The organism is Geopseudomonas aromaticivorans, assembly GCF_019097855.1.
Classification (GTDB): domain Bacteria; phylum Pseudomonadota; class Gammaproteobacteria; order Pseudomonadales; family Pseudomonadaceae; genus Geopseudomonas; species Geopseudomonas aromaticivorans.
The window spans coordinates 1-57,671 of the sequence record NZ_JAHRGL010000002.1 but is presented as its reverse complement, the minus strand read 5'-3'; the positions used below and the strand labels follow the sequence as shown (position 1 = coordinate 57,671).

47 protein-coding genes (1 of these 47 running past the window's edge) are annotated in these 57,671 nt (G+C 66.4%); 17 read left to right on the top strand and 30 right to left on the bottom strand.

The genetic code is table 11. From position 1 onward, the window contains the following. The 7 genes from pcaK to KRX52_RS02310 all read right to left on the bottom strand — a co-directional run. Window positions 1–648, bottom strand: partial view of a 4-hydroxybenzoate transporter PcaK gene (gene pcaK / locus KRX52_RS02340; protein WP_217679544.1) — the 5' end (the start) only. It extends 744 nt beyond the left edge of the window; the window shows 648 of its 1,392 coding nt (coding positions 1–648); its start codon is at window positions 646–648; the stop codon falls past the left edge of the window. Window positions 649–953: 305 nt separating this feature from the next. Beyond that, window positions 954–1,793: an IclR family transcriptional regulator gene (locus tag KRX52_RS02335; protein WP_217679543.1), complete on the bottom strand. Its 840-nt coding sequence runs from the start codon at window positions 1,791–1,793 to the stop codon at window positions 954–956. A gap of 41 nt (window positions 1,794–1,834) precedes the next feature. Further along, window positions 1,835–2,920 carry a cell division protein ZapE gene (gene zapE / locus KRX52_RS02330; protein WP_217679542.1) on the bottom strand — a complete coding sequence of 362 codons (1,086 nt, stop codon included), beginning with the start codon at window positions 2,918–2,920 and terminating at the stop codon, window positions 1,835–1,837. Between the two features lie 141 nt (window positions 2,921–3,061). Next, window positions 3,062–3,652, bottom strand: a complete 591-nt coding sequence (pcaG, locus tag KRX52_RS02325; protein ID WP_217679541.1) for a protocatechuate 3,4-dioxygenase subunit alpha — start codon at window positions 3,650–3,652, stop codon at window positions 3,062–3,064. 14 nt (window positions 3,653–3,666) lie between these two features. Beyond that, window positions 3,667–4,386, bottom strand: coding sequence for a protocatechuate 3,4-dioxygenase subunit beta (gene pcaH / locus KRX52_RS02320; RefSeq protein WP_217679540.1), 720 nt, complete (start codon window positions 4,384–4,386; stop codon window positions 3,667–3,669). A gap of 123 nt (window positions 4,387–4,509) precedes the next feature. Further along, a complete protein-coding gene (gene pcaQ, locus KRX52_RS02315) occupies window positions 4,510–5,439 on the bottom strand; it encodes a pca operon transcription factor PcaQ (protein ID WP_217679539.1) in 930 nt (309 codons plus the stop codon). Window positions 5,440–5,544: 105 nt separating this feature from the next. Next, window positions 5,545–6,216: a phenylalanine--tRNA ligase beta subunit-related protein gene (locus tag KRX52_RS02310; protein WP_217679538.1), complete on the bottom strand. Its 672-nt coding sequence runs from the start codon at window positions 6,214–6,216 to the stop codon at window positions 5,545–5,547. 368 nt (window positions 6,217–6,584) lie between these two features. Here KRX52_RS02310 and KRX52_RS02305 point away from each other — a divergent pair, with 368 nt between their 5' ends. Then, a complete protein-coding gene (locus KRX52_RS02305) occupies window positions 6,585–8,420 on the top strand; it encodes a sulfatase-like hydrolase/transferase (RefSeq protein ID WP_217679537.1) in 1,836 nt (611 codons plus the stop codon). 192 nt (window positions 8,421–8,612) lie between these two features. Here KRX52_RS02305 and KRX52_RS02300 read toward each other — a convergent pair whose 3' ends face one another. Continuing rightward, complete coding sequence (locus tag KRX52_RS02300) at window positions 8,613–10,007, bottom strand: heavy metal sensor histidine kinase (protein WP_217679661.1); 1,395 nt, start codon at window positions 10,005–10,007, stop codon at window positions 8,613–8,615. Continuing rightward, a complete protein-coding gene (locus KRX52_RS02295; RefSeq protein WP_217679536.1) occupies window positions 10,007–10,684 on the bottom strand; it encodes a heavy metal response regulator transcription factor in 678 nt (225 codons plus the stop codon). Before KRX52_RS02295 ends, KRX52_RS02300 begins: the two co-directional genes overlap by 1 nt. A 268-nt stretch (window positions 10,685–10,952) precedes the next feature. Between KRX52_RS02295 and KRX52_RS02290 the strand changes: the two genes are divergently transcribed. Further along, window positions 10,953–11,375 carry a DUF7673 family protein gene (locus KRX52_RS02290; protein ID WP_217679535.1) on the top strand — a complete coding sequence of 141 codons (423 nt, stop codon included), beginning with the start codon at window positions 10,953–10,955 and terminating at the stop codon, window positions 11,373–11,375. 33 nt (window positions 11,376–11,408) lie between these two features. Here the strand turns inward: KRX52_RS02290 and KRX52_RS02285 are convergent, their stop codons facing one another. Then, entirely contained in the window at window positions 11,409–12,002 is a 594-nt protein-coding gene (locus tag KRX52_RS02285) for an iron transporter (RefSeq protein ID WP_217679534.1), read from the bottom strand. A gap of 178 nt (window positions 12,003–12,180) precedes the next feature. Beyond that, a complete protein-coding gene (locus KRX52_RS02280) occupies window positions 12,181–12,564 on the bottom strand; it encodes a hypothetical protein (protein WP_217679533.1) in 384 nt (127 codons plus the stop codon). Window positions 12,565–12,776: 212 nt separating this feature from the next. On the opposite strand from KRX52_RS02280, the gene KRX52_RS20595 reads away from it, so the two are divergent. The 5 genes from KRX52_RS20595 to KRX52_RS02260 all read left to right on the top strand — a co-directional run bounded on the left by KRX52_RS20595 (window position 12,777) and on the right by KRX52_RS02260 (window position 17,481). Then, window positions 12,777–13,025, top strand: a complete 249-nt coding sequence (locus KRX52_RS20595) for a DUF2933 domain-containing protein (RefSeq protein ID WP_254797337.1) — start codon at window positions 12,777–12,779, stop codon at window positions 13,023–13,025. Between the two features lie 3 nt (window positions 13,026–13,028). Further along, window positions 13,029–15,437: a heavy metal translocating P-type ATPase gene (locus KRX52_RS02275; RefSeq protein WP_302850311.1), complete on the top strand. Its 2,409-nt coding sequence runs from the start codon at window positions 13,029–13,031 to the stop codon at window positions 15,435–15,437. A gap of 34 nt (window positions 15,438–15,471) precedes the next feature. Further along, window positions 15,472–16,470, top strand: coding sequence for a YncE family protein (locus KRX52_RS02270; RefSeq protein ID WP_217679532.1), 999 nt, complete (start codon window positions 15,472–15,474; stop codon window positions 16,468–16,470). A 285-nt stretch (window positions 16,471–16,755) separates the two neighbouring features. Then, on the top strand, window positions 16,756–17,010 hold the full coding sequence (locus tag KRX52_RS02265) for a heavy-metal-associated domain-containing protein (RefSeq protein WP_217679531.1): 255 nt from the start codon (window positions 16,756–16,758) through the stop codon (window positions 17,008–17,010). Window positions 17,011–17,034: 24 nt separating this feature from the next. Further along, window positions 17,035–17,481, top strand: a complete 447-nt coding sequence (locus KRX52_RS02260; RefSeq protein ID WP_217679530.1) for a DUF411 domain-containing protein — start codon at window positions 17,035–17,037, stop codon at window positions 17,479–17,481. A gap of 176 nt (window positions 17,482–17,657) precedes the next feature. Here KRX52_RS02260 and KRX52_RS02255 read toward each other — a convergent pair whose 3' ends face one another. From KRX52_RS02255 to KRX52_RS02240, 4 genes are all read right to left on the bottom strand, one after another. Next, the gene (locus KRX52_RS02255) at window positions 17,658–18,164 is read right to left on the bottom strand and encodes a TPM domain-containing protein (RefSeq protein ID WP_217679529.1); all 507 of its coding nucleotides are present in this window, start codon (window positions 18,162–18,164) and stop codon (window positions 17,658–17,660) included. Further along, window positions 18,158–19,003, bottom strand: a complete 846-nt coding sequence (locus KRX52_RS02250; protein ID WP_217679528.1) for a TPM domain-containing protein — start codon at window positions 19,001–19,003, stop codon at window positions 18,158–18,160. Before KRX52_RS02250 ends, KRX52_RS02255 begins: the two co-directional genes overlap by 7 nt. Beyond that, entirely contained in the window at window positions 19,003–19,635 is a 633-nt protein-coding gene (locus KRX52_RS02245) for a LemA family protein (protein WP_217679527.1), read from the bottom strand. Before KRX52_RS02245 ends, KRX52_RS02250 begins: the two co-directional genes overlap by 1 nt. 240 nt (window positions 19,636–19,875) lie before the next feature. Then, window positions 19,876–20,364, bottom strand: coding sequence for a cupin domain-containing protein (locus KRX52_RS02240; protein WP_217679526.1), 489 nt, complete (start codon window positions 20,362–20,364; stop codon window positions 19,876–19,878). Window positions 20,365–20,714: 350 nt separating this feature from the next. Between KRX52_RS02240 and KRX52_RS02235 the strand changes: the two genes are divergently transcribed. The 5 genes from KRX52_RS02235 (at window position 20,715) to queD (ending at window position 25,186) form a co-directional block, all read left to right on the top strand. Continuing rightward, window positions 20,715–22,598, top strand: coding sequence for a copper resistance system multicopper oxidase (locus KRX52_RS02235; protein ID WP_217679525.1), 1,884 nt, complete (start codon window positions 20,715–20,717; stop codon window positions 22,596–22,598). 11 nt (window positions 22,599–22,609) lie between these two features. After that, window positions 22,610–22,957, top strand: a complete 348-nt coding sequence (locus KRX52_RS02230; RefSeq protein WP_217679524.1) for a hypothetical protein — start codon at window positions 22,610–22,612, stop codon at window positions 22,955–22,957. Continuing rightward, entirely contained in the window at window positions 22,941–24,026 is a 1,086-nt protein-coding gene (locus KRX52_RS02225) for a copper resistance protein B (protein ID WP_437439681.1), read from the top strand. The genes KRX52_RS02230 and KRX52_RS02225 overlap by 17 nt, the downstream gene beginning before the upstream one ends. Window positions 24,027–24,036: 10 nt before the next feature. Next, window positions 24,037–24,744, top strand: coding sequence for a c-type cytochrome (locus KRX52_RS02220; RefSeq protein ID WP_217679523.1), 708 nt, complete (start codon window positions 24,037–24,039; stop codon window positions 24,742–24,744). An 85-nt stretch (window positions 24,745–24,829) separates the two neighbouring features. Next, on the top strand, window positions 24,830–25,186 hold the full coding sequence (gene queD / locus KRX52_RS02215) for a 6-carboxytetrahydropterin synthase QueD (RefSeq protein ID WP_217679659.1): 357 nt from the start codon (window positions 24,830–24,832) through the stop codon (window positions 25,184–25,186). Window positions 25,187–25,249: 63 nt separating this feature from the next. On the opposite strand, the gene KRX52_RS02210 is transcribed toward queD, so the two are convergent. Together KRX52_RS02210 and KRX52_RS02205 are read right to left on the bottom strand one after the other, a co-directional pair. Continuing rightward, the gene (locus KRX52_RS02210) at window positions 25,250–26,068 is read right to left on the bottom strand and encodes a general secretion pathway protein GspB (RefSeq protein ID WP_217679522.1); all 819 of its coding nucleotides are present in this window, start codon (window positions 26,066–26,068) and stop codon (window positions 25,250–25,252) included. Window positions 26,069–26,072: 4 nt separating this feature from the next. Then, entirely contained in the window at window positions 26,073–27,914 is a 1,842-nt protein-coding gene (locus KRX52_RS02205) for an ExeA family protein (RefSeq protein ID WP_217679521.1), read from the bottom strand. 197 nt (window positions 27,915–28,111) lie between these two features. Here KRX52_RS02205 and KRX52_RS02200 point away from each other — a divergent pair, with 197 nt between their 5' ends. Together KRX52_RS02200 and KRX52_RS02195 are read left to right on the top strand one after the other, a co-directional pair. Then, the gene (locus KRX52_RS02200; RefSeq protein WP_254797336.1) at window positions 28,112–29,473 is read left to right on the top strand and encodes a sigma-54 dependent transcriptional regulator; all 1,362 of its coding nucleotides are present in this window, start codon (window positions 28,112–28,114) and stop codon (window positions 29,471–29,473) included. Window positions 29,474–30,560: 1,087 nt separating this feature from the next. After that, window positions 30,561–32,834, top strand: a complete 2,274-nt coding sequence (locus KRX52_RS02195) for an Ig-like domain-containing protein (RefSeq protein WP_217679519.1) — start codon at window positions 30,561–30,563, stop codon at window positions 32,832–32,834. 101 nt (window positions 32,835–32,935) lie between these two features. Here the strand turns inward: KRX52_RS02195 and KRX52_RS02190 are convergent, their stop codons facing one another. The 12 genes from KRX52_RS02190 to gspE form a co-directional block, all read right to left on the bottom strand. Further along, window positions 32,936–35,233: a hypothetical protein gene (locus KRX52_RS02190; RefSeq protein WP_217679518.1), complete on the bottom strand. Its 2,298-nt coding sequence runs from the start codon at window positions 35,231–35,233 to the stop codon at window positions 32,936–32,938. 631 nt (window positions 35,234–35,864) lie between these two features. Next, window positions 35,865–38,105, bottom strand: coding sequence for a type II secretion system secretin GspD (gspD, locus tag KRX52_RS02185; protein WP_217679517.1), 2,241 nt, complete (start codon window positions 38,103–38,105; stop codon window positions 35,865–35,867). Between the two features lie 13 nt (window positions 38,106–38,118). Beyond that, complete coding sequence (locus tag KRX52_RS02180) at window positions 38,119–38,694, bottom strand: hypothetical protein (protein WP_217679516.1); 576 nt, start codon at window positions 38,692–38,694, stop codon at window positions 38,119–38,121. Continuing rightward, window positions 38,691–39,284: a type II secretion system protein GspM gene (gene gspM / locus KRX52_RS02175; RefSeq protein WP_217679515.1), complete on the bottom strand. Its 594-nt coding sequence runs from the start codon at window positions 39,282–39,284 to the stop codon at window positions 38,691–38,693. The genes KRX52_RS02180 and gspM overlap by 4 nt, the downstream gene beginning before the upstream one ends. Beyond that, window positions 39,281–40,435, bottom strand: coding sequence for a PilN domain-containing protein (locus KRX52_RS02170; protein WP_217679514.1), 1,155 nt, complete (start codon window positions 40,433–40,435; stop codon window positions 39,281–39,283). The genes gspM and KRX52_RS02170 overlap by 4 nt, the downstream gene beginning before the upstream one ends. Before the next feature lie 42 nt (window positions 40,436–40,477). Beyond that, window positions 40,478–41,314 (bottom strand): type II secretion system minor pseudopilin, encoded by an 837-nt coding sequence (locus KRX52_RS02165; RefSeq protein WP_367890518.1) that lies wholly within the window; start codon window positions 41,312–41,314, stop codon window positions 40,478–40,480. Window positions 41,315–41,351: 37 nt separating this feature from the next. After that, complete coding sequence (locus KRX52_RS02160) at window positions 41,352–42,014, bottom strand: prepilin-type N-terminal cleavage/methylation domain-containing protein (protein ID WP_217679512.1); 663 nt, start codon at window positions 42,012–42,014, stop codon at window positions 41,352–41,354. Further along, the gene (locus KRX52_RS02155) at window positions 42,011–42,406 is read right to left on the bottom strand and encodes a type IV pilus modification PilV family protein (RefSeq protein WP_217679511.1); all 396 of its coding nucleotides are present in this window, start codon (window positions 42,404–42,406) and stop codon (window positions 42,011–42,013) included. Before KRX52_RS02155 ends, KRX52_RS02160 begins: the two co-directional genes overlap by 4 nt. Continuing rightward, complete coding sequence (locus KRX52_RS02150) at window positions 42,393–42,962, bottom strand: GspH/FimT family pseudopilin (RefSeq protein WP_217679510.1); 570 nt, start codon at window positions 42,960–42,962, stop codon at window positions 42,393–42,395. The genes KRX52_RS02155 and KRX52_RS02150 overlap by 14 nt, the downstream gene beginning before the upstream one ends. After that, entirely contained in the window at window positions 42,943–43,401 is a 459-nt protein-coding gene (gene gspG / locus KRX52_RS02145; RefSeq protein WP_217679509.1) for a type II secretion system major pseudopilin GspG, read from the bottom strand. The genes KRX52_RS02150 and gspG overlap by 20 nt, the downstream gene beginning before the upstream one ends. Before the next feature lie 16 nt (window positions 43,402–43,417). After that, window positions 43,418–44,638: a type II secretion system F family protein gene (locus tag KRX52_RS02140; RefSeq protein WP_217679508.1), complete on the bottom strand. Its 1,221-nt coding sequence runs from the start codon at window positions 44,636–44,638 to the stop codon at window positions 43,418–43,420. 2 nt (window positions 44,639–44,640) lie between these two features. Then, window positions 44,641–46,365: a type II secretion system ATPase GspE gene (gene gspE / locus KRX52_RS02135; RefSeq protein WP_217679507.1), complete on the bottom strand. Its 1,725-nt coding sequence runs from the start codon at window positions 46,363–46,365 to the stop codon at window positions 44,641–44,643. Between the two features lie 191 nt (window positions 46,366–46,556). Here gspE and KRX52_RS02130 point away from each other — a divergent pair, with 191 nt between their 5' ends. Genes KRX52_RS02130 through KRX52_RS02120 form a run of 3 tightly spaced genes read left to right on the top strand, consistent with a single transcriptional unit; the run spans window position 46,557 to window position 52,224 of the window. Then, entirely contained in the window at window positions 46,557–47,354 is a 798-nt protein-coding gene (locus KRX52_RS02130) for a TraX family protein (protein ID WP_217679506.1), read from the top strand. 11 nt (window positions 47,355–47,365) lie between these two features. After that, entirely contained in the window at window positions 47,366–48,589 is a 1,224-nt protein-coding gene (locus KRX52_RS02125) for an exonuclease SbcCD subunit D C-terminal domain-containing protein (protein WP_217679505.1), read from the top strand. Further along, complete coding sequence (locus KRX52_RS02120; RefSeq protein ID WP_217679504.1) at window positions 48,586–52,224, top strand: AAA family ATPase; 3,639 nt, start codon at window positions 48,586–48,588, stop codon at window positions 52,222–52,224. The genes KRX52_RS02125 and KRX52_RS02120 overlap by 4 nt, the downstream gene beginning before the upstream one ends. 125 nt (window positions 52,225–52,349) lie before the next feature. Here KRX52_RS02120 and proA read toward each other — a convergent pair whose 3' ends face one another. Beyond that, window positions 52,350–57,212: an anti-phage protein ProA gene (gene proA, locus KRX52_RS02115; RefSeq protein ID WP_217679503.1), complete on the bottom strand. Its 4,863-nt coding sequence runs from the start codon at window positions 57,210–57,212 to the stop codon at window positions 52,350–52,352. Window positions 57,213–57,671 lie beyond the last annotated feature (459 nt).

Sequence of the window (57,671 nt, the reverse complement as noted above, 5' to 3'; positions counted from 1 at the left end):
ATTGCGTACCAGCAGATAGCGGGCCGACTCGGGCAGCCAGACGATCAGGATCAGGCCCAGCACCAGCGGCAGCACGCCGCCGAGCACCAGCAGGCTCCGCCAGCCGAACGCCGGGATCATCGCCGCCGAAATGAAGCCGCCGCAGGCCATGCCGAGGTTGAAGCCACAGAACATGCTGGTCACCAGCAGCGACTTCTTGCGCTCCGGGGTGTATTCGGAGAGCAGCGTGGTGGCATTGGGCATCACCGCGCCCAGGCCGATACCGGTCAGCAGACGCAACGCCACCAGCTGTTCGATGTTGGTGCAGAACGACGAAGCCAGGCTGAACGCACCGAACAGGAACACCGAGGTCACCAGCACCACCTTGCGCCCGTAGCGGTCGGCCAGGGGGCCGGAACCGAGCGCGCCGATCACCATGCCGATCAGCGCGGCGCTCATCACCGGGCCCAGGGTGGAACGGTCGATGCCCCAGTCCTGGGTGAGGGCCGGAGCGATGAAGCCCATGGCGGAGGTGTCGATGCCGTCGATGAAGACGATCAGGAAGCACAACAGCACGATGCGCCACTGGTAGGCGGAAATCGGCTGGGCATTGATGAAGGACTGTACGTCGAGGGTGCCAGCAGTTGGCACGCGAGTTGGGCTGGTCATTCCTTGGATTCCTGAGGAGGTTCCCCACCGCAGGCGGGCCGCTCTGCGCAGCCACTGCCGAGGGAGAACACGAACTGGACAGGAATGAGGGTCGCGCCAGGCGACCACGCAACCGTGGCATCGAGCGGCATGGTGCTTGGTCACCGCTCCCGGTCTCGGGTCATGTCCGACCCTCATTATTATCATTGGCCGCGCGAGCGATCGCGCGGCTGCCCAGACACTACGGAGACCCGAATGGCAGCTCAATCCGATGATCGACAATTTGTTCGACTATCGAACCAATTGTCGCCCGATGGCCGAACTTCTCAGCGCCATAGCTGCGCGCTCAGCTCCTTGCTGCCGCTCAGCAGCACCGGCAGGAAGCGCGTCTCCAGCTCCTGGCGGCTGACCCGTCCGGCGTGGGTGCTGACGTTCATCGCGGCCAGCACCTTGCCGCTGGCGTCACGCACCGGCACGGCCACCGAGCGCAGGCTCTGCTCCAGCTCCTGATCGACGATGCACCAGCCCTGCTCGCGCACCTGCATCAGGCATTCCCACAGCGCTTCGGGGGTATGCAGGGTGCGGCTGGTGCGCGGCTTGAGGTCGGCGCGGGCCAGGTAGGCGCGCAGGTTGTCGTCGTCCAGCCCGGCGAGGAGGATGCGACCCATGGAGGTGCAGTAGGCCGGCAGGCGGCTGCCGACGCTGAGGTCGACCGAGATCAGCCGCTGCGGAATCGCCGAACGGGCGATGTAGAGCACCTCGTCGCCTTCCAGGGTGGCCAGGTTGCAGGCCTCGTGCAGCTGCTCGCTGATGCGGTCGAGGAACGGCTGCGCCGACACCGCCAGCGGCGTGGACGACAGGTAGGCATGGCCCAGGGTCAGCACCTTGGGCAGCAGCGCATAGGTGCGCCCGTCGGTGGTGACGTAGCCGAGCTGCATCAGGGTGTACAGGCAGCGCTGCACCGCAGCGCGCGGGATGCCGGTGCGGTGGCTGATCTGGGCGATGGTCAGGTGGCGTTTGCGCTCCTGGAAGGCATTGATCACCGCCAGGCCGCGCGCCAGCGAGGACATGAAGTTCGGGTCGCCACTGAACGCCTTGATGTGCTCGGCAGCCAGCATCGGCTGAGGCGGCGCCAGGCTGGCGGGAAGGGTTTCGGACTCGCTCATGGGGCTTCCTCTGCGCGATGGGTCGGGGCTGAATTCGCCGATTATCGAACCACAGACCGATAATCGCAATGCTCCGCCAGAGAGATCTGGCGCAGCTGCGCCAGGCGGCTGCGGGTGCGCGCGAAGTCGGTCTGGGCGCGGGCCACGCACAGCTGGTCGAGGCTGACGGCGCTGCCGAGCAGCAGCTGCACGCCGCTGTCGTAGGCGATGTCGACGAAGTTGAGAAAGCGCTGCTGGACGTCCAGCGAGCGCTGGTCCAGCGGCGGAATGGCGCTGATCGCCAGGCATGCGAAATGCTGGCACAGCCACAGGTAGTCGGCGGTGGCGCTGGGCACCTCGAACAACGCGGCGAAGGTCAGCCACAGGGTGTCCTGGCTGCGCGCCAAGGGTTGCAGGCGCAGACGGTTGACCGCCAGTAGCTGCCCTGCCCCGTCCGGCGTCAGCCCCAGTGCCTCGGCCAGATGCGTATCGGCAGCCGGCGTAGGCCAGCAGTAGCGGCCCCAGTCGCGCTCGCTGAGTGGCCGGTAGTCGCGGCCGCCATCCAGTTCGAGCACGGTGAGGCGCTGCTGCAGCAGGTGGATGAACGGCTGGAAACGCTCGTGATAGAGCGGGTTCGGGCACAGTCCAGCAGGCGGATAGTTGGAGGTGAGCACGACGCCGACCTGTTCGTGCAGCAGGTACTGGAGCAGGCGGCCGAGCAGGATGGCGTCGCCGATGTCGTGCACGTGGAACTCGTCGAAGCACAGCAGGCGCACCTCGCCGGCCAGCTCGCGGGCGACCAGCGCCAGCGGATCGGGTTGGCCGACGAAGCGCAGCAGGCGCTGCTGCACGTCCTGCAGGAAGGCGTGGAAATGCACGCGGCGCTTGGCTTCCAGCGGCGCGGCAGCAAAGAAGCAGTCGAGCAGCAGACTCTTGCCGCGGCCGACGCCACCCCACAGGTAGACCCCGCCGCTGTGCCGGCGCAGCCAGCCACGGCGCACTCCGAGCTGGCGCTGCAGCCACTCGGCCAGACGGGTAAAGGCGGCCTGCTGGGCGGGGTCGGCAATCAGGCCGCGTTCGGCCAGCTGTGCGGCGAAGCGCTGGTGCAGGGTGGCGGAGATACTGGCGGCGACATTGCTGGCGGGCATGGGGTGAATCGAATCCTCAACGTGGCAAACCCGCGATGCCGGGCATCGCGGGTTCTGGTTAACGCAGATAGCCGTGCAGAGATTCCGGCGCGGCATGCAGGCGCATTACGCCACGCCCGCAGCACGACGCCGGAAGCTTGCTCAGAAGTCGAAGAACACCGTCTCGCCTTCACCCTGGATGCGGATGTCGAAGCGGTAGGCCAGCTTGCCGTCCACCTCGCAACGGGTCGCCACCAGGGTCTGCCGACGTTCCACCGCTTCCACCAGGTTCAGCACCGGGTCGGCGGCGTTGGCTTCCACTTCGTCCTCGAAGTAGATGCGCGTCTGCAACTGGATGTTGATCCCGCGGGCGAACAGCGACACGTTGATGTGCGGCGCCTGCTTGCCCACCGCGCCCGGCTTGACGGTCTTCAGCGTCCACTCGCCGGCGTCGAAGGTGGTGGCGGTACGGCCGAAACCGTTGAACGGCTTCTCCAGGTCGTAGGCGCAGTCGTACGCGCCTTCGTGGTTGGCCTGCCACAACTCCAGGAAGGAGTCGCGCACCAGGTGGCCGTTGCCGTCGAACACGCGGCCGATCAGGAGGATGTGCTCGCCCGGGGCGCCCGGTTTGGCCATCTCGTTCCAGATTTCCTGGTCACGGGTCGGGTTGCCGGCGGCCGCCAGGGCCAGGCCGATGTGTACGTAGGGGCCGGCAGTCTGCGAAGGGGTTTCCGGCAGCAATTCAAAGTTCATGGTCGGCTCCTCTCTCACTGATTCTCGAAGTGGGTCTTGCGCTGGCCGCGCAGGACGATGTCGAAGCGGTAGGCCAGGCTGTCCATGGGCGTGCCCATGCTCATGTCCAGGCGACCGATCAGGGTCTGCACGGCGTCCGGATTGGCGAGGGTGCGGACGATCGGGCACTTCGGAATCAGCGGATCGCCCTCGAAGTACATCTGGGTGATCAGCTTGGTGGAGATCGACGGGCCGCTGATCGACACGTGGATGTGCGACGGACGCCATTCGTTCGGACCGTTGCGCCACGGGTACGGACCCGGCTTGATGGTGCGGAAGTAGTAGTTGCCGTTGGCGTCGGTCAGGGTGCGGCCGACACCGCCGAAGTTGGGGTCGAGCGGCGCCAGGTAGCGGTCGTTCTTGTGACGGTAGCGGCCGCCGGCGTTGGCCTGCCACATCTCCACCAGGGTGTGCGGGATCGGCTGGCCGTACTGGTCGACGACGCGACCGAACATGATGATGCGCTCGCCCACCGGCAGACCGCCGTTGTTGAAGTTGAGCAGCAGGTCGTTGTCGTATTTGCCGAGCTTCAGGTGGGAGAAGTCCGGACCGGTGGTTTCGGAAACCGACTGCGGGATACTGACCAGCGCCTGGCGCGGCGAGCGCGGCACGGAGGTCTTGTAGTCGGGGGTGTAGGCCTTCGGCTGCCAGTTCCGGTCACGGGTGACGAACCGAGTGTTTTCCGCGTCGTTCATGCTGCGTTCCTCTTGTTGGAGTTGTCGGAGCGGATTTGAGTGAGTTCAGTCTGCCCCGATCCCCGCCGTGAGGAAATTGAATTGTACCGTGCAGTCCATAACCAAATGGTTATGAATAGGTCGCTACGCTTCGTCCGTGGCGCGCTCGGCAGCCACCTCGCGCAGCACCGTGCAGAACCACTGCGCCGCCAGCGGCAGCGGCCGCGCGCCGTTGTAGCAGATGCCGATGGAGCCGCCCGGTTCGCGGATGCCCAGCGCCAGCTCGGCGAGCACGCCGCCGGCCAGGTCGTGGCGCACCGCGTCCTGCGGCGCCACCCAGATTGCGTCGCTGTCCAGCACGTAGCGCCGGCCGAGGGCGATCGACAGGGTTTCCAGGCGCTGCGCCGCCAGCGGGATGCCCCACTGCACGAACAGGCTGTCGGCGTACTTGCGGATGGTGGTGCCGGCCGGCGGCAGCACCAGCGGATAGTCGGCCAGCTGCGCCAGCGCGCCCTCGCCCAGCGCCAGCAGCGGATGGCCGGCGCGCACTACCAGAGTCATCGACTCGCTGTACAGGTGCTCGAAGATCAGCCCCTGGATCTCCGGGCTGTCGGTCATCCGGCCGACCACCAGATCCAGCTCGCCGACCTTGAGCTGGGCCAGCAGCTGGGCGCTGGAGCCGCCGGCGACCTGGACCACCAGCGCGCCGTGACGGGCGTGCAGGCGGGCGATGGTCTCGGGCAGCAGCCGGCTTTCCACCGTCGACAGCGCACCGACGCGCACCTCACCGCCCTGCAGTTCGCTGCCGCGCACCACGCTCACCCCGTCGCGCAGGGCCTGCACGCAGGGGCCGGCATAGCGCAGGAAGGTCTCGCCAGCGGCGGTCAGCAGCACGCCGCCCTTGCCGCGCTCGAACAGCGGGTGGCCGAGGATTTCCTCGAGTTCCTTGAGGGTCTTGGAGATCGCCGGCTGGCTGACCGCCAGGCTGTCGGCAGCCTTGGCGAAGCTGCGCTGGCGGGCGATCTCGAGAAAGCAGGTGAGATGGCGGAACTTGATGCGGTTATCGATGTTCATCGGCGCGAGGGGCTGGGCAGGCTATGGAGGACGACTGTGGCACAGACCGGCGCCCGGCCAAAGCCCGCGCCGCGAATTTTGCGCCGCCCTGCCCTTGCGCTGCCGCTAGTGCCCCATGGCGAGACGCGCGAACGGCGCCTGCGGCGGCCTGAGCAGACTGGCGCAGCAGTATTCCTGCAGATCGGCCTTGAGCCCTTCGGCCACCGCATACAGCTCGTCGCTGTCGGTCTGCGCGTGGCCCTGGATGATCAGCAGCGCCGAACGAGTGTCGGCATGCACCGCCGTGGCTGCGGACTGCAGGGACTCCATGCGGCTCAGCACCTGGCCGCGACCGTCGAAATAGACGTACTCGCCGGCCGGCAGGATCACTGGGGGAAGATTGTGGCGCATCTGGAAGCGTTCGCCGCCGCGGCTCATGCCCAGGGTCACCGGCAGGCGCAGGTGCTTGAGGTCGTGGGCCGAGATGGACAGGCCGCTGTTCAGCGACCACTGGCTGGCCAGGTCGATCAGCGGCGACACGCTGGGCAGCCGGCCACGAGCCTGGTACAGCTCGAGCAGCGCCTGCGGCGAGGGCGGCAAGGCGCCCGGCCGGCGCAGGGCGGTGAAGCCCTGCTGTCGGGTCAGGCTGCGCTCGGCATCGAAGTCGGCACGCAGCTCGAACAGGCGGCGCTGCAACCAGGCCGAGGGAGTCCGGTTGTTCAGCCCGTGCAGGGTGAAGGCGATGGCCTTGAGACCCAGATCGGCGGGGGTATCGAGTCGGAAAACTGGAATCAGCATGGTACATGCTCCGTTGAGGACTGGCGCTGTGACGACACTTATCGGCCCTACCCTGGTCGGCCGTGACGAGCGGCAGCATCTGTTCTAAGACGCAAGCACGATGCGTGCCATATATTTTTTCCTTGAAAATCAGTGCCCCGGCACACGCCATGGTTCCGAATCGCGCACAGCGATGCGACAAAATGCAGCAAGCGTCGCAATGGCTACCCGTTCGCGACGGCTGGTGCCACGTGAGCGGCCTGCCACGTTAGCTGCACGGTTAAGGATGCTTTAAGCTTGCCGCACTAGTTTCATGGCCGATCATGGCCCGCAAACACGCCCGCAATCCGCAGGTCTTATCAACAAGAAGTTCAACGCAAGGATTACCCATGCCGTCTGCTGCACCGCGTCGCGCCGACGCCTTCTATTGGCTGTTCACCTGGCTGGCCGTCGCCCTGCACCTGGGCCGCTTCTTCGACCTCGCGTCCGAGCCGTTGCTGGCCTTGTATCAGGTTGTGCTGATCGGCAGCTATGCCCTGCTGTTCATCGCCCCGATCTGGGCCGTCAGTCGCCTGGTCGGTCGCTTCGCGGCCAAGACCGGCGCCGTGCTGTCGGTGCTGCTGGCCGGCGGCGTGCAGCTGGCCCTGTATGGCGACCACCTGCTGTGGCAACTGTACGGTTTCCACCTTAACGGCTTCGTGTGGAACATCCTCACCACGCCGGGCGGCATCGCGGCACTGGGTTCCTCGGCGTCCACCGAACGTGATGTCGCCCTGCTCGCCGCCGCGCTGTTCGCCCTCCAAGGTGGCCTGCGCCTGCTGGCCCACGGCGCCGCTCGCCTTCGTCTGCCGGCACCACGCCTGGCGTGGGTGCTGCCGCTGTTCGCCGTGCTCACCCTCGGCGAGCGTGTGAGCTATGGCGTCAGCCACTTCTACGGTTACAGCCCGCTGCTGGAAAGTGCCCAGCGCGTGCCTTTCTACCAGCCGTTGACCATGCGCCGGGTGCTGGAGAAGCAGTTCGGTCTGGAGCGCCCGCAGCGCATGGAAGTGGCCAGCGCCAAGCTCGACGGCAAGCTGCGCTACCCGCAGGCGCCGCTACGCATCGAGGCGCCGGCCAAGCCGCTGAACATCGTCTGGCTGGTGTCCGAATCCTGGCGCGCCGACAGCCTCAACCCGCGCGTCATGCCGCAGACCTCCGCCTTCGCCCAACGCGCCCAGCACTTCGTCAGCCACTACTCCGGCGGCAATGGCACGCGCATCGGCATGTTCAGCCAGTTCTACAGCCTGCCGGCCAACCTGTGGTTCCCGGTGCTCGACGCCCGCGTCGGCAGCCCACTGATCGACGTCCTGCAGCAGCAGAAGTACCAGATCAAGCTGTTCACCAGCGCGCGCTTCAGCTATCCGGAGTTCGACAAGACCCTGTTCGTCAAAGTCCCGCGCGAGCAGATGGTCGAGGACGAGAATGGCGCCGCCTGGGAGCGCGACCGCCGCAATGTGACGGGGCTGCTCGACTTCATCGACCAGCGTGACCCGGCCAAGCCGTTCATGACCTTCCTGTTCTTCGAGTCGCCGCACGCCAACTACAACTTCCCGCCGGAATCGGTGATCGAGCCGGACTACCTGCCCGACTTCAGCTACGCCAGCATGGACCTCAAGCGCGACATCGGCGGCATCCACAAGCGCTACCAGAACGCCGTGCACCACCTCGACAGCCAGCTGGCGCGCGTCACCGAGCATCTGGAGAAGAACGGCCTGCTGGACAACACCATCGTGGTGATCACCGGCGACCATGGCGAGGAGTTCATGGAAAAGGGCCGCTGGGGCCACAACTCCACCTTCGTCGACGAGCAGGTGCGCGTGCCGCTGGTGCTGTGGATTCCCGGCCGCGCGGCGCATCAGGAAAGCCTGCGCACCAGCCACACCGATATCCTGCCGACCCTGCTGCCGCTGCTCGGCGTGCAGAACCCGAGTCAGGACTATGCGGTCGGCCGCAGCCTGTTCGATCCGCAGTCCAAGCGCTTCCTGCTGGCTGGCGACTGGGATCGCCTGGCCTTCCTCGGCGAGGAGTACAAGCTGGTACTGCCGTTCAGCAGCGGCAGCTTCACCAGCATGGGCATCAGCCGCGCCAACGACAGCGAAGTGAGTGACCGCACCTCGGTACTGCAGGCCAAGCTGCCGATGATCCAGGCAGAGATGAGCAGCCTGCGCCGCTTCCTGGCGCACTGAGGATACGCCCGGCCAGCCACGCAGAGCACGGCCGCTGCCCCATCACTCCCGCAGCGGGCCTTGCCGCCGGTTGCGTGCCGGGAGTGGCGGGGCCAGTGGCGCTCTGGCCGACGATAGCCACTGCTGGCCGGTACGCCGGCCTCCCCCTGGAGCGGCTCAAGCGATGGCATGGCGCCTTCAACGGCTATCGCCTCAAGCCCCAGCGTTGACCGACCGATCAGTGCTGGCGATGGGAAAGACCAGCTCGAAGCGAGTGACGCCGCCCGCCGACTCGCAGCGGATGCTGCCGCGGTGGGCCTCGACGATGGAACGGGTGATAGCCAGCCCCAACCCGGCGTTGCCACCCTCGCGGCGCGCCGGATCGGCGCGGTAGAAACGGTCGAATAGCCGGCCCAGATGCTCGACGGGAATGCTCGGCCCCGGGTTTTCCACGCCGAGCAGCACCTGCCCGCAGGAATTGGCAATGCGCACGCGGATGCAGCCGCCGACCGGCGTGTAGCGCAGCGCGTTGCTCAGCAGGTTGGACAGCGCCCGGCGCAGCATGCCGGCATCGCCGTCGATCATTCCCGTGCCGTCCAGTTGCAAGGTGATGTTGCGGTCGTCCGCCAGCAGGCGGTAATAGTCCAGCAACTGCTCGGCCAGCTCGTGCAGGGCCAGCAGCTTGTGCTCGGGCATGATCAGGCCGTTGTCGGCCTTGGCCAGGAACAGCATGTCGTCGATCATCCGCGCCATCTGCTTCAAGTCTTCCAGGTTGCCGTAGAGCGCGTCCTGGTATTCCTCGAGACTGCGTGCACGACTGAGCACCACCTCGGTGTGGGTCATCAGCTGGGTCAGCGGCGTGCGCAGTTCGTGGGCGATGTCGGCGGAGAAGTTGGACAGGCGCACGAAGGCATCGTCCAGGCGCGCGAGCATGCCGTTGAACGAGGACACCAGCGGGCGCAGCTCCACCGGCAGCGTCGCCTCGGGGATGCGCTCCTTGAGCGAGCGCGCCGACACCGTTGCCGCCACCTGGGTCACCTCGCGCAGCGGGCGCAGGCCGCCGCGCGCCACCAGCCAGCCGAGGCCGGTGCTGAGCAGCGCGCAGACGCCGAGGGCGATCCAGAACCAGCGCTGCAGCGCGGCAAAGAACGCTTCGTGATGGGTCACGTCCAGCGCCAGCAGCAGCGTCAGCCCCTCCGGCCGCCCTAACAGCGGCACCCGGGTGGTCATGCCGCGCAGCAGGTGCGCGCCGTCCTGCCAGGTCCACAGATCGCCACCGGGCTGGCGCAGCTCGGCCGGAAAGTCCGCCAGGAACGGTTCGGCAAACAGCACTCGCCCCTGCGAATCGAGAATCAGCGCGCGCAGCTCCTGGTGCGCGCCCAGCAGGGTATGCAGTTGCGGGCGCAGCGCGGCGAAATCATCGAGATCGGCCAACGAGCCGAGGATGCCCTGACTGGCGTGCAGCTTCTCCAGCAGCGCATGGCGGTCGAGCGCCTCGAAGTGCTGGCGGCTCAGGTGCTGGACGGTCAGGCCGGCGGCCAGCAGCACGCCGGTCAGTGCCAGCATGAACAGCAGGCCGAGGCGCGCGGTGAGCGACAGACGCTGGATCACGTCGGGGTGTCCAGCAGGTAGCCCATGCCGCGCACGGTGTGGATCAGCTTGGGCTCGAAGCCGTCGTCGATCTTGGCGCGCAGGCGGCGGATAGCCACCTCAATAACGTTGGTGTCGCTGTCGAAGTTCATGTCCCACACCTGGGAGGCGATCAGCGACTTGGGCAGCACCTCGCCCTGGCGGCGCAGCAGCAGTTCGAGCAGGGCGAACTCCTTGGCGGTCAGGTCGATGCGCTGGCCGCCGCGGCTGGCCCGGCGCTTGAGCAGGTCCACCTCCAGATCGGCGACCTGCAGGCGGGTCGGCACCGTGCTGGCCTGGCCTCGACGCAGCAGGGTACGCACCCGCGCCAGGAGTTCGGCGAAGGCGAACGGCTTGACCAGGTAGTCGTCGGCGCCCAGTTCCAGGCCCTTGACCCGGTCCTCGACGCGGTCGCGCGCGGTGAGGAACAGCACCGGCACCGCCTGCCCGGCGCCACGCACCCGGCGCAGCACCTCCCAGCCATCCAGCCCCGGCATCATCACGTCGAGGATCAGCAAATCGTAGGATTCTTCCAGTGCACGCTGCAGCGCCTCGCTGCCGTGCTCCACCCGATCGACGCTGAAGCCGGCCTCGCTCAAGCCCTGCTGCAGGTAGGTACCGATCTTTGGCTCGTCCTCGGCCACCAGGATTTTCATGGCGTGTTCTCTCCATTGCGCGAGTGGCGATTGTGCAACCCCGCGCCGCCGGCAGCCACCGGCTGACAGAAATGTAATCTGCGCGCAGCGACTTCGAGGCTTTGGCAACCACGCGGCCCTTTTGCGAACGCCGGCACAAAAATGCCACTCGTCAACTTTCCAGCGTCAATTTTGACTTTTCCATCTTCTGGACAAAACTTCCTAGTGTTTGCAGTTGGCGAGCGATAGCTAATCCCCGTTAGCCATCGGCCAGGATCAGGAGGTACACATGAGAAACGGCAGCGCAGTTCGACTCCCGTTCAAGCGCCCGGCAAACGACATCGAACGCGCCCGCCGCGCCCGCGATGAAGCCGAAATCGAGCAGGCCATTGCCGCCCGCATGGCGCAGTATGAACGCTGGTACGCTGAGCAAAGGGCAATGCTTCCCCAGGCGCTGGAAGCCCTGGTCAGGCTGCTTGATGCAGCCCGCAATGGAGGGGGGGATGATCAAGGAGAGATCTGCCGGCACTTCCTGCTGGGCCTGTCCGACGGGCAAGAGCACACCTTCAACCTGACCAGGCTGCGGCGCCTGGATATCAATTTGTGGCAGGACTGCATGGCCGTGCTGCAGCTTTATCAGTACACCCTGTGCCCGATTCACCTGCTGATCAAGGATGGCTACCGGCTATGGCAACAGCTGAGAGATCAATAAATTGACGTTATAAAAAGGCCAATTGGCATCCAGCTAATTGGCCGCCGGGACGGGCTCCGATACCTCGACCAGCATTCCGTCCTTGAGCCTGAAATGAAAGCGAGCGCTTGCCGGCTTCGACCACAGATCCTTGTCCTTCATTTCACGGGCGAATGTAGGCACACCGACCGTGACCGTGGCGGCATAAACGCCATCGCCGGCCAAGGCGCTATTTTCGGAGTAATGCAAGCCACTGCTACCCCACATCGGCGCAAGGGTCGTCTCCACCGTCTTGCCGTTTTCCTGGTTGGTTGCCGCGAAGGTGATCGTCGCGTAGGGCAGGCGTGTCTTGGTGGCGTTGTCCGTCACCTTGAATTCGATGTGGTAACGCTCGTTCCTAGCGGGCGCATGCTCACGCCATTGCGCGGGAGTTCCCATCGGCATCCACATCGCTTCGGCACCTTCCAGCTCCAACTGGAATGTCAGGCCGGCGCTGATGGTTCTGCCAATCAGCACCGCTTCTTTCGTGGGATCCTGCGGTGAGGCGAGGACCTTGATCTTTGGCTCTGCCGCTTTAGCAAGACCCGTGACCATTGGAAATGCAATGGCCGCACCTAAAGCAATCAACAGTTTTCGGGTGTTGGTCATTTCTAGTGCTCCTGCTCGGTTGACTGGCACTTCGTCACAGTCTTTAAGCACCAAGCGGAACGGGTCTCTTGGTTTCTGCCCGTCTCGTTTGCAAAAGCGTCAACGGCTTAAAGTGTCCTCGACCGCCGAGAGAGCCGCCTGGCGCCTGCAGCCGCCGCAAAGTGAGCTTCTGAAAAGGTCATGGCTTGGGTTTGGCCAGCATCTCACGGTGCGCGCGCAACTGCTCGATCATCTGCTCCATGTGCTGGATGCGCTGGTCCACCTGCTCGACCGTATCCAAATTCATCCCGCCCATACCGCCTCCCATCCCCATACCCATCCCTTTGCCGTCGGCCATGCAGCCGCCCATGCTCTGCATGCCACGGCCCATGGCCTGCTGGTGCTCCTGGATCAGCTTCTGCCGTTCCTCAGGCGTCTTGCCGGCCCTCCAGTTCTGTTGCAACTGGCGCATTTCGGTTATGTGCTGATGCCACCGCTCTTCCGCGGTGGGTTCCGTCTTGGCACATGCGCTGCCGGCGGCAACCAGCAGCAACATGCCGCCGAAAAGAATCGATCTGTTCATCTGCAAGACCTCTGAGGAGCTGGGTGAGAGTTTCACTCTAGTCCCGTCTGCGCCGGACGATGGCCAGCTGACGGAAATGTAATGCGCCGCTCAGCTTGCGGTAAGCAACGGCCGTCTAGCATGGAAGTGAAAGTATTGCTGTCTGGGCATCGCCCCCTTTCTGGACAATCTGCGTCCGACGGACGCCGTTTTTTTCAGGAGATCTCCCTGCCATGCGCCAAGCCCGTTCTCCCGACGCCCCAAACGGCCCCTTCTGGCGCAGCAAACCCGGCATAGTCCTCGGCATGCTCGCGGTCATCGTCCTGTTCTACCTGGCCCGCGAACACTTCGCCCATGCCGCCGGACTGCTGCCCTACCTGATCCTGCTACTCTGTCCACTGATGCATCTGTTCGGTCACCACCACGGCGGACACTCCCACCACTCCCGACAAGGCAACGATTCGAACGAGAAAAGGAACTAGCGGATGCCCACCACTCCACACGAGCATCACGCGCACGCCAACGCCCAGCCCTCCGCAACGCAGCCGCGCGATCCGGTCTGCGGCATGACCGTCAAGCCTGACAGCCCTCACCACAGCGCGTACCTTGGCCAGCATTTCCACTTCTGCAGCCAGCGCTGCCTGGACAAGTTCAACGCAGAGCCGCAGCGTTATGCCCAGCCCATCGCGGCCGAACCGGCAGAGCCTCTGCATCACGACCACAGCGGGCATGCAGGACACGCACACTCGTCAGTACCGCCCGCCGCTGCCGTGACGCTCGCCGCCGATGCCAGCGCCGAATACACCTGCCCGATGCACCCCGAGGTGCGCCAGATCGGCCCCGGCACCTGCCCCAAGTGCGGCATGACCCTGGAGCCGGTGCTGCCCGAGCTGGAGGAGGAAGAGAACCCGGAGCTCAGGGACTTCACCCGGCGCTTCTGGTGGAGCCTGCCGCTGACGGTGATCGTCACCGTGCTGGCGATGGCCGGCCACCAGTTGCAGCTGTTCCATGGCGTGATGCAGAACTGGGTCGAGCTGGCCCTCGCCACCCCGGTGGTGCTGTGGGCCGGCTGGCCGTTCTACGTGCGCTGCATACGCTCGATGATCCAGCGCAGCCCCAACATGTGGACGCTGATCGGCCTCGGCACCGCCGCCGCCTACCTGTACAGCGTGGTCGCCACCCTGGCGCCCGGCGTGTTCCCGGCCACCTTCATGATGGATGGGCGCATCGGCGTGTACTTCGAGGCGGCGGCGGTGATCATCTCGCTGACCCTGCTCGGCCAGATCCTCGAACTCAAGGCGCGCTCGCAGACCTCGGCGGCGATCAAGTCGCTGCTCGGCCTGGCGCCCAAGACCGCGCGGCGGATCAATGCCGACGGCAGCGAGGAGGACATCCCGCTCGCCCACGTGCATGTCGGCGACCGCCTGCGCGTGCGCCCCGGCGAGAAGGTACCGGTGGACGGCCGGGTGCTGGAGGGCGAAAGCGCGCTGGACGAGTCGATGCTCACTGGCGAACCCGTGCCGGTGATGAAGCGCAGCGGTGACACGCTGATCGGCGCCACCCTCAATACCCACGGCAGCCTGGTGATGGCGGCGCAGAAGGTCGGCGCCGCCACCATGCTTGCGCAGATCGTGCAGATGGTCGTCCAGGCCCAGCGCTCCAAGGCGCCGCTGCAGCGCCTGGCCGATGTGATCGCCGGCCGCTTCGTGCTGGTGGTGATCACCATCGCCGCACTGACCCTGCTCGGCTGGGGCCTGTGGGGACCGCAGCCGAGTTGGGTGTTCGGCCTGATCAACGCGGTGGCGGTGCTGATCATCGCCTGCCCCTGCGCCCTCGGCCTGGCCACGCCGATGTCGGTGATGGTCGCCACCGGCAAGGCCGCCACCAGCGGCGTGCTGTTCCGCGACGCCGCCGCCATCGAGAACCTGCGCAAGATCGATATCCTGATCGTCGACAAGACCGGCACCCTCACCGCGGGCAGGCCGGCCTTCCACAGCGCCGCGGCAGCGCCCGGCTTCGAACCGGACGAGGTGCTGCGCCTGGCCGCCAGCCTCGACCAAGGCAGCGAGCACCCGCTGGCCCACGCCATCGTCGAACACGCCCGCGCCCGGCGGCTAACGCTGGCCACGCCGCAAGCCTTCGAGTCGGCTTCCGGCATCGGCGTGCGCGGCCAGGTCGACGGTCGCCACCTGCTGCTCGGCAACACCACGCTGCTGCAGGAAAGCGGCATCGCCGTCGCGCCCCTGCAAGCGCAGGCCGAGGCGCTGCGCAGCGAAGGCGCCAGCATCATGTACCTGGCGGCGGACGGCGCGCTGGCCGGGCTGCTGGCGGTGGCCGATCCGCTCAAGCCGACCTCGAAGCTGGCGGTCGAGCGCCTGCAGGCCGACGGGGTGCGGGTCATCATGGCCACCGGCGACGGTCTCACCACCGCGCGCGCGGTGGCGCGCCAACTGGGCATCGAGGAGGTGCACGGCGAGGTCAAGCCGCAGGACAAGGAGCGCCTGGCCGCCGCCCTGCAAGCGCAAGGGCACCGCGTGGCGATGGCCGGCGACGGCATCAACGACGCCCCGGCGCTGGCCCGCGCCGACGTCGGCATCGCCATGGGCACCGGCACCGACGTGGCGATGAACAGCGCCCAGGTCACCCTGGTCAAGGGCGACCTGCTCGGCATCCTGCGCGCGCGCAGCCTGTCGGTGGCCACGGTGCGCAACATGCACCAGAACCTGACCTTCGCCTTTCTCTACAACGCCATGGGCATCCCGCTGGCGGCCGGCCTGCTCTATCCGCTGACCGGCCACCTGCTGTCGCCGCTGATCGCCGCGCTGGCGATGAGCGTCAGCTCGGCCTCGGTGGTGTTCAATGCGTTGCGGCTGCGCCAGGTTGCCACCGAGTAAGCAAACCCTGCGCCGTCCCCTCAGGAGAATGTCCATGAAACCCGCCATTGTTGCCTTGGGCCTGCTGGGCGCCCTGCTCGCCAGCGCTCCCGCCATGGCCGCCACCATCTATGTCGCCAACGAGCGCGCCGGCAGTCTTACCGTCATTGACGAGGCGACGAATACGACCCACACCCTCGCCCTGGATGTTCTGCCGCACAACGTGGATCTGACCTCCGACGGCAAAACCCTGCTGATTGCCGGCATGCCTGCCGGCCATGCCCAAGGCGGCCACGACGGCCACGCCGATCAAGGCGGACTGCTGCAACTGCTTGACGCCAACCAGACCGCCGGGCCGGCAAGGCTCATAGCAGTTGGTGGCCATCCGGCGCATGTGGTGCCCAACCTTACGGGCAAACTGGCCTTCGTCACCGACGCGGACAGTCACACGGTGGCCGTCGTCGACCTGCGTACTGCGAAGGTCCAGGACCGGGTCGAGGTCGGCCGCTATCCCCACGGCCAGCGCCTGTCGCCGGATGGCCGCACCCTGGCGGTGGCCAACCGCGACAGCAACGATGTCAGCCTGATCGACGTGGCCAGCCGCACCCAGATGGCCCGCATCGCCGTGGGCCGCCAACCGGTGCAGGTGGCCTTCACGCCCGACGGCCAGCGGCTGTTCGTCTCCCTCAGCGGCGAGAACGCCGTGGCTGCGGTAGACCTGCAGAGCCAGAGGCACAGCGCCACCTACCCGGTCGGCCCCGGCCCTATCCAGCTGGCCGTTTCGCCCGACGGCACGAAGCTGGTGGTAGCCAACCAGGGCAACCGGAAAATGCCGGGGCATAGCCTGTCCATCCTGGAAACCGCCACTGGCCGCCTCATCGCCACCACCGAGGTCGGCAAGGGGGCCCACGGGGTGTCCATCGTCGGCAACGGCTCGCGCGCCTATGTCAGCAACGCCTTCGAGGACAGCGTTTCGGTCGTCGATCTCGAAAGCTACCAGGAGCTGGCCAGGCACCCGACCGGGGCAGGCCCCAACGGCATCGTGGCGCGCTGACCAGTCCGCGCGCCAAGCTGACAAAACCGTAATCTCCACTTCAGTTTCCCGACAGCATGCGGCGGTTATGCTAGCCAAGCTAGGCCAAGGTATTGCGGCGAACTTGCAAGGCGGCGACGAGAGCGAGTGGGGGCGAGTATCCGCTGCGAGTCCTGAATCGCTACCGATCGACAGGCCTTGGCGTATTCTTCGCGCCGTACTGCAGAAGTCTTGACCTTGCCACGATGGTAAGGTCGAAGATGGATTCAAGGCCGCCAGCAGCGGCCATTCGCGAGGAGAATCACCATGAGCAGCATCGAACTGAACGTCCAGGACATGACCTGCGGTTCCTGCGTAAAGCACGTCACCCAGGCGCTGAGCCCGCTGGCCGGTGTCGAGGCGGTGGAGGTCGACCTGCAGGCCGGCCGCGTGCGCGTCAGCGGCAACCCCGACAGCGCCGCGCTGATCGCCGCGCTGGATGACGCCGGCTACCCGGCGCAACTGGCCAGTCCGGCCGCCGCACCGGCTGCCCCGAAAACCGGTGGCTGCGGCTGCCACTGATCCTCTTTTGACCAGGAGTCATTGATGAACAACCGAGTGCGCATCGCGGCCCTCGCCGCCCTGCTGATGAGCGGCGCCGCCCAGGCCGCCGACGCCCTGTCCATCGACGTCCACCGCGACGCCAACTGCGGCTGCTGCAAGAGCTGGATCAAGCATCTGGAAGCCAATGGCTTCACCGTGCACGACCACGTCGAGCCGGACATGAGCGCGGTCAAGCAACGCCTCGGCGTGGCGCCGCGCCTGGCCTCGTGCCACACGGCGGTGATCGACGGCAAGTTCGTCGAAGGCCACGTGCCGGCGGCGCAGATCCTCGAACTGCGCCAGCGCCCGGATCTGCTCGGCCTCGCCGTTCCCGGCATGCCGGCCGGCTCGCCGGGCATGGAGTATGGCGACGCCAGGGACGCCTATCAGGTGATCGGCCTGACCAAGAACGGCAAGGACGTGGTGGTGGCGGACTATCCTGCCAAGTGATCCCGCCGCCTGAGCGGGGCCGGCGGCGAGCGACCATCGACCGCGCTCAGGGAAATCCTGAAAAAGCCACTTCCCGTCTCTCCCGCGAAAGCGGGAGTCCAGGCGCTACGGGCCTTCTGGATTCCCTCCTGCGCCGGAATGACGGCTTCTGCAGAGCTTCCTTGACGCAGCAATGCTCAGAGCAGCACGGGGGTGTCCGGCAACTCGTTGTCGCGCCCCGCGCCGGCCGGGAAGTGCAGCGCGAGCAGGCGGGTCAGCGCACGGATACCTTCAAGCGCGCCCGCCTCGTAGCGACCGTGGTGGAAGGCCTCCTCCATGTCGTGGCAGATATCCTGCCACTCCCGCGTGCCGACTCGGGCATGGATGCCGCGGTCGGCGACTATCTCCACATCGCGCTCCGCCAGCAGCAGGTAGACCAGCACGCCATTGTTGTGCTCGGTGTCCCACACCCCCAGCAGCGAGAACACCTCGAGCGCCCGCTCGCGCGGCGACTGGCCGCGCAGCAGCGCCGCCACCGGCAGCGCGCCCTCCACGGCGAAGCGGATCTGTCCGCCATGCAGGCGCTCGCTGGCGGCGATCTCCGCGCGGATCGCCCGCAACGTGTGCGGCGCGAAGGCCCGACGCAGCCGCCAGGGCGTCATCGACAGGTTGCGGAACAAGCGCCCGCCGTTGCACCTCACCATCGCCCCGAAGCGCCTCCGCCGCCGAAACCGCCGCCCCCACCGCCAAAGCCCCCACCGAAGCCACCGCCCGAGCGGCCGCCACTGTGCCAGCCACCTCCCCGCCCAATGCCGCCACCGAACAGGGTGAACACGAAGGCCACCACACCCGCGCCCAGGGCAGCCCAGAACACCCCGATGAGCAGCCAGGACACCAGCGTCACGCCAGCAGCGGCGAGCAGCGCCGCCGGCAGGCGACCGAGGAGCGAGCGCAGGATGCCACCCAGCATCAGGACCAGCATCACCACCAGTGGCATGAGTTGCGAAAACTCGCCCGCTACATCGCCCGCCGCGCGCTCGGGAGCGGGCAGCGGCTCGCCGCCGATCACGGCAATCATGCGGTCGATGCCGGCATCGATGCCGGCATGGAAATCGCCCTGCCGGAAGCGCGGCACGATGATCTCGCTAATGATGCGCTTGGCCGTGGCATCGTTCAGCGCCCCTTCCAGGCCGTAGCCCACCTCAATGCGCAACGTGCGATCGTCCTTGGCCACGATCAGCAGCGCGCCGTCGTCGACGTTCTTGCGCCCCAACTTCCATTGCTCGACCACCCGCAGGGCGTACTGCTCGATCGGCTCGTCGCCGGTGGTCGGGACGATCAGCACCGCCAGCTGGCTGCCCTTGTCCGCCTCGAACCGTTGCAGCTTCCCTTCCAGCGCCGCGACCTGGCCGGCCGTGAGCGTTGCGGTCTGGTCGATGACCCGCGCGGTCAGCGGCGGCACCGCCACTGGCTCGGCCGTAGCCGCTAGACAGACCAGCAACAGCGCCAGCAGCCCGGCTCGCGCGGCAGCGACGCGGCTCATCAGTAGCCCGGCTGCGGCTTGCTGCCCTGCGGCTGGACCGGCGGGCTGGTGAAATCGACCTGCGGCGGAGTGGCAATGGCGCGCTCGTTCTCGACGCTGAAGTTGGGCTTGACCTTGAAGCCGAACACCATCGCCGTCAGGTTGGAGGGGAAGCTGCGCACCGTGACGTTGTAGTCCTGCACCGCCTTGATGTAGCGGTTGCGCGCCACGGTGATGCGATTCTCGGTGCCCTCCAGCTGCGCCTGCAGGTCGCGGAAGCCGGCGTCGGCCTTGAGCTGCGGGTAGTTCTCCGCCACCACCAGTAGCCGCGACAGCGCGCCGCTCAACTGCGCCTGGGCCGCCTGGAACTGGGCAAAGGCCGCGGGATCGTTGACCAGCTCCGGGGTGACCTGGATGCCGCCGACGCGCGAGCGGGCTTCGGTAACCTGCGTCAGCACTTCCCGCTCGTGGGCGGCATAGCCCTTGACCGTGCTGACCAGATTGGGCACCAGGTCGGCGCGGCGCTGGTACTGGTTCAGCACCTCGGACCAGCTCGCCTTGGTCTGCTCGTCGCTGGACTGCAGGTTGTTGTAGCCGCACCCGGAGAGGCCGAGGGCCATCACGACGAGCAGCAGGCGCCACAGTGTGTGCATTTGCGTTCTCCTCAAATGAGCCGGTGCCGCTTGCAGGTATAGCAGGCGGCCGGACACTGGGAGCCAGCGTGTCGACAACGGGTGGAAATAGACCTATCTCCCCCGGCGAGGTGAGCACATAGACGGGCTAACCGTCATGGCGCGGTATCCGTTGGACAAGGAGCGTCGCTGACGGCGCTCCTCTATGAGGGGATGTTGCGAAGAAACAACGGAATTTCAGGTACGACTCAGCACCCGAAACTACTTTTTCCGGGGATCATCCTTGGGATCGAGGTAATGGGTCCCCCATGGACCGGTTCCATGGACCTGGAGGATCGCGCCTTCCTGCCGGGTTTCGGCGTACATCGGCATTCCGGAAGGAATCATCACCACGTCACCGGGCATGTACGCCTTTGCCTTCGCGGAGTCGAACTTGTCTCCGGTGGCAAAGTAGAAAGCCCCGGACATCACCGTCACACGCTCGAATCCCGGATGCGTGTGGACGCCGATCTTGAACCCCGGCGGAAGCTTGAGGCGGAACGTAATCGGTACCGCCTGTTTCAGATCGCCTTCGATTACCGCGATCTGCGCGCCCGGCCCGATCGTTGGGGCATCGGCCCATTTGAGTTCGGACGCCACTGCTGAGATGAAACCGGGCGACATGGTTGGCGACTCCGCCCGGACCAGGGGTGCAGCGACCAATCCCGCCGCCAACGTTACCGCGACCGCCACACTGTTGACGATGTTCATTTTTGCTACCTCTCGCTCGCATGGAACTGAGGTGGTTTGGGGGCCACTGAATCATGCGTCCAGCCGTGCACCGGCACCGATACGGCCCGCCACGGACAAAACTGACCGGTGAACTGAAAGCGTAGCTTTTGCCAACTCCCTCAGCAATGTGAGTACGGCCTGGCCAGCACTTCCCGCCCGTGGCCCGCACCGCATGCCGGCAAACCTGACAAAACCGTAATCTTCACCTCAGCTTCCCGACAGCTCGCGGCAGCTATGGTGATAGCCATGGTTAAAGCGTGCTGCCTGCGGGCGGGCGAACATCAGGGCAGCTTCGCGGAGCTGTCTGTGACTGACGGGATATGACAGGCATGCAAGCTGCTACTTCGCGACGAACCTTCATCAAGGGCCTGGCCGCCGGCGGCATGCTCGCCGGCCTCGGTTTGTGGCGCCAGCCGGTGTGGGCACTGGCCAGCCCTGGCCAGCCGACCGTGCTAGCCGGCAGCCAGTTCGATCTGAGCATCGACGAGCTGGCGGTCAACTTCACCGGTAAGGCGCGCACAGCGATTGCGATCAACGGCAGCCTGCCAGCGCCGCTGCTGCGCTGGCGCGAGGGCGATACCGTGACCCTGCGGGTGCGCAACCGCCTGAAGGAAGACACCTCGATCCACTGGCACGGAATCCTGCTGCCGGCCAACATGGACGGCGTGCCCGGCTTCAGCTTCGCCGGCATCGCCCCGGACGGCATGTACGAATACCGGTTCAAGGTGAAGCAGAGCGGCACCTACTGGTACCACAGCCATTCCGGCTTCCAGGAGCAGCTCGGCGTCTACGGCCCGCTGGTGATCGACCCGCTGGAGCCGGAGCCGTTCCAGTACGAACGCGACTACGTGGTGATGCTCTCCGACTGGACCGACGAGAACCCGGCCAAGGTGCTCGCCAAGCTGAAGAAGCAGGCCGACTACTACAACCAGCACCGCCGCACCGTCGGCGACTTCATCCGCGATGTCGGCGACCATGGCTGGAGCGAGACCGTCGCCGAGCGCTGGGCCTGGGCGAAGATGAACATGACGCCCACCGACCTCGCCGATGTGACCGGCGCCACCTACACCTACCTGCTCAACGGCCAGGCACCGGATGGCAACTGGACCGGCCTGTTCCAGCCCGGCGAGCGCATCCGTCTGCGCCTGATCAACGCCTCGGCGATGAGCTACTTCGACTTCCGCATCCCCGGCCTCAAACTCACCGTGGTCGCCGCCGACGGCCAGAACGTCGAGCCGGTGACGGTCGACGAACTGCGCCTGGCTGTGGCGGAAACCTACGACGTGATCGTCACCCCCGATGGCAGTCAGCCGGCCTACACCCTGTTCGCCCAGTCCATGGACCGCAGCGGCTACGCCCGCGGCACCCTGGCCGTGCGCGAGGGTTTGAGCGCGCCGGTACCAGAGCCCGATCCGCGTCCCGAGCTGAGCATGGCCGACATGGGCCATGGCGATCATGGCGCGCACGGCGGTGCCGACGCACACGCCAGCCATGGCGGCGCCGCTGCGGCGGCCGGTGCCATGGATCATTCCGCGATGAACCACGCCAGCATGAACCACGGCGCCGCGGCGCAGGGCGGGATGAGCCCAGCGCCCATGACTGGGATGGATCACGGGCAGATGGCGGGCATGGACCACGGCAGCATGGCCGGCATGGACCACGGCACGACCGCCGCCGCGGCCATCGCCATGCAGAGCCACCCGGCCAGCGAGGCCGGCAATCCGCTGATCGACATGCAGACCATGATGCCGACCGCCAAGCTGGACGATCCCGGTCTCGGCCTGCGCGACAACGGCCGCCGCGTGCTGACCTACGCCGACCTGCGCAGCCGCTTCGCCGACCCGGACGGCCGCGAGCCGACGCGCACCATCGAGCTGCATCTGACCGGCCACATGGAGCGCTACGCCTGGTCGATCGACGGCGTGGCGTTCGCCGACGCCGCGCCGCTGCGCTTCAAGTACGGGGAACGTCTGCGCCTGGTACTGGTCAATGACACGATGATGCACCACCCCATCCATTTGCATGGGATGTGGAGCGATCTTGAAGACGAGCACGGCAACTTCAAGATTCGCAAGCATACACTCGACATCCCACCCGGTACCCGGCGCAGCTACCGCGTCACAGCCGACGCTCTGGGGCGCTGGGCCTACCACTGCCACCTGATGTACCACATGGACCTCGGCATGTTCCGCGAGGTCATCGTCGACGAATGAGGAAAGACCCCATGACCATCCAGCTCAAGCGCAACGCCCTGATCGCCAGCACCCTCGCCCTCGGCTTGTTCGCCACCCTGCAGCTGCCGCAGGCACTGGCCAAGGACAAGGGCGACAATCGCGCCGAGCCGAGAATGCAGCATGGCGACATGATGAATCACGGCCAGCGGGGCGACGATCAGCGCTCGGCGAGCGGTACCTTCCACAACAACACGGATCACGACCGGGCCATGCAGCAGATGCACCGCAACCAGGGCCAGGTGGACCACGGCAACATGGGCGACGGCCGGATGAACCACGGCAGCACCCCGCCGGCCAAGGGAAAAGGAAAAGGCCACAGCAATGACGACCGCTACTAAGCACTTCTGCGCCCTGGCCCTGAGCCTGGGCATGGTCGCCGCCGCCCAGGCGGCGGCGCCGGAGGATCACTCGAGCCATGCCGGGCACCGGGAGGCCGCTCAGGCCCCCGAGCCCACTCCGGCCGACGAGCACAGCGCGCACCACCCTCAACCCGCGGCAAGCGCGCCGGCTGCGGCTGCGGCGAGCCAGGACATGCCGATGATGGACCACGGCCAGATGGATCATGGCCAGATGGACCACGGCAGCATGAGTCACGAGCAGATGATGCAGATGCATCAGCAGCACATGGACATGCAGGCCCAGCCCCAGGCAATCCCAGAAGCGGACCATCAGGCCCATCACCCGGCCGCCTCCTACCAAGGCGCGCCGGTGCCGCCCATTACCGACGCCGACCGCGCCGCCGCCTTCCCCGATCTGCCGCCGCATGCGATGCACCAGGGCGGGATCAACTACCTGTTCCTTGCCGACCGTCTGGAATGGCAGGACGCCGACGAGGGCAGTGCGCTGGCCTGGGACTTCAGTGGCTGGGTCGGCGGCAACATCGATCGTCTGGCCTTCCGCTCTGAAGGCGAACGCCTCGACGGCCACACCGAGGAAGCCGAGCTGCAGCTGCTGTGGAGCCACGCCATCGGCCCCTGGTGGGAGACCGTGGCCGGCGTGCGCCAGGACTTCAAGCCCGGCTCGCCGCAGACCTGGGCCGCCTTCGGCGTGCAGGGCATGCCGTTGTACGGACTGGAGACCGAGGCCACCGCCTTCCTCGGCGAAGGTGGGCAGAGCGCCGCGCGCCTGAATGCCGAGTACGACATCCTGCTGACCAACCGGCTGATTCTGCAGCCGGTCGCCGAAGCCAACCTGTACGGGCGCAATGACGACGAGCGCGGCGTCGGCTCGGGCTTCAGCGACGCCCAGCTGGGCCTGCGCCTGCGCTACGAGATCCGCCGCGAATTCGCGCCCTACATCGGGGTGAACTGGACACACGCCTACGGCAATACTGCCGACCTGCTGCGCGAGGACGGCGAAGACGTCAGCGAAGCCCGCCTGGTCGCCGGTATCCGCCTCTGGTTCTGAGACCGCCCCCATGAAAAGAACGATAAAAACCCTGACCCTGGCCAGCCTTGCGGCCACTGTGGTCGGTGCCGGCGTCATCTGGTCGGGCCTGATCAACGTGGGCGCCGATGACCCCCACTTGGACAGCGTGCATGCCCTGCTGCGCGCCACCCGCGAGCGCTCGATCGCCGTGCGCGCCGCCGACATCCCGGTGCCCGATCTCAGCGATCCCGAACTGATCCGCCGCGGCGCCGGCAACTACCACTCCATGTGCATCGGCTGCCACCTGGCGCCTGGCATGGCCGACACCGAGCTGAGCCGCAACCTCTACCCGGCGCCACCGAAGCTGGCGCAACTCGGCATCAATGGCAGCCCGGCCACAGCCTTCTGGATCATCAAGCACGGCATCAAGGCCACCGGCATGCCGGCGTGGGGCAAGAGCATGGGCGACCAGCACATCTGGGGCATGGTCGCCTTCCTGCAGCAGCTGCCGAACCTGGACGCCGCGCAGTACCGCGCGCTGGTGGCAAGCAGCGACGGCCACTCCCACGGTGGCGGGGAAACGCAGATGCACGACCACAGCCGCCAGCACGGCCACCCCGGAGCGGCGCCAAGCCCACAGCCACCGGCGGCGTCCCACCACGGCGATGACCACGACCAGGAAGTCGCCACCGCACCGGCAGCCCCGGAGCAGAAGATCCACCTGCATGCCGATGGCAAGGAGCATGTGCACCACTGACGGGGCCAACCCTGCCCCACGCCCGTCGGTGGAGCAAAGCTGCTAGACTGTCGCGGTTTTTTTCCAGCCCGTGAGTACCATTGCCGTGGAACTGTTCAAGGAATTCACCTTCGAAGCCGCCCATCTCCTGCCCCATGTACCACAGGGCCACAAGTGCGGGCGTCTGCATGGTCATTCGTTCCGCGTGGCGATCTACATCGAGGGCGAAGTCGATCCCTATACCGGCTGGATTCGCGACTTCAGCGAGATCAAGGCGATCTTCAAGCCGATCTACGACCACCTGGATCACTACTACCTGAACGACATTCCCGGCCTGGAAAACCCCACCAGCGAGAACCTGTCGAAATGGATCTGGCAGCAGCTCAAGCCGCTGCTGCCGGAACTGTCGCGGGTGCGCGTGCACGAGACCTGCACCAGCGGCTGCGAATACCGCGGCGACTGATTTCCCTCCGCGAGCCGGACGCCCGGTCCGGCTCGCTTCAGCGCCAACGTCCACACCCGTGGATCAACTCAGGCGCATCCAGTACTTGGCCCCCTTGTAGCCGACGATCACACCGTCGCGGGTAATGTGCAGCACCCGCAATTCGCCATTGATCTCGTCGCCCTCGCGCAGAGTGCGGCCGCCGCTCTTGACGAAGCGCAGCTTTGGATCGCTGGCGTAGATGTGCACGTTGAATGGCATATCGCGCAACTGTTGCTGGACCTGCGCCGGCAACTGCTTCCAGTGCTCGACTTCACCGTACTCGGCGACCTGCGGCCCCAGCGAAGGCGGTGTCTGGGGCATCGACACCACCGGCACAAAGGGCTGCGACTTGGCGGTGCCCGCGGCAACCGGCGGGCGCTCCATCGGCAGTTCAAGCTTCTGCACTATCGGCGCTGGCCCCGTCGGGGCGGCAACGGGCACTGGCGGCGGCACGGTCTTCGGCTCGTCGACATTGACGCGCACGCCGGCCAGTTGCTGCAACGCTGCCAGCCCCGGCCCCTCCGCTTCGGCGACAGGCACCTCAGGTGCCGGCTGAGTGGGGGGCAGTGCAGCGGCAGGCGCAGTAACCGGTGCAGCAGAAGTCTTGCCGTCGGCCCCTCCTGCAACCACCGGCGGCAGCATCGCTGAATCGCTGGGCGCCGGGACAAGCCAGCGCTGCCAGCCCAGCACAGCCAGCAGCGCCAGTAGAAGCAGCACCGTCGCCAGCGCAACCAGCCGCCAGATCCGCTCGCTGCGGCTCGCCCCGTGGTGGGTCGCAGCCATCTGGCTGGCCAGGTCAGGCACCGCGCCGCGGCTGCGACTGTCCTGGGAATTCTTGAGGGCATCGAGGATGTAGGACATCGGCTTACTCCCGAGCCGTACTGCTCAGCAGCGGAATGCCCGACTCGGTCAGGGCGCTCAGCTGGATGATGGTCTGCGGGCCGACTACGCCATCGGCCTGCAGGCTGTTCTGGTGCTGGAAGGCCAGAACCTGCAGCTGCAGCGGTTCGTCATAGCGCTGGCGGGTGGCGGCGGGCATCGGCTTGCCCTGCAGGCGCGCCAGGTTGTTCTCCAGCCAGGGCACCAGCGGCCCCCGCTCCTCCGGTCGCAACGGCGCGTTGTAGCCCGGGGGCATGCGCCAGAGCAGCAGTCGCGCCCCGCTCATCCAGGTGCGCAGCTCGCTCAGAGCCACCCAGCGCTGCTCGCCTGCGATCTCCACATGAGCCAGCTCCTTGCTGCGATCGATGCCGATCAGCGCAGCCTGGAAGCCTTGGCCGCGGGCATTGAACAGGTCGAGCACCGCCGGCAGGTTGTATTGCAGCAGTTCGTTAACCCCTCCCGGCTGCGACAGGCAGGACAGGTTGTGTGCACGGGCGAAACTGCACAACTGCGGCGCAGCCTGAGGATCGTAGCTGAGCCCCCAGCTGCGAAACAGTGCGCGATAGGCCAGCACCGCAGTGGCGCCCAGGTCGGTGCCTTCCGGCCATTGCCAGTCGCCGGGCGAGGACACCCGCGGGGCAGCGCTGACCTGCGGCTGCGCGGCGATATCGACCGGCAGCGGCTCGGGATCGATGGGCTCTACCACCCCCTCCGGCGTCACCGTCTCGGCAGGCTGCTGGGGGGCCGGCGCAGGAACGGCTGCCGCCGAAGGTTCGGCACTCGGCGCTTCCTTGCTCTGCACAGCCTCGGCCACCGGCGGTTTGGCCTCTGCCGCCGGAATCAGGGTGTTGGTCGGTGTTGGCGCAGAGGCCAGCATGGCCTGCAACCGTGGCCACCAGCCGTCACCGGCCGCCCCCGGCAGCCACCAACCCAATGCCAGTAGCAGCACGGCCGCGGTCGGCCAGGTCATCCAGCGGCGCAGCCAACCCTTTACTCCGCCTGAAGTCTCGCTCCCCCGACCCAGCACTTCAGCGGCCGCACGGCGCAGTACGCCGCTGTCCACCTGGCGGCGACGCTCGACGTAAGCGCCGAGCAAGGCGCGGTCGCAGATGATGTTGACCATACGCGGTACACCGTGGGTCAGACGGTGCAGCGTGCGCAAAGCTCCGGGAGTGAACAACGGCGCCTCGCAGCCACTGACGGCCAGGCGATGGCTGACGTATTCGCGCAACTCCGACGGGTTCAGCGCGTGCAGGTGATAACGGGCGGTGATGCGCTGATTGAGCTGGCGTAGCTGCTGTCTGGACAATTGCTCCAACAACTCGGGCTGACCGATCAGAATTATTTGCAATAACTTTTCGCTGCTGGTTTCCAGATTGGTCAGCAGACGAATCTGCTCCAGCGCATCCAGACTGAGATTCTGCGCCTCATCGATGATCAGCACGGTATTGACGCCCCGCGCATGACTCTCGAGCAGGTGGCCATTCAAAGCGTCTATATAGCCTTTTATTCGGTTTTCGCTGCGATCATAGCGAATCTTCAATTCATCGCAGATCGCCTCCAGCAACTCGCTGATACTGTATTTGGGGTTGAGGATGAAAGCGATTTCCGCCGAATCGGGAATCTGCTCCAGCAGACAACGGCAAACCGTTGTTTTTCCAGTCCCTATTTCCCCAGTCAAAAGGACAAAGCCACCGTTGCAATTGATCCCGTACAGCAGGCTGGCGAGCGCTTCACGGTGCTCGGCGCTCAGGTAGAGGTAGCGGGGATCGGGCGCGATGGTGAATGGCAGTTCGGACAGACCAAAGTATTTTTTGTACATAGTCATCAAACCTCGCAACCTCTGATGACTATAGAAGCCCAGGCAGCGGTTTCCAGCGCCGTACATCCTGCTGCGGATGTAATGGCCGGTTGCCACTCCTTTCGTCGGACGAACAGATTTTTTTGTGACTCTGCCCTAAATTTTTACAAAGGCGCAGTACCGGTATGGAGAAGCAGTAAAACCCCGCCTTCAGGTTTTCCACAATGGCCTCTGTCACCCCCCCGATCCCAGAAGTCACACGCCGCGCATTGTTGCTCGACCTCAGCCAAGACGAGACTGTCCACGACACGCTGCAATTGAGCGACTGGGCTTTCGACCGCGCGACCTCGGTCGAAAATGCCCAGTCCATGTTGAAGCTTCACCCCTACCGGGTAGGCATCGCCCTGCTGACCGGCAACATGGAGGAACGCCACGAGCGCATCGAGACGCTGCTCGGTGCCAATGAACACCTCGCCTGGGTCGCCTTCGTACGCCCCAGCGACCTGGAGTGCCAGGACTTCCGCCAGCTGATCTACGAGCACTTCTACGACTACTTCTCGCTGCCGCTGGGCGACAACCATATCCACCTGCGTTACGCACTCGGCCATCTGGACGGCATGTCGCGGCTGCGCGATCTGGAACACGCCACGCTGATGCCGGTCGAGGAATTCCAGATGGTCGGCGGCAGCAAGCACTTCCTCGCCATCTTCGAGCAGATCCGTCGAGTGGCCGGGGTCGATGCGCCCGTACTGATCCGCGGCGAGACCGGGGTTGGCAAGGAGCTGATAGCCCGCGCCATCCACCAGCGCTCTCAGCACAGCGAGGGCCCCTTCGTCGCGGTGAACTGCGGCGCCCTGCCGGAAACCCTGATCCACGCCGAACTGTTCGGCTACGAGAAGGGCTCCTTCACCGGCGCCTACAAGCGCAAGATCGGCCGCATCGAGGCGGCGCAGAACGGCACCATCTTCCTCGACGAGATCGGCGACCTGCCGCATCAGATGCAGGTGTACCTGCTGCGCTTCCTCGAACAGAGGACCATCGAGCGGCTCGGCGGCAACCAGAGCATTACCGTCAATGCCCGGGTCATCGCCGCCACCCACGTCAACCTCGAACAGGCGGTGGCCGAAGGGCGCTTCCGCGAGGACCTGTATTACCGGCTGAACGTTCTCAGCATCGACGTGCCACGTCTGGCCGACCGCGGCACCGACATCGAACTGCTGGCCCGCTACTTCCTGCACAAGTTCGGCAAGGAATACGGCAGCAGCAGCCGTGGCTTCACCCGCCAGGCGGTGGCCGCCATGCTGCATTACAGCTGGCCGGGCAATGTTCGCGAACTGATCAACTGCATTCGCCGTGCCCTGGTGATGAGCGAGAACCGCATGATCACCCCCAAGGACCTCGGTCTGACCGAAGCCGACGCCCTGGACGCCCCGATGCCGCTGGAGGAGGCACGAGCCCATGCCGAAGCACTGGCAGTGCGCAGTTGCCTCAGTCACAGCATGAACAACGTCTCCAACGCCGCCAAACTGCTGGGGGTATCGCGGGTGACGCTGTACCGCATGATGGACAAATACGGCATCCGTTGAGGTTTCTGTAAGGCAGATGGAACATTCGGCCCTCCGCTGCGCTGGAGGGCCGGACAAAACCCCTTGGCTTTCAGGCATATAGTTAATTGGCTTGGTATTTGCTGCCTCTTCATACGTACTGGAGAAGCAGTCATGCTCGAGCCCGCCCCAGACCCAGACCTGTATAGCGTCATGTCGCCCCCCGACAGGGGGACGCCCTCCAACCCCGAGCCGGAATCCGGCCCGACCGCTTTTCCCTTGTTCAGCGAAGCGCCCTTCCTTGTCTGGTGCCACCAGCACCGCAAATCCCGTCGTCTGGGGCACATCCACTCGACCTGCCAGCCCCCCATCCGGCTGTGGGACGAAACCGACGATCCCAACCACAAGTCTTGACCGCCGACCGGCGTCACGTCCTTCCCTTTGTCGGATTGCGATGAGCGGTCCACTTTGCCTCCAGCCGACCGTTCGTCAGTGACGCAAACTCACTAACCAACTGATTTTATTCAATTAATTTTAAAACAACCCGATTTATCGGACCCAGCAAGCGGCCAAGTCCGGCAAAGTCGTCTTTTCCTGTGCCACGCCTGATATAGACCCGGCGCCCTTCCCCCCTACCCGCTCAAACCCCTCCAGATACGAGGCCTGCGGCCGCGCCTGGCATCGCCGCCGGTCGCTTGACATCAAATCGCCTTCACCCTGCTCCGCTTGGCACAACCGCCCTAGCCCGCGCCTTCCAGCCATTAAAGTCGGCGCAACCACGATTCGCTCCCGCGCTTATGACTGAACTGTATAAAAAACAGACAGTCACCGTGCTAAGTTCTCGCCCCCGTTACAGGGCGTTCAGAAACTGAACAGTCCCTTTCGGTCATGAAACAGGATCATCACTGCCGCTGTATCCGTCGGCAGATTAAGGAAAACTCCGCAGGCTGGCCGCTCCACCGTGCGACAGCACCATCTGCGGGCATTCGCAGCAGCCGGCGACCGATATCGCCGACCTGCCGTAACGCCAAAAGCTCCTCTCCCACTCCCACGGCCAACTCACCGGGCGGGCATACGTACGTCCGGCTGCCGTGGAGGGGGGCTCAGCTTTACCCCTTGCGAGGACTTCATGCTTCATTACGTCGCGTCGGCCCTGCGCCGCACGCCCCTGGCCCTGCGCCTGCTGTTTGCCGGCCTGTGCCTCCTGCCGGCCCACCAAGCCGTCGCCGCCGAGATACCCGAGCGTCAGCAGGCCGCAGCCCTGACCGAACAACTGCTGCAACTGCAAAAACGCCTGGACCACGCCGCCAGCGCCGAACGCCCGCAACTGCTGCAGCAACTCCAGCAGCAGGCCGCCCGCCGGCAGAGTCTGCTCGCCGAACTGGCCGAGCGCGACCCGGCCGCCGCCTTGCGTGCCAGCCTGCCCGAGCGCGTGCAGAACAGTCTGGCCCGCGAGGTGCTGGCCCAAGTGGAGCGCCCGCTGCAGGTGGAAGGCACTCTGGAGGTGAACTACGAGGACTATGCCGACGGCGGCCACCGCCTGCGCCATTTCCTTAACACCCCCTTCGGCGAGCGCTTTGAACTGAACTTCGCCAAGGACGCACCCCGCCATGGCAACGGCCAGCAGGTGCGTCTGGATGGCGTGCTGTTCGACCAGCCGACGACCGACCACAACGGCGTGGTCGCCCTGGAGGATGGCGACAGCAGTCTGGTGTGGCTGGACAACGCAGGCACCAGCACCACCCTGGATGCCAGCGTGACCCCGGACGTGCAATACAGCCTGGGCGAGCAGAAGACGCTGATGCTCCTGGTCAACTTCAGCGACAACACCGCCCAGCCCTGGACCCCGACCCAGGCCAAGGGCATGTTCGATAATCTGGATGCCTATATCCGCGAAAACTCGGCTGGGCGCACCTGGCTCACCGGCAGCGTCGCCGGCTGGTACACCATTGCCCTGAGCAGCACCGTCTGCGACTCCTACAGCCTGAAGCTGCAGGCCCAGACTGCCGCTGCACAGAGCGGCCATACCCTGAGCGACTACGACCGCCTGATCTACGTATTTCCGAAGAACGCCTGCGGCTATGTCGGCTCCGGCTCGGTGGGCGGCAAGCCGACCGACACCTATATCAACAACCAGTTCGACCTGCACAATCTGGCCCACGAGTTTGGCCACAACCTCGGCCTCGACCATGCCCGCGCTCTCGAGTGCGGCACCAGCAGCCTGGGCAGCAGCTGCTCGAGCGTCGTCTATGGCGATACCCTCGATGTGCTCGGCAAGAACAACGGCAGCGAAGGCCACTACAACCCCTTCAACAAGGAGCGCCTGGGCTGGCTGAAGAACAGCGAGATCGTCAACGTCAGCAGTTCCGGACGTTTCGACCTGCTGCCCTACGCCGACCTGGCCGGCAGCGGCGCGCGCGTACTCAAGGTGAGCAAACCCGATGACCCGACCAATTGGTACTACGTGGGCTTCCACCAGCCGGTCGGCTTCGAAGCCCAGTTGCTCGACGGCAGTACGGTTAACGTCGCCAACGTCACCAATGGCGTGGTCGTGCACCGTGGCGGCAGCAACACCTACAGCGAGCTGATGGACATGACGCCGAACTCCGCCAGCACCTCAACGAGCGACTGGCAGGATCCGGCCCTGGAGCAGGGGCACGCGTTCAGCGACAGCGGTGCCGGCGTCACCCTGTCCACCACCTGGGTGGATGCGCAGAAGGCCCAGGTCGACGTGCAGTTCAGCGGCAGCGCCAGTTGCGTGCAGAACGCTCCGAGCGTGCAGGTCGGCGCGCCGGTCACCCAGTGGGGCAGCGCCGGACAGACCCTCACCTATCAGGTGCAACTGACCAACAACGACAGCGGTGCCTGTACCGGTCGCAGCTTCAACCTGCAGGCCAGCCAGCCAAGCGGCTGGAGCAACCGGTTCGCCAGCGCCAGCCTGAGCCTGGCCCCTGGCCAGACTACCAGCACCAGCCTCTCGGTAACCTCCGCCGGCAATGCCGCCGCTGCGTACTACGACATCAGCGTCAACACCAGCCAGGCCCCGGCCAGCAGCGCCACCCTGACCTATGTGGTCGAGGCCAGTACCGCCAACAGCGCCCCGCTGGCAGTGGATGACCAGGTCAGCCTGGCGAGCATCGCCCCGGCGACCATCGCCGTACTGGCCAACGACAGCGACCCGGAAGGCGCCAGTCTGAGCATCGCGACCTTCACCCAGGGCAGCAAGGGCACGGTCAAGCTGAACAGCGACGGCACCCTGACCTACTCTCCGGCCAAAGGCTTCAAGAGCACCGACCAGTTCAGCTACACGATCAGCGACGGACAGAATACCGCCAGCGCCACCGTCTACCTGAGCCTGCAGAGCACGGGTAGCGCCAGCACGGGCGGCAAGGGCAATCGCTGAGTCAACCCGTTCCGGCAGTACGATAAAAAAGGCGATGGGGATCAACCCCATCGCCTTTTGCGTTACTGCTCGACTGGTTGTTTCAGACTCTCGGTTTCACCTCAGTCCGGGATCGGGCACAGCGGGCAGTCGGCCCCGTCGTTATCCGTGGAGCTGCCACCACTGTAGACACCGGTGGCATTCACGGTCGCGGTATCCGGGAAGCTCAGGTTGGTGAGCGGGCCACCGATCTCGGTGGGCGAAGTCGGATAGTAGTAGCCGTTGATCACCTCAGCTTGTCCTCCCGCCGGCAGGGCAAACGGAGTTGCCTTGTCGAAGGTGACAGCCGGGTTATCTGTCAGCGAGGTCACCGTCAGGTTCTCCTCACCGGTATTGCTCACGGTGACAGTGACCTTGGTTTTCACCACCAGCTTGCCGTTCTCCGGAACCAGCACCACTTCATCGCAATCCTTCTGGATATCGATGCCGCGGGTGAAGGTATCGCTGCAAGTGGCGCTCTGCGTAGCATCGGCATCATCCAGCACCGTTGTGCCATCGCTGGCCAACACATCGCCCGAGACAGTCACCGTATCGCCATGGTTCAGGGTGACCGTGACTACGCCATTGGCGTCCGGACTGGAAGTGGTCGCTGCCAGGTCGCCAATCGGCACACCCGTCACTTCCTTGGAGTAGCCTTGCGACGCTCCCTTGGCCAAAGTGGTCGGGAAGGTCAACGCGCCGTAGTCGCTGTCGCTCAGGGCCACATTGCTCAGCGGCACATCACCGGTGTTGGTCACCGTACCGGAGATGGTCACCGTCGCACTGTTGCCGTTGATGAAGGCCACGGTGCAATTCTTCGTCACGGTCAGGCTGGGGCTGACGTTGAAGCTGCACTCCGCAGCGGCGCTGTCAGTCACGATGGCCAGAGCTGGCGTACCCACGTCCTCTTCGTCCTGGAAGCCCAGGGCGGTCACCTCGTCGCTCAGCGCCGTGGATGGCAAGCCGCTAACGCTGTAGCTGCCCTCGTAGCGTACCGTCATATGCGAAGTCAGCGGGAAGGTGGCACTACCGTCAGCCGCCAGCACCAGTCCGGCGACCTGATCATCATCCTGACATCCCGCAGCACCGGTATCGACGCAGACCTCGGCGATAGCGGAGCCGGTTTGGTCGTCCTTCACATAGGCCCAGAGCGTCGATCCTCCGGTGTTTTCCACGGTGCCGGAGAAGGTCACGTCGACCCCGCTGCCTGTCCCATTGAGGTTGGCGTCGCAGCTCTTGGTGACCTCGACGCCGCAGACCGGGAACGATCCAAACACGTAGTCCTTGAGCTGAGCGCTCTGCGAGGCGGACGACCGGGTCTCGGCCAGGAAGCTGGCGAAGCACGGCGTGCTGCCCAGCAGCCGGGTCACGTTGATGCCGCCCTCGAAGAAGCTCTCGGGGGGGATATCGGCGGGGTTACCCGTCTTAGCCGTGTAGTCCCATGCCGGTTCGTTCGTCAGGGTGGCCGCGTTGGTGATGGCGCAGGCCAGTTTGCTTTCGATAATGCCGTCCAGGGGAACGCTGTTATCACCGCAGCGGGCATTGGTTTGCTTGATCACCAGATCCAGCGGGCCTTGCAGGTTCTTTGGCGGATTCGTCGACTCGTCCGGATCCCAGTTCTTGTCAGCGTCGACGTCATTCGGGTCCCATTGGTAAACCTTGACGACGGGCTGCGCGTTGGCACCCTGCGGATAGGCGATGGTTACGAACATGTCACCCGGCAGATACTTTTCTGCAATTGGGTCGCCTTGTTGCCAATCAGGATTGAGCCTCATCGCCACATGGTTGCCGGTGAAATCGCCGGTCCCCTGATTATTTGGCTCAGTTTGACCTACCTCGCCCTGGAAGAACCAGAAACCGGCAAAGGCATCGCCGTCGTTGGCAAAGCGCTCCAGGCCGAAATAGATGATCATGTCACCTTGCTTGTGTACCGGGGCGCCGACCGCGGTGGCATCGCTGCACAGCACCGGATTACCGAGGGCGTTCTTACACACGTCGGCCGGAACATTGTAGGCCGCCGCATAGGCGTCGGTGATGTCGTTCTTGTCCGGCGTGGAGCCGCCTTGGTATTTCCACTGGTCGACGTCATAGATGTCCTTCGATCCGCCCTGGAAATAGACTCTGTCTTTCACGTCAGCAGTCGCTATGTCCTGCACGATCCCAGTGAAGGCAAACGAGTTGGCACCCGTATTGCTCCCATTGGCATAAAGCCCTTGCCAGTCATCACCTGGCTTTCCCTCGCTGATGGTGTTCCCGTCCAGTTCGAACAACCCGGGCGGGTTGCCATCGACGGCTCTCACCGTCACCGATGTGGCCATGCCGGCCGCAATCACAGCGCCGAGCAGACAACTCGGCAGCTTCTTGAAGAATGGACTACGCATATCGCTACTCCCCCACCAGGCTCCGAATCCCGCGGAGGGCTGGTGCTTTCAGCCCCGCTCATCTTGAACGGTGACCCTGTCGGCATCGGGCACTGGCCCGGATGACGCCCGGATGGCTGTGGATCGGTGCGGTTATGACGGGTCGCGACCTTTTTCTTCTAACAATACCTGCAACGGTCTGGCCCACTTTTCCGGAGGACGGCTCGCTCTCCTCGGGGTCAGATATATCAAGTCTCGTGCCAAGACGATAAGTCACTGTTTTTAAAAGAATTTAATTTTAATGTTCGATGAATGGCATGCCACGAGGAAGGAATCTTGGAGGAAACTGTAAATCGGGTGAGACAGCCTGGAAGCCCGGTCTTCCCCCCACGGGCCAGCTGCCCCCAGAAAGCTGGGGGCTCAGGAGGAAAAGGAGGTATTCCACGATTGTTCCACCCGCTTAACAGCGTCCCTTCAGGGCGTTACAGCAAGTCAGGGGAAGAGGCCTGGACGGGCACCTCGAACCTGAAAAACAACCTGCAAAGCATCTTCCAACCCATTGGCCGGACGAAAAAAAGCGCCCGCGGTTTTCGCACCGGGGGCGCAGCTTCGAATGGCTGCGATGGCAACCGCCAGCTATTCCAACCAGTGGCTACAACTGCCGCCCCTGCTCCATCCAGACATCCTGCGGCAAGGTCACGTCCTTCAACTTGTTGCGGTATTCCCGGGTCACGTCGCGTGCCTCGCTCAGCTTGGTGACCGCCGTGGGCGTGAGCATCACGACCAGTTCGGTGCGGTTCTTGTTCTTGCCCTGGCTGCCGAACAGCCAGCCAAGCACGGGGATGTGGCGCAGGAAGGGCAAGCCCTCGCTGGAACGACCTTCGTCCTCCTTGATCAGGCCGCCGAGCACCAGGGTTTCCCCGCTCTGGATCGCCACGTTGGTGGCAATACGCCGCTGGTTTATGGTGGGCGAATCGATGCCGGAAGTCTGCGTGTCGCTGACGTCATTGACCTCCTGAGTAATCTCCAGGGTGATCATGCCGCCGGCGTTGACCCGCGGCGTCACCTCTAGCAGCACGCCGGTATCGCGATACTGGATGGTGCTGGTGACCAGCGCGGAAGTGTCATCGGGGTTTGGCTGGGAAACCACGCCACTGGTATTGGTGGTTTCCGAGGTGCGAATCGGTACCTGGTCACCGACGCGGATCGAGGCGGTACGGTTGTCCAGCACCATCAGGGTGGGCGACGACACCACGTTGAGCTTGGAGTCCTGCGCCAGCATGTTCAGCAGGACGCGCGCCTCACCATTCTGGAAGATGGTGAAAGAGCCGGTTCCGGCTTTGTCTGCGAAATCTGGCATGTCCTCAAGCGGATAATTCCCCAGCACCCCGCGAGCCTTCATGCCACCGACGGAGCTCTTGAAGAACCACTGCAAGCCGTAGCGCAATTCGTCCGTCAGGGTGACCTCGACGATGGTGGCCTCCACCAGCACCTGCATCGGCAGGATGTCGATCTTGTGGATCGCGTTCAGCACTTTCTCGTAGTCGGTGGGCGTGGCCATGATCAGCAGCGCGTTGTTTTCATCGTCGGCGATGATGCTGACCTCACCGACCGCCAGACTCGTACCCTCGCCGCCGGGAGTGATCAACACCGGCTCTCTCCCGACGGGTGCCTCACCCTCCTTAGGAGCAGGAGGAGGCGCTGTGGACGAGGCCGGAGACGACAAGGGCGGGGGGGCATTGGTATCCATGCTCTCTTCCCCTTCTTTGGCCTTGGGCTTGGCCTTGCCCTCGAACAACTGGGTGAGTACCTCGGCCATGGTCTCGGCCTTGCCGTTCTGCACATAGTAGACATACATACTCGGTCCCTGGCCGCCTTCGGCGCGGTCCAGACGCTCGATCCAGGTGCGGGCGTCATCCAGGTACTTGCTCTGCGGGGTGATGACCAGCAGGGCATTCAGCCGCTCGATCGGCAGGAAGCGCACCATGCCGGCCAGCGGCCCGCCGGAGGCATCACCGAAGATGGACTCCAGTTCCTTGAGCACCACCCCTGCCTCCACGGCCTGCAGGCGGAACAGCCCGACCGACATGCCGCGAAGCTGGTCCACATCGAACAACTGCACGGTTTCGCGGATGTTGTTCAGCTCCTCCTGGCTGCCGGCGACCATCAGCAGGTTGCGCCGCTCGTCAATGTTCATCAGCCCCTTGCTCGGTTTGAGCGGCTCGAGAATCTTCATCAGCTCGGCGGCCGAAATGTAGCGCAGGGGGATGACCAGCAACTGGTAGCCGCGCATCTGCGCGGTGCTCAGCCGCGGTACCAGGCCCGCAGACGGCGCGGCCTCGATCGGTACGATCTCGTAGAAGTTCTGCGACTTGACCAGCGCAGCGCCGTTGACCTCAAGCAGCGTTTCCAGGGTCGGCAGCAGTGCCTCGCGGGTGAGCGGGCGGCTGGTCTGCAGGCTGACAGTGCCGGTGACATTCTTGTCCAGCACGTAGTTGAGGTTGAGGATCTCTCCCATGATGACCTTGACCACCTCAGCGATCTCGGTCTGCTGGAAGTTCAGGGTGATGTCGCCCTCCTGCTCCCTCGCTTCGGCCGCACCGCCGCTTGGGTTGACCAGGCTGCCGGTACCCCGGTAGATCTCCGCCTTCGGCCCCGGGACCGGGACCGGGTTCAGGTCTGGGGTAGCGAGAGCCACCGAGGCGTCATGGCGCAAGGGCTCGCGCACCTCGTCGACAGGCTTTGGCGCGGTGGCAGCCCCGTGTGCCACGCTTTTCTTGCCCCAGGGGTTATCCAGCGTCTCCCGATCCCCCCCGGGGATTGCCGCGCAGGAGGCCAGCACCATGTAGGTGCTGAACAGTACAGGCCAGCCAAAGCGCCTGAGCATCATCATATGCTTTCTCCTCTCATCCTTTGCGGACCGGTTCGATGACGGCCGTCCTGCCTTTCGACGGGGCCATGGTGGCCGGCGAGGCCGGTGCGGGCGGTTTGCCCGGCTTCTCTCCCGCAGCCGGTGGATTGGCTGGTTTTTCCGGTGACTCCTTGGGTCCCTGCGGTTCGCGCAGGAGCAGCTCTACCTCGGTACCGTCGTTGCCCAGCCATACGCGGTCACGTTCGATGCGACGCAGCCGCCACTCGTCAGCGAGCACCATGCCCACTTCCAACTGCAGGCGCTTGTCGCCTTGGCGCTCACTGAAAATGGCCAGCTGTTGGCTGTTTTCCAGCACGATGCCGCTCAGACGCCAGGCGTCCTTCAGTTGTTTGGCATCGAGGTTTTCCGTCGGCGCTTCGAGCAGTGCTGGTGGCCGGCGGGTGTTGCTGAACAACGGCCGATCGATCATCTGCTGAAACTCGCTGAGCGGTGGAGGCGAAAGCAGAGACGGCGGTTGGGGCAGGTCGTCCGCTCGGGCCGCAATCGACAGAAAAAGCAGGGGCAGGCTTAACCGCCAGCCCCTCGCACTTGCGGGCGATAACCGGCTCATGGCGTCCCCTCCTTGGCCATGAAGCCCTTGAGGTCGAAGGTGACATCCAGCGAGGGCACCGCCTTGAGGTCCTCGGCTCGCCGGAAGCGCTGCATGTCGACGCGCGGATTGCTCAGTACCACCACGTTTTCCACCAGCAGCAGCGGCTCGTGATAGGCCAGGGCGTAGAGCAGACGCACCAGTTGGTCGGTTTCACCGCGCATGTGCACCTTGAGGCCCACCGTAGGCAACGGCGCCTCACCATCGTCCGGGTTGAGAATCTGGATGCTGACCAGCTGCGCGCCCATCTCGCCAACCAGCCGGCCAATCTGCTGCTGCAGTTCGGCACCGGCCAGGGCCGGGCGGCTCTCGGCGAGCAGCAGCCGGCTCAGCGGGTTGTCGCGCTGCAGCTCGGCCAGGCGGGCTTCCTGGGCCGGCAACTCGGCAACCAGGCGCCTATACACCTCCAGGCGCTGCGCCAATTCGTCAATGCGCTCCTCGCCACTGCGAAACTGGGCAAGCAGCGGCCCGACCACCAGTCCCAGCAGCAGCGACACCAGCGCCAGAAGAATCGCGACCGCCAGCAACTGGCGCAGGCGCAGCGGCATCATGGCGTCGCATCCTTCGCATCAGCGGGTGCGGCGGAGTTGGCCTTGCGCTCGGCGAACAGGCTGAAACGATCCTTCTGGGTCCGCGGGTTGCTGGTGATCGGTGAGGCGAAACTGACGTTCTGCAGAGTTTGCGACTTTTCGAACAAGCTGATCAGCGCCGACGCCTCCGCCGACTCGCCCTCCATGCGCACCCGCTCGCCGCTGATCTCGAAGCGGCTGAGCCAGGTGGTGTCCGGCAGCAGGGTGGTCAGCTCATTGAGAATCATCAGGATCGTCGGCGCCTGCGCCTGCTGCCCGCGCAGGTAGTCGCTTCCCCCCTCCAGGCGCTTCAGTTCGTCGCGCACCTGCGCCGCGCGCTCGGCCGCGGCCTTGGGCTTCTCGATCTCCTCGGCCAAGCGGGCGACATCACGCTGTTGCTGCACCAGCGGAAAGGTTACCAGCAGCGCCAGCACCACCAGCAAGACCACACCCTGCAGGCGCCGGTCGCCACGCCAGTCCCGCCGCCGCTCCCGCCGCCGACTACCCGGCAACAGGTTGATACCGTTGCCGCTCCAGTTTTCCTCGCCACCGCCCAAGCTGACCAGCGAGGGATGCACACCCAGCTCGTCCAGGCGCTTGAGCAGGTCGTCAAGGTAATCACGCAGCACCACCAATAGCTCCACCCGCAGGCGCTGGTGTGCCCGGTCGCGTTCGAGGATCCGATAGCCGAAATAGACCTGATCGCTGCTGAACGGGGTATGGCGGTCCATCTCAAAGCGCAGCACGTTGTCCAGCCCCGCCTCTGTCGCCGAAGGCAGGCCAATGATCTTGCGCAGCACCTTGCCAGGCGGCAGCAGCAGAACCACCTTGTCGGCCTTCGGCGCCCGGCTGAGCAGCGGTTCGGTGATGAACGACGGCCACTCGCCCTCCACTCCGACCTGAGCGCTGGCCATCGTCTCAACCTGGTTGAAGTTGCCATAGCCGATGCGGCAGTGATCATCGTCCATGGCGATGCACAGCAGCGTGCCACGCTGGCGGAGACGCTGTTGCCAGCGCTGAGGTATCAGGCCGAGCAGTTCCTGACTCCACCATTGCCAGAAGCGCTCCGCCAACCCGCCTAGCGCCCCAGCCAGCGTGCCCAGCCTTGCCAGCTGCAAGCGGCGGCTATTCATGAACTCCCCCTTCCCGAAAAGACTCCGGGGTACAACAGACGCTCACTCCAGCTGCGTGCTCTGCATGACCTCGAAGCCCTGTCCCCCGCCACGCCGATGAACCAGGAGATGTTGCCTGATCTGTACAGTCGGGCTCACAGTTGTCTTGGTAACGATAGAGTAGTTCACGCCCGGAGCATTGGGCGTCAGAATCAGCGGATCGACCCCATTCAGGATCGGCGGCCGTTGCCCGCTCTCGAAGTTGCGCCGGCGCTCTTCGATGAAGCGGTCGATACTGCCCGGTTCGATGCCCGGCAGTGCCAGCAGCACCACCCGCGGCGCCACCAGCGGATTGACCTCGGCCCTTTTGGAGTAGATGGTCAGCGCTGGTAGCACCTGGTGGTACAGTTCCTCGGTCATGCCAAGCACCTTGAGCAGATCTTTCAGCTCCTCGAAAGAATCGTTGCTCGGCCCGATCAGTCCGGCGGCCTCGTACTCCTCCTTTTCAGCCCCCAGCGGGGTGAGCAGTTGATCCTCGTCGCGCCAGTCGATCACCGCAGCGGCCAATGCCTCGGCAGTCTTTTTGTCCTGTCCCACCGACTCGAACAGGCCCTGCAGCAGCTGCGGCCCGGCCTCGTTCAGGTCGATCTTGCCCTGCTCGTCGAACAGCGCCACTTCGACACTGATGCCGTCCAGCTCCATCGTCCTGCTGCTGCCGTCGGCGAGCCAGCCGGCATTGTTGGTCTGCATCAGACTCCACATGCCCCAGTTGACTCCTGCCTCGGTGACATGCCGGGCGCTGGATGCCTGACGCAGGTTGCCTGCCAGTTGCAGCTCGGTACGGCTGCCGGCCGAGAGGTTGATGACCAGCATGGACAGCAGCACCAGCAGCCAAAGCACGCTGACCAAGGCAACGCCGGCACTGCGCCGGGCACGCTCACTTCCCCTTGAGGATGGCATAGGCCATGTTCCTCGGTGCCACCACCACTTGTGCCAAGGCGCCCTGCTTGCGCCTGGCCGGAGTGATGCGGATCAGCGCGGGTAGGCGCTGGAGCTGCAGCCATTCGGTCTGCCACTCGCTGCCGCCTTCGGCCAGTTGCTCGAGATAGGCGAAGCGCAGGGACCGGGGCTGCCCCTCGAGCAGCACCTTCTCCTCGCCGTAGTCGGCCAAGTCCTTTACCAGCAGGCTCCAGTCGAACGAGCGCATCTCGACCAGAGGCATGTAGCGCATCAGCAACTGCCAGCGCTGCCCCTCGGTCGAGAGCTGCTTTTCCTGGATCAACTGCACCCAGTAAACCTTCCCGGTGTCGTCTAGTGCCGGTAGCTGCGCAGCGAAAATCAGGCTCTCTTCGTCGCCACGGAAAGCAAGCTGCTGCACATCCTCCTCATCGCGGACGCTGACCTCCTCCGGGCTCTCCAGCAGACGGCGCAGCAGAGCTGTGACCAGGTAGTTGTTCTCCATCTCGCGTTGGCGCTGGTCTGCCGCGTGCCAGACGCCTATCGCCACCTGCAGGCCGCTGTAGGCCAGCAGCGACACTAGGGTCGCCAGACTCATCGCCACCAGCAGCTCAATCAGGGTGAACCCCGTCATGCGCTTCATTTCTGCGCCTGCATGAGGCGGACGGTGCTCAGGCTGAGCTGCTCGTTGGGCTGGCGTCCCCAACTGACCGTTACCTGGACCAGCCAGGGAGTGACGCTGTAGCTCTCACCCGCCAGCTGGTTCGGGAACTGGTAGCGCTCGACCTTGCTCGTCCAGCGATAGCGGCCGCCAATACGCCCGTCTTCTTTGCCGCGGCTGTCCCAACGCAACTGGGCGAGCACTTCCACCAGCTTGGACTCGGCCAGTTGCAGGGCGATCTGGTGCTGCTCGGCGGTGTCCAGAGCGCGAATCGACTGGGAGACGATGCGCATCAGCACACCCATGCTGAGGCTGAGGATCAGGAAGGCGACCAGTACCTCCAGCAAGGTGAAGCCGCGCTCAGTACTCCTCATTGAACATCTCCGGCGTGCGGTCGCGCCTGCGCTCCTTATCCCTGGCCCGAGCCTTCTCGACCTTTTCCCGCTCCATCTTGAGCTGTGCCTGGGCCTCCTCGGTGGTGCGCAGCACCCGACCGCTCAGCCAATCGACCTGGATGACGCGGCTTTTGTCATCCCCCATCTTCAGGGTCAGACTGCCACCGGAGGAGTCGCCCGGCGGGAAGAACAGGATCTGCGCCGCCCCGGACCCGAGGTCGCCACTGGCGGGACCACCCTCCAGCTTCACTTCAATTCCCTTGCGCGGGATGTAGGGGGCCTCCCGATAGCTCAGGCGCAGGCCGCCGCTCTCGGCGTCCTCGCCGATGCTCACTGGCTGGCCGGAGAGAATGGCCTGACTGCGGGCATGACGCAGCATGGCGGCCAAGGTGCGGGCCTCGGTTTCCAGGCCGACACCCGGCAACATCCGCTGGAAGCCCGGGCCGATCAGGCTGGCCGCCAGGCCGGCGATCACCAGGACAACCAGCAACTCCATCAGGGTGAAGCCACGGGCCTCACTCCCAGCTACGCACATCGCGGTTTTCTCCGTCGCCGCCTTCGCGGTTATCCGCGCCCAGGCTCCAGAGATCGAAGTCGCCGTTCTGACCGGGCGAGCGGTACTGGTAATCGAAGCCCCACGGGTCCTTGCGGATCACGTTTTTCTTCAAGTACGGGCCGCTCCAGTTGTTCACGTTGCGCGGCTTGGTGATCAGTGCATCCAGCCCCTGCTCGGAACTGGGATAGCTGCCCAGCTCAAGGCGGTAGAGATCCAGCGCCGCACTCAGCTCCTGAATCTGCAAATGGGCGGCTTTGGTCTTGGAGCCACTCAGCTGCTTGAACACCTGGGGACCGACCAGGCTGGCCATCAGCCCGAGAATCACCAGAACCACGAGAATTTCCAGCAGGGTGAACCCCCTACCGCGCCGGTCGAGACGGCGGTTGCGAAATGGGCGGAACGCGTCTGCAGTGTTCATTTCCGTATCTCCTGCTTCAGATCGGTAGATCGGTGATACTCATGATGGCCACCAGCACCGAGAGAATGATCCCGGCGATCAGCACCCCCAAGCCGACGATCAGCAGCGGCTCAAGTACCGCCAGCAATCGCTGGATGGCGTTTTCCACTTCCCGGTCGTAGGCATCGGCCACCTTCAACAGCATCTCGTCGAGATGCCCGGTTTCCTCGCCCACCTGGATCATCTGCACCGCCAGTGGCGGGAATAGTCCGCTGGCCAGCAGCGGTGGGGCGAGCTGACGGCCTTGCTTGAGCCCGTCGGCAGCCAGCCCGACCTGTTCCACCAGCAACTGGTTGCCCAGGGTCTGGCGGGCGATACCCAGGGCCTGCAGCAGGGCCACCCCGCCCGTCAGCAGGGCTCCCAGGCTGCGGGCGAAACGCGCGGTCTCGATGCGCTGTCGCAGCCCACCCAGCAACGGCAGGCGCAGTTGCATGCGGTCCCACTTGCGATGATATTCGGGCTGGCGCAGCAACTGACGCAGCAGCACACCGCCCGCCAGCAGGAGCAGCAGCAGCCAGGGTCCGTAGGTCTGCAGCCCCTCGGCAACGCCGATAACGATCTGGGTCGACATCGGCAGGGCGGCGCCCATGTCGTCGAACAACTGGCGGAACTGCGGAATCACGTAGATCAGGATGATCAGCAGGGAGCTCACCGACACGATGAGCAGGATCACCGGATAGATCAGCGCCGAAACCAGGCGGTCATGCAGCGACTTGCTGCGCTCCATGTAATAGGCCAGGTTGCCCAGCCCCTCGGACAGGTTGCCGGAGACCTCCGAGGCCTGGATCATGCTGATGTAGAAACCGGAGAACAGCTCCGGCCGCTCCCCCATCACCCTTGAGAGGCTGATGCCGCGCCGCACGCCTTCCTGGATCGGGCCGATCAGCTGCTGCATCTGCGGATCGGGGCTGACCCGCAGCATGATGTCCAGCGAGCGGTCCAGGGCTACCCCAGAGTGCAACAGCGAGGCGAGGTTCTGGGTGAACTGCAGCACCAGCTTGTGGCCCCGCGCGCGCCCCATCAGTTGGTTGACGTCGACCTGCAGCAGGGACTGCCAGCCGCGCCGGGTGCCGATCTCGATGGGGATAAGTCCCTTGCTGCGCAACTGCAGAAGCACCCCCTGCTCGTCGTCGGCCTCGAGGTCGCCGCTGTGCACCTCGCCGTCTTCGCTCACCGCCCGATAATGAAAACGCGCCATCCTCAGCCCTCCTGGGTGACGCGGATCACTTCGTCGATGCTGGTCACCCCGTTGATCGCCTTGAGGCAGCCGTCCTCGTACATGGTCAGCATTCCCTCTTCGCGCGCAGCACGCATCAGCGTGCCGGAGTCGGCGTGCTGCAGGATCAGGCGGCGAATTCCGTCGGTGATGGTCAGCACCTCGATGATGGCGATGCGACCGTGGTAGCCAGTGCCGTTGCACTCCGGGCACCCTTTGGCGCGCTGGAGGATGACCGACTTGCCGCCGGACAACAGGTCCAGGCGCATCTCGCGCACCATCTCCGGCAGCGGCGTCCAGGCCTCGCGGCAGTGCGGACAGAGCTTGCGCACCAGGCGCTGGGCCAGCACGCCGTTGAGGGTGGAGGTCAGCAGGTAGTCTTCCACGCCCATCTCCAGCAGGCGGGTGACGCTGCTCGGCGCGTCGTTGGTGTGCAGGGTGGACAAGACCATGTGGCCGGTCAGCGCCGACTGGATGCAGATGCGCGCAGTTTCCAGGTCACGCATTTCGCCGACCATGATCACGTCCGGGTCCTGGCGCACGATGGAGCGCAGGGCGCTGGCGAAGGTCAGGCCGATGCTCGGCTTGACCTGGATCTGGTTGACCCCCTCGAGCTGGTATTCCACCGGGTCTTCGACGGTGATCAGCTTGCTTTCGCTGGTGTTGAGGGTATTCAGCGCAGTGTACAGGGTGGTGGTCTTGCCGCTACCGGTCGGGCCGGTCACCAGCAGCACGCCGTGGGGAATGCGCAGCACGCTCTGCAGGCGCTGGTAGGGCTGCTCGCTGAAGCCCAGCGCGGCGAAGTCCAGTACCACGCTCTCGCGGTTGAGCAGGCGCATCACCACGCTCTCGCCGTGCATGGTCGGCACGGTGGACACGCGGATGTCGAGGTCGTTGCCCTGCACGCGCATCTCGATGCGGCCGTCCTGCGGCAGCCGGCGCTCGGCAATGTTCAGTCGGGCCATCAGCTTGATCCGCGAGATCACCGCCGCGGACAGATTGACGGGTGGCGACTCGGTTTCCTGCAGCACGCCGTCGACCCGGTAGCGTACCTTGAGGCGGTTCTCGAAGGGCTCGACGTGGATGTCCGAGGCGCGCAGCTCGACCGCGTGCTGGATGATCAGGCTGACCAGGCGGATGACCGGTGCCTCGCTGGCCATGTCGCGCAACTGCTCGACATCGTCGCCGCTCTCCGACTCGTCGGCCGAGCTGACCTTGGACAGAATGTCGCCCATCTGGCTGCGGCCTTCGCCGTACAGGCGCTCGATGGCCGACTCGACCTCGCTGGCCAGCGCCACCCGAGACTCCACCCGGCAACCCGCCGCCAGCGCCAGCGCGGAAATCACATAGGCGTCCTGCGGATCGGCCAGCGCCACGCGCAACACGCCAGCGTCCTGCGCCAGCGGCAGGGCACGGCACTCCTTGAGGAAACGATAGGACAGCCGCTCGATCAGCAGCGGCTCGGCAGGAAAATCGGTTGCCGACACCAGCGGCAGGCCCAGGGAAGTGGACAACAGGCGGGCAATGTCCTGCTCGGACACCAGACCCATGCGCATGAGCAGCGTCTGTTGCGAACACGGTTCGGTCTGCGCTGCCTGCATGCGCAGCAGGCGGTTGTAATCCGCATCCGTCAGCTTGCCGGCCTGCAACAGCTCACGCCCCAGATCCAGCGCGGCACCCGACGAGTCGATGACTGCCGAAGCGACCATCCTGTTCCCCCTCCCGATCCGGCCCCAGCGGCGGCCCCCGTGGCCCACTGGAATACCGAAGCAATGCCGAAGCCAATCGGTCTGCAAAAACTATAGACCCTCCCGCCGGAGACGACCGGGTTTGCCGCCGAGGGGAGCGGCCACCGATAATGTCGGCCCCTCGCCGAGAGGATGGCCAGCACAGGAACCCCATGATCGAACTACCCCGGAACCTCATCCCGGCCGCCTACCCTCTGCCCGGCGTGGTGGAGCGAAGCCATGCGCGCGAACGCGGCCTCGATCTGGTCAAGTGGCTGGCGCTCGCCAGCATGGCCGTCGACCACCTGCGCTTCCTGATTCCCGGCCACGCGCTGCTGGCCTGGAGCTTCGTTCCCGGCCGGCAGGCCTTCCCGCTGTTCTGCCTGGCGCTGGCAGCCAACTTGGCGCGCCGCGCGCCCGGCGCGTTCGGCGCCAGCGAGCGCCGACATCTCGGCGCCCTGCTGCTGTTTGCCGTGCTCAGCGAGCCGGCCCACGACCTGATGCTGGGCAACGCCGCCAAGTTCAACATCCTCATCAGCCTGGCCATCGGCTGGGGTATCGCCTGGGGCTGCAACGCCCTGCAGCGCGGGCCGCTGTTGCTCGCCGGCCTGCTGCTGGCCGGCGCCGCCTGGCTGCACGCCAGCCTGACCTACGGGATGCTCGGCGTGCTCTTGCCCACCCTGTGCCTGCTCGCCCTGCAGCGCGGCGGCCCGTGGCCGGCGCTGGCGACCCTGACGGTGCTGCTGGCCAACCTGACGCCGCGGTTGTCGGCCGCCCTGCTCGCCGGCGAGCCGCGCGACTGGCTGATCGTTTGCGCCTGCCTGGCCGCCCTGCCGCTCGGCCTGTGGCTGCTGCACGCAGCGCTGCCGACAAATCTCCGCGTCCCGGCGGTCGGCCGCTGGGCCTACTACTTCTATCCGCTGCACATGCTGGCGATCGCCGCGGCCGCCTGGCTGCTGCGCATGCCCTGAGGGAACGAATCATGCGCCTGATCCACACCTCCGACTGGCACCTGGGGCAGACCCTGCACGGCCAGGACCGCGACTTCGAGCACGCCGCCTTCCTCGCCTGGCTGCTCGATACCCTGGTGGACCAGCGGGCCGACGCCCTGCTGATCGCCGGCGACATCTTCGACACGGTCAACCCGCCGCTCAGGGCCCAGGAGCGCCTGTACGACTTCGTAGTCGAGGCTCACCGCCGCCTGCCGCGCCTCGACATCGTGATGATCGCCGGCAACCACGACTCCGGCGGGCGCATCGAACTGCCGGCGCCGCTGATGCGCCGCCTCAACGCCCATGCCCTCGGCCGGGTCAGCTGGCTGGACGACGGCAGCCTCGATAGCGCGCGCCTGCTGCTGCCGCTGCACCGCGCCGACGGCTCGGTAGGCGCGTGGTGCCTGGCCCTGCCGTTCCTGCGCCCGGCCGAGGTCACCGGTGGCGAGGTGGGCGACGACTACCTGGCTGGCATCGACAAGGTGCACCGCGAGCTGATCGCCGCCGCCGAGGCTCGCCGCGAAGCCGACCAGGCGCTGGTCGCCGTCAGCCACGCGCACATGGCCGGGGCCGCGGTGTCCGAGGATTCCGAGCGCAACATCGTCATCGGCAACGCCGAGGCGCTGCCGGCCAGCCTGTTCCCCGAGTCCGTCGCCTACGTCGCCCTCGGCCACCTGCACAAGCCGCAGCAGGTCGCCGGCCAGGGGCGCATCCGCTACAGCGGCGCGCCGCTGCCGCTGTCGTTCGCCGAGGTCAACTATCCGCATCAGGTACTAGTGGTGGAGCTGGACGGCGCCGCGCTGCGCGCCGTCGAGCCGCTACCGGTGCCACGCGCGGTGGACATGCTGCGCGTCGGCCCCAGGCCGCTGGCCGAGGTACTGGAACAGCTCGCCACCCTGCCCGGCTCCGAGCTGCCGCGCGAGCGCCAGCCCTGGCTGGAGGTGCGCGTGCAGCTGGAGCAGCCGCAGCCGGACCTGCGCCAGCAGATCGAAGCCGCGCTGGACGGCAAGAGCTGCCGCCTGGTGCGCATCGCCAGCGAATACCGTGGCAGCAAGGAAGAGGTGCCGGCACTGGTCGGCCTCGACCAGCTCGACCCGCAGGAACTATTCCGCCGCAGCTGGCAGGCCGAATACGGCAATGAAGCCGATGCCCAGGTGCTGCAGGACTTCCTGACCCTGGTGCAGGACGTGCAACTGCAAGGAGAGCCGGCATGAAGATCCTCGCCATCCGCCTGAAGAACCTCGCCTCGCTGGCCGGCGAGCAGGAAGTCGACTTCGCCGCCGAGCCCCTGGCCAGCGCCGGCCTGTTCGCCATCACCGGGCCGACCGGCGCCGGCAAGAGCACCCTGCTCGACGCCCTGTGCCTGGCGCTGTTCGGCGAGACGCCGCGCCTCTCCAGCGCCTCGGCGCAGATCAAGGTGCCCGACAGCCATGCCGACAACGAGGCGCTGGGCAGCAACGACGGCCGCAACCTGCTGCGCCGCGGCGCCAGCGGCGGTTTTGCCGAGGTCGATTTCGTCGGCGTCGACGGCAAGCACTACCGGGCGCGCTGGGAAGTACGCCGCGCCCGCGACAAGGCCAGCGGCAAGCTGCAGAACAGCCAGCAGAGCCTGCGCGACCTGGACGGCGACCAGCTGCTGGCCGCCAGCAAGCGCGAGTTTGCCGAGCAGATGGAGCAGCGCCTAGGCCTCAACCTGCAGCAGTTCACCCGCGCCGTGCTGCTGGCGCAGAGCGAGTTCAGCGCCTTCCTCAAGGCCGACGACAACCAGCGCGGCGAGCTGCTGGAGAAGCTCACCGACACCGGCGTGTACAGCCGCATCGGCAAGGCCGCCTACGAGGCCGCCAAGCGGGCGAAAACCGCTCTGGATGAGCTGGAACGCCAGGCTGACGGCATCCGCCCGCTAGCCGACGAGGAGCGCCAGGCGCTGGAGCAGCAGCACACCGACGCCGTCGCCCAATTCAAAGCCGAGCAGGCCGCCCTGCAGAGTCTGGAGCAGCAGCGCCAGTGGCTGGTTGAGCGTGACCGCCTGCAGGCCGAGCAGCAGGCCGCGCAGGGCCAGCTGGACGCCGCCCTCGCCGATCAGACGAGCCTGGCCGGCGAACGGCAGACCCTCGCCCTGCTCGAGCAGCTTGCCCCCGAGCGCCACCGCTTCGCCCGCCAGGCCGAACTGGGGCCGCTGCTGGCCGGGCTGGAAACCGACCTGCAGCGCCATAGTGCACTGCAGCAGGCGCTGCAGCAGCGCCTGGGCGAACTGGAAGCGGCCGCCCAACAGACTGCAGCGGCACAGGAAAGCGCCGAGCTGGCCCGCCAGCAGGCCGAAACGCCGCTACGCCAGGCCTATGCCGAGCAACAGCGTCTGGCCGAACTGCAGCAGGAGCTAACCCGGGCGCAGCAGGCAGAGCAGCAGGCGCGCGACGCCTGGAGCGGCGGGGAAACCGCGCTGGCGCAACTGCAGGAGCGCCAGACCCGCCTGAGCGGCCAGCAGGCCGCACTGGCCGAGCGCCTGCAGCGCAGCAGCGCCCTGCACGCGCTCGGCAGCGCCTGGGACGGCCACCGTCCGCGCCTGCAGCAGGCCGTGCAACTGGCCAACCAGTTGACCAAGGGCCGCGAGGAGCTGCCGGCGCTGGAAACGGCCGCCACGGCAGCAGACCAGCAGCTGCGCCACGCCCGCCAGCAGCTCGACGCCCTGCAGCAGCAACTCGGCGGCGACAGCCCCGCCGAACAGCTCGACCGCCTGCAGCAGCAGCTCGACGCCTGGCGCCCGCGACTACACGCCCTCGACCAGGCACAACGCCACTGGCTACGCCGCGAGGAGCAGGCCATCAGCCAGGCAGCCGTGCAGACGCGCATCGCCGAACTCCAGGCCGAGCGCGAGCAGTGCGTGGCTAGCGGCAAGGCGGTCGGCGCCGAGCTGCAGAGCGCGGAGCAGGCGCTCAAGGTCACCCTTGAGCTACTGGAACGCCAGCGCCTGGCGCGCAGCGCCAGCGTCGAAGCGCTGCGCGCCCAATTGCAGGACGGCGAGCCCTGCCCGGTGTGCGGCAGTGCCGAGCATCCCTATCACCACGGCGATGCGCTGCTTGCCGCCCTCGCCGGCCAGGACGAGGCCGAAGCCAGCCGCGCCCAGCAGCAGGTCGACCAGCTCCGCGAACAGCGCGCCGGGCTGGCCGCCGAATACAAGGCGCTGGAGCGGCAGCTGGGCGAAGCAAGCCAGGAGCTGGAGCGCATCGGCAACGAACTCGCGGTGCTGGACGCCACGCTCGCCAGCCACGGCGCACTGCTCACCCAGCCGGTCGAGCAGCGCAGCGCCTGGCTGGCGCAGCAGTTGACCGAGCTGCGCCAGTCGATCCAGCAGACCGAGCTGCGCCAGGGCGAACTGCTGGCCCAGCAGCGGCGCAGCGAACAGCTGCAGGAGCAGCTGCGGGCGGCCGAGAAGGCCAGCGAGACGGTCCGCCAGCGGCTGGAGCACCAGCGTCAGCGGCTGGCCGCCGACCAGCAGCGTCTGGACGCCGAACTGCAGGCCTTCGCCGCCCTGCTGCCCGGCGACTGGTTGGGCCGCTGGCAGGCCGAACCGGCGCGCACCTTCATGGACCTGGATCGCCAGGTGGACGAACGCCTGCAGCAGCTGGACGAACAGCGCGAGCTGGACGAGGAATACCGCGAGCGGCAGGCCACAGTGGAACAGGAGCGTCTACGCCAGCAGCAGCGCCAGCAGCAGCTGCAGACCTGCAGCGCCCGCCTGGGCGAGCTGGAACAGCTGCGCCACGCGGCCCAATCCTGCCTGCGCCAGTGCCTCGGCGAGCAGCCCAGCGCCGCCGCCTGGCAACAGCAGCTGGAACTGGCGCACAGCCGCGCGCGCAGCGCCGCGACGGCCGCCGACGAGGCGCTGCAGCAGGCCCGCCAGCAGCAGATCAGGCTCGCCAGCGAGGAAAAGAGCCTGCGCGAGCGCCAGCAGGCGCTGCACACCGAGCTGGCCGAACTGCAGCGCGAAATGGGCACCTGGCGCGCCGGCCACCCGCAACTGGACGACGCCACCCTCGCCGCCCTACTGGCCCGCCCGGCCGGCGACCTCGCCCTGCTGCGCGAGCAGCTCAAGGCTGCCGAGGACGCCGTGACCCAGGGCCGCGTGCGCCTCGACGAGCGCAGCCAGCAGCTGGCCGCGCATCTGGCCAAGGTCGACGCAGCCCCCGACCCGACCGCTCTGGAGCAGGCTCTGGGCGGGCAGCGCCAGCGCTGCGACCAGGCCGAGCAGCACGGCGCCGAACTGCTGGCCGCGCTGAAGGCGGACGATCAGCGCCGCCAGCAGAGCCGCGAACTGCTGGCGCGCATCGCCGCGGCGCAGGCCGAGCACCTGCGCTGGGGGCGGATCAGCGCGCTGATCGGCTCGGCCGACGGTGCCACCTTTCGCAAGATCGCCCAGGGCTACAACCTCGACCTGCTGGTGCAGCACGCCAACGTCCAGCTGCGCCAGCTGGCCAAACGCTACCGCCTGCAGCGCGGTGGCAGCGCGCTGGGCCTGCTGGTGCTGGATACCGAGATGGGCGATGAGCTGCGCTCGGTGCACTCGCTGTCCGGCGGCGAAACCTTCCTGGTCTCGCTGGCCCTGGCGCTGGGCCTGGCGTCGATGGCGTCGAGCAAGCTGCGCATCGAGTCGCTGTTCATCGACGAGGGCTTCGGCAGCCTCGACCCCGAGTCGCTGCAGCTGGCGATGGACGCACTGGACAACCTGCAGGCCCAGGGGCGCAAGGTGGCGGTGATCTCCCACGTGCAGGAGATGCACGAACGCATCCCGGTGCAGATCCGCGTGCAGCGCCAGGGCAACGGGGCGAGCACGCTGCGCGTGGTCGGCTGAGGGCGCGCAGCCATACGATGGTGCCCACGCTCCCGCGTGGGCACCCCGACCGGGTGCTCTGCGCCCCAGGGAACGAGCTTCTCTCTGTAGGGGCGAATTCATTCGCCCCTACAGCGGATGTGCCGCTATGCCCCGGTCCTGGCCCGCTGCCGCTCCAGCAGCCGGCGCAGCTGCTGGTCGAGCTTGTCGAGGGTGCCCTGCGGGTCGAGCCAGTAGTCGGTGGACCACAGGCGCAGGATTTCCCAGCCGAGGCCGCGCAGCACGCTCTCGCGGATCTTGTCGCGGTCGCGGGCGGTGGCCGAGCGGTGGTAGGTGGCACCGTCGCACTCGATGCCGGCGAGATAACGCCCCGGCGCGTCGGGGTCGACCACGCCCAGGTCGATCCTGAAGCGTGACACACCGACCTGCGGGTGCAGCACCCAGCCTTTCTCGGCCAGGGCGCGCGCCACCGCCTCCTCGAACGGCGAGTCGAAGCCGCTCACCGAGCCGTGCACCGCCTCGTCCAGCGCGCGCGCGCCGCGCTCGGCGAATTCGAGAAAGTGCCTGAGGTCCTTCACCCCTTCGGCCGCGGTGCGCGACAGGTCGATCTGCTCCGGGCGCAGGCTGGTGAATACCTTGAGCTCTGAACGCGCGCGGGTGATCGCCACGTTGAGGCGGCGCTCGCCGCCGCTCTTGTTCAGGGGGCCGAAGTTCATGCTGACCAGGCCGAGGCTGTCCGGGCCGAAGGTGGTGCTGAACAGGATCAGGTCGCGCTCGTCGCCCTGCACCGACTCGAGGTTCTTGACGAACACCGGCTCGATCAGCGCCTCGTCGAAGTGGCGGTCGAGGGCCGGGTTGCGCCGCCGCGCGGCGTCGAGCAGGTCGAGGATCAGGGTCTGCTGCTTCTGGTTGAAGGTGACCACGCCGAGGGTCAGCGCGCCCGGCTCGACGTTCTGCAGGCGCTGCTCGATCTCCGCCACCACCGCGTCGGCCTCGGCGCGGTTGGTCTGATTGCCGCCGCGGTCATAGGTGCCGGCGACGTACTGCAGGTTGACCGCACGGTCCTCGGTGGCCGGCGACGGGAAGGTGATCAGCCCGCCCTTGTAGTAGCGGTGGTTGGAGAAGGCGATCAGGCTCTCGTGGCTCGAGCGGTAGTGCCAGGACAGGCCGACGGTGGGCAGGTTGGCGCCGAGCAGCTCGTCGAGGATGCTCTCCAGATCCTCGTCGTCGCTGCCCTCCTCCTCGCCGGCCTGCGCCGCGCTGAAGAAGCTGGTCGGCGGCAGCTGCTTGGGGTCGCCGACCACCACGGTCTGCCGGCCGCGGGCGATGGCGCCGATGGCATCCCACACGGTGATCTGCGAAGCCTCGTCGAAGATCACCAGGTCGAAGGCCTGGCCGGCCGGCAGGTACTGGGCGATCGACAGCGGCGACATCAAGAGACAGGGCGTGAGCGCGCCGATGGCATTGGGCGCCTCGGCAAGCAGCTGGCGCAGCGGCTTGTGGCGGGTCTTCTTCTCCAGTTCGCGGCGGACGATGCCGAACTCGCTGGACTTCTGCGCGTCCTCGCGCTCGACCAGGCCCTGGCGGATGCGCATGCGGATGCACTGCGCAGTGATCTCCCGCACGCGGTCGTCGAGGGCGCGGAAGCTGGCGATCTTGCGCTCGTGCTCGACGGCGACGAAGTTGCGCAGCGCCGGGGTGGCGTCGATCTTCTGCACCAGCCACCAACGCGCGTAGTTGACCTCCAGGGCGCGCTGCGCCTGACCGGCCGGCACGCGGCCCTGCTCGAGGGCCTCGACCAGCGGCAACAGGCCCAGGGCCAGCGCCTCGCCGCGCACGCGCAGCCAGGCGCACCAGGCGTGCAGGCGGCCGTGGCCGGCCTGCAGGCGGGCGGCCAGCTCCAGCAGGCTTTCCAGACCGGCCAAGCCTGGGCTGTACAGCTGGTCGACGCTGCGCCCGGCCAAGCCGGCGAACTCCTCCAGCGCCTCGGCGAAATCGCCCTGCAACTGCAGGTAGCGGCCGCACAGGCGGCCGACCGGCGCGTCGGCGGCGAGCAGTTCGTTGGCGTCGACCACCAGCAGACGCAGGCCGCTGCGCAGCGCGGCGAGCTGCTCGGGGTCTGTGGCCAGCGCGGCGAGCAGCTGGCGCAGGCGCCAGGCGGTGTCGGCCAGCGCGCGCAGCTGCTGCGGGTCGGAGTCCAGCCCGCGCCAGCCGGGCAGGCCGTCGAGACGGGCGAGCAGCGGCTGCAGTTCGGCATGGATCGCCTGCAGTTCCTGCAACTGCGGCAGATCGGCGGCGATTCGCGCGCCCTCGCCGACGCCGGACTGCTCGTGCAGCCAGGCGTGGAACTGGCGCAGCCTGAGGATCTTCAGCGGCCACCAGCAGTCGGCGGCCTCCTGCCAGCGGCGCTGCAGGGCGGCGAGGTCGAGCGCCAGCAGCCGTTCGCGCGGCCAAGGCACCGACAGTGCGCCCTCGGCGGCGGCGAAGCGCTCGAGCAGGCCGACCGCGCGGTTGAGCGCATCGAGGCGCTCCAGCACGTCGGCCTGGAAGGCGAATCCCAGCTCCTTGCCGATGGTCTGCGGCAGCAGGTCGAGCAGCTGCTCCAGCGCGGCGAGCTGGCCACGGCCATTGAGCGGGCGGATCAGGCCGAGGCGCTGGCTCAGCTCGACCAGCGCATCGCGCAGGGTACGCGCGCGCACCGCCAGGGTCTCGGCCTGCTGCAGCAGGTCCTGCTGCCAGGCCAGGCTCCACTCCTCCTGCTGCACGAAGGCCAGCGGATGCCCGGCGAGGTCGCCCAGCTCGGCGGCGTTGAGGTCGATGCGCTCGGCCACCGCCAGCAGCTGCTCGCGCGCCCCCGCGTCGTGCTGGTCGGCGCTGGCCCAGCGCAGGCGCACCTCGGGCACCCGGGCGCCGGCCACCGCGGTGGCCAGCGCCTGGCGGATGCTCAGGCCGTTGCGGCGGGTCTCGTGCAGGGCCTTGACCAGCTGGTTGAGTTCGTCGCGCAGCAGGCGCAGGCGGGTGGTCTCGCGCTCCCACTCGCCCGGGCCCAGCTCGGCGCCGGCCTGCCAGGCCGCGCCGAGCTGGCGGATCACGTCCGGCTTGCGCGCCTTGTTGGAGTGCAGCTCCAGGCAGAACTCGCCGAGGCCGTGCTCGCGCAGGCGGCGGTAGACCACCTCCAGCGCCGCGGCCTTCTCGGCGACGAACAGCACGCTGCGGCCCAGCGCCAGGTTGTGGGCGATCATGTTGGCGATGGTCTGCGACTTGCCGGTGCCCGGCGGGCCGATCATCACGAAGTTGCGCCCCTCGGCGGCGGCCACAACCGCGGCGAGCTGCGAGGAGTCGGCGGACAGCGGGGTGAACAGCTGCTCGGGGCTCAGGCGACGGTCCAGCTCGCGCGGCTCGACGAACTCGCCGCTCTGCGCGAACGGCTCGCGCGGGGTGTCGAGCAGGTGGCGCACCACCGGGTTGTCCTTGAGCTGCTCGACGCGGTCGACCAGGTCCTTCCACATCAGGTACTTGGCGAAGGAGAAGGTACTCAGCAGCACCTCGTCGACCACTTCGAAGCCGTCCAGCTCGAGAACCTCGCGGCGCAGGCGGGTGAGGATGCCGGCGATGTCCAGGCCGCGCTCGTCGCTGGGCAGCAGCGCGTCGAAGCCCTGGATGTCGAGGGCGAAGTCCTGGCGCAGCATCTCCAGCAGGGTGGTGTTGAAGCGCGGTTCGTCGTCGCCGAGGCAGAGACGGATGCCGGCGTTGATCGACTTGCGGATCAGGCTCACCGGCACCAGGATCAGCGGCGCGCGGTAGCTGCGCTCCGCCTCGCCGGGGCGCCGCCAGTACAGCATGCCTATGGCCAGGAACAGGGTGTTGGCGCCGCCCTCCTCCAGGTCGGTGCGCGCCTTGCGGTACAACTCGACCAGGGTGGCGTCCAGCCTGTCGGCCTCCACTGGGGCGAACAGCCTGCCCTTGGCCAGCGCGGCGAGCGCCGCCTGCGCCTGGCCGGCGGCCTCCTCGGGCGTCGCCGCCCTGGGCAGCGCGTCGACGGCGAAGCTCCTGCCGTCGGCCAGCAGGTCCTCCAGCGCGGCCGGATCGGGTGCCAGCAACGGGATGGCCAACTTGCTGTCGCGCAGGTTGAGTAGCGGATTGCGCAGCGACAGGTCGAGCAGGCGGCGCTGCCACTGCGCCAGGCGCCCGCCGGGACCGGCGGGCAGCGCGTCGTCCGCCGCGGCCGGCACGGCCAGCTCCGGCGCCTCCAGCACGCGCGGGTCGGCGGCCGGCATGGCGGGCGCGTCCAGCGGGCGGATCTGCGCGGCGCGCGCCTGGGCCACGTCGAGGACCAGCACAAAGCGCTCGCTGTCATTCAGGTGCTGCTGGGCGACGCGGATCGCCTCCTTGAACGGCACGCCTTGGCCGAGCAGACCCGTGTCGAACAGCAGCACTTCCTTCAATTGCACGCGTTTGCGCAGGGCCAGCACGTCGCTGGTGCAGATGCGCGGGAAGCCGCCCTCTCCGTTCAGCCACAAGCCGGCGTAGGCGTGCTCCTGTTCCAGCACGATCAGCGGATGCAGACCGAGGCGTTCGAGCAGCGCGGCGCACAGCAATGCCGCGTCGAGAAGAGTGGCACTGCGGCCCTGGACGATCTGCGCCGGGCTGCGCAGGCGCTGCGCCTCGCCGAGCGGCGCGGGCAGCGGCAGGCCGTCGAGGCGCAGGCCGAGCAGCACGTTCCACAGCGCCGCCGCCTGCAGGCCGAGGCGTGCGGCATCGGCGGCCGCGTAGCCGTGCAGGGTGGCGTCGTGGCCGTTGCGCCTGAGCAGCTCGCCGGCCAGCGCCAGCAGCTTGTCCAGCACCGGCTGGCCGGACAGGCAGAAGGCCGCCAGACGCTCGGGGGCCTGACGGTAGCCGGACCAGCTGTGGCGCTCCGAACTGGCGATGTCCGCCTCCGTCCGCTGCCCGTCCGGGGACGGCTGTTCCCCGCTGCGGGCCTGCTCCGGGAATAGGGCTTGTTCGGGCATCCGGGGAACTCCAACCTGCGTCGGCATGGGTGTTTATCGAGGGGAACGGCTCTATAACGTGGCTGAGATAATCCGACCACCGTCATCTTTTTGTCATGAGGCTGTACAGGTAAACAGTATCCGCAGCCCACAGTATAGGTAAAGGGTTTTACTGAAAAATCAGAGACATAGACCTTTATCCAGAGAAAAAATTGCACGTAGTGAGCGGAAGAATGCGAGCACGACGTGAGCCGCCTGCCGCGGCCACCCAGGCCTGCTCGGCCGCCACACAACCGGGGCGACGCAGGGACGCAGCATGCCCCAGCAGGTGCTTGAGGTTTTTTCCGCGCCCAAAAGACGAAACCCCGACCAGCTGAGCTGATCGGGGTTTCTGTAGAGGTGCTTGACGATGACCTACTCTCACATGGAGAAGCTCCACACTACCATCGGCGATGCGTCGTTTCACTGCTGAGTTCGGGA

Coding starts and splice junctions, on each gene's coding strand:
- KRX52_RS02270 (WP_217679532.1), top strand. CDS start 15,472: ATGAAACCCGCCATTGTTGCCTTGGGCCTGCTGGGCGCCCTGCTCGCC.
- KRX52_RS02260 (WP_217679530.1), top strand. CDS start 17,035: ATGAACAACCGAGTGCGCATCGCGGCCCTCGCCGCCCTGCTGATGAGC.
- KRX52_RS02290 (WP_217679535.1), top strand. CDS start 10,953: ATGAGAAACGGCAGCGCAGTTCGACTCCCGTTCAAGCGCCCGGCAAAC.
- KRX52_RS02255 (WP_217679529.1), bottom strand. CDS start 18,164: ATGGTGAGGTGCAACGGCGGGCGCTTGTTCCGCAACCTGTCGATGACG.
- KRX52_RS02120 (WP_217679504.1), top strand. CDS start 48,586: ATGAAGATCCTCGCCATCCGCCTGAAGAACCTCGCCTCGCTGGCCGGC.
- KRX52_RS02180 (WP_217679516.1), bottom strand. CDS start 38,694: ATGAGCCGGTTATCGCCCGCAAGTGCGAGGGGCTGGCGGTTAAGCCTG.
- KRX52_RS02160 (WP_217679512.1), bottom strand. CDS start 42,014: ATGAAGCGCATGACGGGGTTCACCCTGATTGAGCTGCTGGTGGCGATG.
- KRX52_RS02220 (WP_217679523.1), top strand. CDS start 24,037: ATGAAAAGAACGATAAAAACCCTGACCCTGGCCAGCCTTGCGGCCACT.
- KRX52_RS02150 (WP_217679510.1), bottom strand. CDS start 42,962: ATGTGCGTAGCTGGGAGTGAGGCCCGTGGCTTCACCCTGATGGAGTTG.
- gspD (WP_217679517.1), bottom strand. CDS start 38,105: ATGATGATGCTCAGGCGCTTTGGCTGGCCTGTACTGTTCAGCACCTAC.
- KRX52_RS02250 (WP_217679528.1), bottom strand. CDS start 19,003: ATGAGCCGCGTCGCTGCCGCGCGAGCCGGGCTGCTGGCGCTGTTGCTG.
- gspM (WP_217679515.1), bottom strand. CDS start 39,284: ATGATGCCGCTGCGCCTGCGCCAGTTGCTGGCGGTCGCGATTCTTCTG.
- KRX52_RS02275 (WP_302850311.1), top strand. CDS start 13,029: ATGCCCACCACTCCACACGAGCATCACGCGCACGCCAACGCCCAGCCC.
- KRX52_RS02310 (WP_217679538.1), bottom strand. CDS start 6,216: ATGCTGATTCCAGTTTTCCGACTCGATACCCCCGCCGATCTGGGTCTC.
- KRX52_RS02225 (WP_437439681.1), top strand. CDS start 22,941: ATGACGACCGCTACTAAGCACTTCTGCGCCCTGGCCCTGAGCCTGGGC.
- KRX52_RS02130 (WP_217679506.1), top strand. CDS start 46,557: ATGATCGAACTACCCCGGAACCTCATCCCGGCCGCCTACCCTCTGCCC.
- KRX52_RS20595 (WP_254797337.1), top strand. CDS start 12,777: ATGCGCCAAGCCCGTTCTCCCGACGCCCCAAACGGCCCCTTCTGGCGC.
- KRX52_RS02195 (WP_217679519.1), top strand. CDS start 30,561: ATGCTTCATTACGTCGCGTCGGCCCTGCGCCGCACGCCCCTGGCCCTG.
- KRX52_RS02140 (WP_217679508.1), bottom strand. CDS start 44,638: ATGGCGCGTTTTCATTATCGGGCGGTGAGCGAAGACGGCGAGGTGCAC.
- KRX52_RS02295 (WP_217679536.1), bottom strand. CDS start 10,684: ATGAAAATCCTGGTGGCCGAGGACGAGCCAAAGATCGGTACCTACCTG.
- gspG (WP_217679509.1), bottom strand. CDS start 43,401: ATGAACACTGCAGACGCGTTCCGCCCATTTCGCAACCGCCGTCTCGAC.
- proA (WP_217679503.1), bottom strand. CDS start 57,212: ATGCCCGAACAAGCCCTATTCCCGGAGCAGGCCCGCAGCGGGGAACAG.
- KRX52_RS02170 (WP_217679514.1), bottom strand. CDS start 40,435: ATGAATAGCCGCCGCTTGCAGCTGGCAAGGCTGGGCACGCTGGCTGGG.
- pcaQ (WP_217679539.1), bottom strand. CDS start 5,439: ATGAACATCGATAACCGCATCAAGTTCCGCCATCTCACCTGCTTTCTC.
- pcaH (WP_217679540.1), bottom strand. CDS start 4,386: ATGAACGACGCGGAAAACACTCGGTTCGTCACCCGTGACCGGAACTGG.
- KRX52_RS02125 (WP_217679505.1), top strand. CDS start 47,366: ATGCGCCTGATCCACACCTCCGACTGGCACCTGGGGCAGACCCTGCAC.
- gspE (WP_217679507.1), bottom strand. CDS start 46,365: ATGGTCGCTTCGGCAGTCATCGACTCGTCGGGTGCCGCGCTGGATCTG.
- KRX52_RS02190 (WP_217679518.1), bottom strand. CDS start 35,233: ATGCGTAGTCCATTCTTCAAGAAGCTGCCGAGTTGTCTGCTCGGCGCT.
- KRX52_RS02305 (WP_217679537.1), top strand. CDS start 6,585: ATGCCGTCTGCTGCACCGCGTCGCGCCGACGCCTTCTATTGGCTGTTC.
- KRX52_RS02240 (WP_217679526.1), bottom strand. CDS start 20,364: ATGAACATCGTCAACAGTGTGGCGGTCGCGGTAACGTTGGCGGCGGGA.
- KRX52_RS02235 (WP_217679525.1), top strand. CDS start 20,715: ATGCAAGCTGCTACTTCGCGACGAACCTTCATCAAGGGCCTGGCCGCC.
- KRX52_RS02200 (WP_254797336.1), top strand. CDS start 28,112: ATGGCCTCTGTCACCCCCCCGATCCCAGAAGTCACACGCCGCGCATTG.
- zapE (WP_217679542.1), bottom strand. CDS start 2,920: ATGCCCGCCAGCAATGTCGCCGCCAGTATCTCCGCCACCCTGCACCAG.
- KRX52_RS02210 (WP_217679522.1), bottom strand. CDS start 26,068: ATGTCCTACATCCTCGATGCCCTCAAGAATTCCCAGGACAGTCGCAGC.
- KRX52_RS02205 (WP_217679521.1), bottom strand. CDS start 27,914: ATGACTATGTACAAAAAATACTTTGGTCTGTCCGAACTGCCATTCACC.
- KRX52_RS02245 (WP_217679527.1), bottom strand. CDS start 19,635: ATGCACACACTGTGGCGCCTGCTGCTCGTCGTGATGGCCCTCGGCCTC.
- pcaG (WP_217679541.1), bottom strand. CDS start 3,652: ATGAACTTTGAATTGCTGCCGGAAACCCCTTCGCAGACTGCCGGCCCC.
- KRX52_RS02230 (WP_217679524.1), top strand. CDS start 22,610: ATGACCATCCAGCTCAAGCGCAACGCCCTGATCGCCAGCACCCTCGCC.
- KRX52_RS02155 (WP_217679511.1), bottom strand. CDS start 42,406: ATGAGGAGTACTGAGCGCGGCTTCACCTTGCTGGAGGTACTGGTCGCC.
- KRX52_RS02285 (WP_217679534.1), bottom strand. CDS start 12,002: ATGACCAACACCCGAAAACTGTTGATTGCTTTAGGTGCGGCCATTGCA.
- KRX52_RS02335 (WP_217679543.1), bottom strand. CDS start 1,793: ATGAGCGAGTCCGAAACCCTTCCCGCCAGCCTGGCGCCGCCTCAGCCG.
- KRX52_RS02280 (WP_217679533.1), bottom strand. CDS start 12,564: ATGAACAGATCGATTCTTTTCGGCGGCATGTTGCTGCTGGTTGCCGCC.
- KRX52_RS02265 (WP_217679531.1), top strand. CDS start 16,756: ATGAGCAGCATCGAACTGAACGTCCAGGACATGACCTGCGGTTCCTGC.